This window comes from Mesorhizobium sp. M8A.F.Ca.ET.161.01.1.1 (assembly GCF_004792105.1).
In the GTDB taxonomy this organism is placed as follows: Bacteria; Pseudomonadota; Alphaproteobacteria; order Rhizobiales; family Rhizobiaceae; genus Mesorhizobium.
Map to the genome: position 1 here is coordinate 221,420 of NZ_SRTD01000005.1, position 57,027 is coordinate 278,446.

A 57,027-nucleotide genomic window follows, 5' to 3' on the forward strand; every position below is an offset into this window, starting at 1 on the left:
ACGCCCTGGACCTTGGACAGCACTTCGGTCAGCGCCACGTCGGGATTGGAACCGAGCTTCATCTGCACCGTCACGGTGCTGGAGGACGGACGGCTGGACGAGGTGACGTAGTCGATGTTCTCGGTCGAGGCGACGGCGCGCGCGATCGGGGCGGAAATGAAGCCCTGGATCAGGTCGGCGCTGGCCCCCGGATAGGCCGTCGTGATGGTGATCGCCGTTTCGTCGACCTTTGGATACTGCCGGATCGACAGGTTGAAGATGCCCTGGAACCCGAGCAGCAGGATCATGCAGGCAAGGACCGTCGAAAGGACGGGCCGGCGGATGAAGAGATCGGAAAAGCTCATTGCTGGTCGGCCTGCTTGTTCGCCGATTTGGTCGGATCGATCGTGTTGTCGACGTTGACGGACATGCCGTTGAAGAGCCGGTTCTGACCCGCGGTGACGACCTCGTCGCCGGCCTTCAGACCCTCGACGATCTCGACCATGCCCTGATTGCGGCGGCCGGGCTTGACGAAGACCTGTGACAGGACCAGCGCCGGCTTGTCGGCTTCCGCCGCCGGCTTGGCCGGATCGGCCGGCTTGGCGGCGTCGGAAGCGGCCTTGTCCGCTGGCTTGGCATCCGCCGGCTTGTCGGTGGCCGCCGCGGCTGGCTTTTCCTCCGGCTTGGCCGGCTGTGCCGGGGCCGCCCCGGCGGGTTTGGCCGGCTGCACCACGAAGATGTAGTCGCCATAGAGGCTGGTGGTCAGCGCCGTCTGCGGCAGTGACAGCACGTCCTGCTCCTCGGGCAGCTCGACACGCACCTGCACGAACTGGCCAGGGGTCAATCTGCCTTCGGGATTGGCGACTTCCGCCCGGATGTTCACCAGCCGGCTGGACGGGTCGATCTTGGGGTCGATGCCACGGATTTTGCCGGCGAAAGGCATGTCGCCGCCGCCCTGGCCAAGCCGAACGGTCTGGCCGATCTGGAGCAACGGCAGCTGCTGTTCGGGAACCGAGAAGTCGACCCGCATCGTGTCCAGATCCTGCAAGGTTACCACGGACGTGCCGGTCGCTAGGTACTGGCCGAGATCGATCTTGGGGATGCCCACCGTGCCGCTGAACGGCGCCCTCAGCTGCTTCTGGTCAAGCACCGCCTGCAGCTTGTTCACCTGCGCGGCGGTGGCCGATGCCGTCGCCCGCGCTGTGTCGAGCGTAGCTTCCGCATTAACGCCGCGCTTCTGCAGTTCGACGGCGCGCGTCAGTGCCGTCTCGACGAGCGCCACTTGCGCCTTCGTCGCTTCGAGATCGGCCCGCTCGACGGCATCATCGAGCTGCAGCAGGACCGCGCCATCCGCAACCTTCTGGTTGGCATGGAAGAGGATCTCCTTGACGATGCCGGCGGTTTCGACGGTCAGGTCGACGCCACGCACCGCGCTGACAGTACCTATGGCCTCGACGCCCGGCGTCCAGTTCGACGGCTTGGCGATGGTCGTCGACACGGTCGCCGCCGGCGGCTTCATGGTGGCGAAATACTGCTTGATGCCGTTGTCGCGCAGGAAGTTGAAGCCGACGATGCCGCCGACCACGATGACGAGCACGGCAAGGACCACAATAATGAGAAAGATACGGAGTATGCGCTTGAACAAGGAAGTCCCCTCAGTCGAAATCCGGCGCGAAGCGCGGACATCAGGACACATATCGACCGCAGGTCCCGATTTCAAATAATGGCGGCCTTACTGTACCGTCTGGACGGTCTTGTCAATTGGGCCTAAGCTTGCTTAGGGAGGCGCCATGAGAGCCCAACGACCGAATTCGCGCGAGAAGATTCTCGCCGCGGCGGCTGATGTTGCCCGGGAATCCGGGCCTGGTAGCCTGTCGCTTGATGCCGTCGCCAGCCGCGCCGGCGTGTCGAAGGGCGGACTGCTCTACAATTTTCCCACCAAGGCCAAATTGATGCAGGGCCTTGTCGAAGGTTATCTACGCGATTTCGAGCAAGCGCTGGAATCGGCGAACAGCAACGACAACGACAAAAATCCCCTCGCCGTCTATATCAAGCTGTCAGCGGAGGATTGCGAGGAAAAGCAGCCGTCCGCATCCTGGATCTTTTCGGCGATCGCCGAGGATCCCGATTTCATGACGCCGATAAAGACATTCAAGCGGCAGCTTTTCGAGCGCCTGAAAGGCGAGACGCCGGACCTCAAATCGCTGCTGGTCTGCTATCTCGCCATCGAAGGACTGCGCAGCATGAACCTGTTCGATTCCGACGTGCTGTCGAAGGACGAACGCGAGCTTTTGGTATCCTCACTTCTCGATATCGCCAAATAGGCTGCCTGGCCGGCGAAGGACGCCGCCGCAGCCGTCGTTCAGTCGACGGCGCGTTCGATATCCCGGCGCAGGACGATCGCGGTTGTCAGGTCCTCGACGCCGCCGAGAGTGGCAACGAGGTCGCGCAGTGTGTTGAGGCGGTCGATCGACGGTACTTCGACCTCGACGATGAGATCGAGCTGGCCGCTGACTGATGATACCCGCCGGACCTCCGGATAGCGCGCCAGCTGGTCGAGAATGCCGATCGACGGCGTGCGGATGAGCGTTACCAGCAGAAAGGCGCGGATCAACCCTGGGTCCAGTTGGCCGATATCGGCCCGATACCCTCTGATAACGCCGCTCTTTTCCAGCGAGGCAACCCGTTCGCTCGTCGCGCTGCGCGACAGGCCGATGCGCCCCGCAAGCGTTTTCAGCGGGATGCGCGCCTCCTTCGACAGGATGCCGAGAATGTCCCTGTCCTTGGCGTCCAGTTCCTTCATTGCGCGCGCTCCATACGGTTCCGTCAATGTGCCGGTCAATGCGGTCATTGTGCCGGTATAACCGACGCTTTGCCGGATGCCCGATTTTCTGGCCCATGCCAAGCTTGACAAATCAGATCCGGATTGCCCGATGACCAACGTCTCATACCCAGCGCCTCAAATCTCGCAGACCGAGGCCGTCGATATCGCAACGCGGCACTTCGGCATTGCCGGCAGCGTCACACCGCTCGACAGCGAACGCGACCGGAATTTCAAGCTGACCGCTCCAGACCAATCGCTCTGGATCCTGAAGATCGTCAACGCCAGCGAGCCGCTCGTCGAAAGTGAATTCCAGACCGCGTTGTTCGATCATCTGGAGCGCCATAGTCCGGACCTCGCCGTGCCGCGTCTCAGGAAGACGGGGCGGGGCGCTTCGCTGGCCCATACAAAAGTGCCGGGCGGCGAAGATCATGCCGTGCGCCTGGTGTCATGGCTTCCCGGACGGCCGCTGGCCGAGAGCACGTCCAGTCCGGCGCTGCTGGAAAGCCTGGGCGGCGCGCTTGGCCGGCTCGATCGTGCCCTGCAAGGCTTCATCCATCCCGGCGCATTGCGCTCTTTCGACTGGGACATTCGCCAGGCAGGTGCCGCGCGGCAACGCCTTCACCACATTGACGACGAACAGGACCGCGCCTTGCTGGAGCGGTTCCTCGATCATTTCGATGCCGAGGTGGCGCCCCGGCTGTCGGCATTGCGGGCGCAAGTCATTCACAATGATGCCAATGACTGGAACGTGCTCGTCGATCTCGAAAGGCCCGAGCGTGTCGCCGGGCTGATCGATTTCGGCGATGCGCTGCACAGCGTGCTCATCGCCGAGGTTGCCGTCGCCTGCGCCTATGCCATCCTCGATGCAGAGGATCCGATCGGCGCCGCCGCCCGTCTCGCCGCCGGCTTCCATGCCGAGTATCCATTGCGTGAGGAAGAACTCGACCTGCTCTTCGATCTCATTGCGATGCGTCTCGTCACCTCGGTGACGCTGTCGGCGGCACGCAAGGACCGCACAGCCGACAATCCCTACCTGTCGATCTCGGAAGCACCGGCCTGGCGGCTGTTGCGTCGTCTGGGCAGGATGAACCGGCGCTTCGCGACGGCGATCCTGCGCCATGCCTGCGGCTTCGAAGCCGCCTCCGGAGCGCGCGCCGTGACAGGCTGGATCGCGGCCAACCGCACGCAACTTCTGCCGATCCTCGACCGTCACCCGGCGACGCTTGCCAAGGCGCTCGTGCCCTATGGCGATCCGCAAAATCCGATGACGGTGACGTCGGCGACACAGCAGCCCGACAAGGCGACCGAATGGTGGGATGCCTATTGTGCCGAACATGGCGTCGCGCTCGGCATCGGTCCCTGGGGCGAGGCTCGCACCGTCTATACCAGCGACATTTTCGAGTCGCGTTTCGTCGAAGGCGCGCGCCGCGCTAACCATCTCGGCCTCGATCTTTTCATGCCGGCGGGCACACGGCTCTACACGCCGCTCGCCGCGACCGTCAGGAGCGTCGAGATCGAGGAGGATCCGCTCGGCTATGGCTGTCTCGTGGCGCTGGAGCATGTGCCGCCGGGCTGCCCGCCTTTCGTCACGCTGTGGGGGCACATGGCGCATGAGGCTGGGCGGCGGCTGAAGGCCGGCGACCGGCTTGAAGCCGGCGCGCTCGTCGGCGAGATGGGTACGCCGGCGGAAAATGGCGGCTGGGCGCCGCATCTGCATTTCCAGATATCGACGGATACGAGCCTTGCCGCGCGCGACATCCTTGGGGTCGGCGAGGAGCGCTATCTCGACGTGTGGAAGGAATTGTTTCCCGATGCCGCGGACCTTGCCGGAATTCCGCCCGAAACCTTCCGCCAGAGCGGCCGGTCGCGTCCAGAGATCGTCGCCGCACGCAAGGCGTCACTGCTGCCCAATCTCTCCATCTCCTATTCCGAGCCGATCAAGTTCGTGCGCGGCGAAGGCGCCTGGCTGATCGACGATCGCGGCCGCGCCTATCTCGACTGCTTCAACAATGTCTGCCACCTTGGCCATGCGCATCCCGATGTGGTCGAGGCGATCGCGAGGCAGGCGGCCAAGCTCAACACCAACACCCGTTATCTGCACGATGCCATCGTCACCTATGCCGAGCGGCTGACGGCGACGCTGCCCGCCGGCCTGTCGGTGGCGTCCTTCGCCTGCTCGGGCAGCGAGGCCAACAGCCTGATGCTGCGCATGGCGCGTGCCCATACCGGGCGCAGCGAGGCGATCGTGCTCGACTGGGCCTATCACGGCACGACGCAGGAACTGATCGACCTCAGCCCTTACAAATACAAGCGCAAAGGCGGCAAGGGGCGCCCGGCGCATGTGTTCGAAGCGGTCATTCCGGACAGTTACCATGCTCCGGCGGAGTGGCCGGAGGGCGAGCATGCAAAGCGGTTTGCCGAGAGCGTCACCGAGCAGATCGCCGATATGGCGAGACAAGGCCGCGCGCCCGGCCTGTTCCTGGCGGAATCGATCCCCAGCGTCGCCGGCCAGGTGTTCCTGCCCGGGGGATATCTCAGGGAAGTCTACGCGATGGTGCGTGCCGCCGGCGGCATCTGCGTCGCCGACGAGGTGCAGGTAGGCTTTGGCCGTGTCGGCAGCCATTGGTGGGCTTTCGAAACCCAGGGGGTGACGCCCGACATCGTCACCATGGGCAAGCCGATCGGCAACGGCCACCCGATGGCGGCCGTGGTGACGACCACGGAGATATCAGCCTCGTTCAACAACGGCATGGAGTATTTCAACACCTTCGGCGGCAATCCGGTGTCCTGCGCGGCCGGGCTCGCGGTGCTCGACGTCATCGAGCGCGACGGGCTGAGGCGCAATGCGCTGGAGATCGGCGACTATCTCATGGCGCGCTTCAAGGCGCTGCAGGCCCGCTACGAGATCATCGGCGACGTGCGCGGCCAGGGGCTGTTCCTCGGTATCGAACTGGTCGAGGACCGCAAGAGCAAGAAACCTGCGACCGCCCTTGCCCGCCGCATCAACGACGGGGTTCGGGCACGCGGCGTACTGATCGGCACCGAAGGGCCGCATGACAATGTGCTGAAGATGCGCCCGCCGATGATCTTCAGCAGGGCCAATGCAGATCATCTGGTCGGCGTTCTCGATGAGACGTTGGCCGCGGTTCTGGCGGAACGGGCTTAGGACGACACCGCGCAAGGAGGCGCGCGGGCGGAATTCAGGATCAACGATTTCAGGAACGTCCGGCGCGTCACGTGCCGGCGGGAGGAGAGGCTTTGCCTCATCAAGGGAGGAAACCATGAAACATGCAATCGTCAGCGCGCTCTTGCTCGCATCGGCCACTTTGCCGGCCAAGGCGGACACATTCGACATCGTCAAGCAAAGGGGATCGATCATCTGCGGCGTCAGCCAGGGCGTCGCGGGCTTTTCGGCGCCCGACGACCAGGGCAAATGGAGCGGCTTCGATATCGATTTCTGCCGCGCGGTCTCGGCCGCCGTCTTCGGCGACCCCGACAGGGTGAGTTACGTGCCGCTGTCGACCAAGGAGCGCTTCACGGCGCTGCAGGCCGGCACCGTCGACGTCCTGTCGCGACAGTCGACCTGGTCCTTGTCGCGCGACACCGGCATGGGCATCCATTTCGTCGGCGCCGCCTATTATGACGGCCAGGGCTTCATGGTGCGCAAGGATCTCGGCGTGGACAGCGCGCTGAAGCTCTCAGGCGCCACGGTCTGCGCCGAACAAGGCACGACGACCGAGCAGAACGTCGCCGACTACTTCACCGCGCACCAGATGAAATACGAGGCGGTCGTCATCGATTCCGCCGACAGCATCATCAAGGCGTTCGATAGCGGCCGCTGCGATGTCTACACCACGGACGCCTCGGCGCTCTATGCGCAGCGCCTGAAGCTGACCGATCCCGCCGCGTTCACGGTGCTGCCGGACATCATCTCGAAGGAGCCGCTCGGCCCAGCCGTGCGCAAGGGCGACGACAAGTGGTTCGACATCGTGCGCTGGACGCTGTTTTCGCTGATCGAGGCGGAAGAGGACGGCATCACGCAGGCCAATGCGGAAGTCTCGCTGAAGTCGCAGAATCCGACGATCCGCCGGTTCCTCGGCGTCGAGGGCGACAATGGCAAACAGCTCGGGCTCGACCCCGCATTCGCCTACAATATCGTCGCCAAGGTCGGCAATTACGGCGAGATGTTCGAACGCAATCTCGGCCAGTCCAGCCAGCTGAAAATCGCGCGGGGCATCAATGCGTTGTGGAACGCCGGTGGCCTGATGTACGCGCCGCCGGCACGCTGACACCTGCCGGCGAACCGGGTGCCCCAGGTCCGCGCCCGGCGATGCTCGCCCATGTGAAAAGGGGGTGGTGATGCCCGACCTCGACGCATTGCCGCCCTCATCGCCCTTGGCCATGGGGAATCAGATAAAAACGTTTTTATTTCCGTTGAAAACGTTTTTATCCGATGATACGGATAACGACCTGAGGAATGGATCGCCGTTGATGGCAGAGAACAGAGAACCCGAACGCCGAGAGCTTTCGCCAACGATCAAGACGTTGGCCGCCCACACCGGCTATTCGATCGCCACCATTTCCAAGGCCCTGCGGGGATCGCCGGTCGTCGCGCGGCCGACAAGGGATGCCATCGTCGCCGCCGCGCGGGAACTGGGCTATCAGGCGAATGCGCGGGGCATGGCGCTGAGGACAGGCAAGACCTATCGGGCCGCGGTGCTGATGCCGATAACGTCCGCCGTCGGCTATGAATGGGACGGTGTCGAATACACGCAGATCCTGAGCGGCGTAAGCCAGGCTCTGGAAGACAGCGACTATCAGCTGTCCGTGCACGGCTTCCGGAGTTTTGGCGATGCCTTCGACATCGCCCGCCGCATCGTCGACCAGAGCGCGGCCGACGGCCTGATCTTTTCCGGCGTGCTGGCCGATGATCCCCGTATCGACATGCTGGTCGAAAGCGGCTTTCCATTCGTGTCGCTTGGCCGTTGCCGCAAGCCCCTCGTCTACGCCCATGTCGATGTCGACAATGAATGGGCGGCGTTCACCGCCACGGCGCGGCTGATCGCGGGCGGGCATGAGCGTATCGCCCTGATCAACGCGGATCGGCGTCTTTCCTATGCCCTGGACAGGATCGACGGGTTTTCGCGGGCCTTTCACGAGGCGGGTCTTGCAGCATCGATGGACCTCGTGGCCGACGGCGACCTGTCCACGCGCTTCGGCCGCGACAGCGCGCTCAGGCTTCTTGGCTTGCCCAATCCGCCCACCGCCCTGGTCTGCATCAACGAATCCACCACGCTGGGCGTCCTGTCGGCGCTGGGCAGCCTTGAACGGCGCGTCGGGGTGGATGTCGACGTCATCGCCTATGACGACATCAACGTCAGCGCCTATTTCACTCCGCCGATCACGACATTCTACCAGCCGATCGAGCTTCTCGGTCGCAAGCTCGGCGAGTTTCTGCTGCGGCGCATGGCGGGCGAGAACCCGGCGGAACTCGCCCTGGTGTCGAGACCCGAGCTCATCGGCCGGCAGCCGGACAATCTCGGCGGGCGAAACCGCCGTTAATCATCAAAAATGGGAGGAAGAGCATGAAGAAAATCCTGATCGGGCTTGCGCTTGCGCTGCTGACAGCCGGCACAGCCAGCGCCGCCGACCTGGGCGGCAAGGTTCTGAAGGTCGGTTCCGACACCACCTCGCCGCCGATGGAAAGTGTCGACACGGCGACCGGCCAGATCGTCGGCTTCGACGTAGACGTCCTAAAGGCGGTCTGCGGCAAGATCAACTGCAAGGCCGAATTCGTCACCACCGGCTGGGACGGAATCTTCGCCGCCCTCGACCAGGGCAGTTTCGACCTGGTTGCCTCCGGCGTCTCCATCACCGACGAACGCAAGAAGGCGATGGATTTCTCCGATCCTTACATCGTCAACAGCCAGGCTGTGCTCATGCGAGTGGAAGACGAGGGCCTATCCCTCGATGATTTCAAGGCGAAGGGCAAGAAGCTCTCGGCGCAGGCCAACACCACCGACGCGCAGGTCGCTGAGGGCATTGTCGGCAAGGACAATGTGGTCGCTTACGACAGTTTCGCGGCCTCGGTCATCGCGCTGAAGAACAAGGACGTCGACGGCGTTGTCATCAACGGCGCCAATGCCGCCGCCTATGAAAAGGAATTCGCCGGCGAGCTGGTGGTGCCGATCAGGAATCTCCAGTCCGATCCTCTGGGGCTGGTCTTCCGCAAGGGCGACGAGAACATCGCAGCGTTCAATGAAGGGCTGAAGGCGATCAAGGCCGACGGCAGCCTCGACGCGCTGATCGCCAAATACTGGGGCGCAAGATAGCCGCTTGAAGGACTTCGGCTCCGGCGCCTGGCGCCGGAGCCATGGTAACGGGAGGACGGGACCGGATGCAGTTTCTTATGCGCCTGCGGCCCAGCAATCTGATCATCGTCGCGGCGTTGCCGTTCATCGTCTATCTCTTTGCTTCGTCGGTTAATTACCAGCGCTCGCTTCGCGCCATCCTCGGCGTGGAGAATGGCTCGTCAGCCTTCGTGCCGGGCTTCCTGGCGCTTGCCGTCGCGTTTATCGCCGGCCTTGCCGTGGTTGTGTTCTCGCGCGCCTCGTCCAGATCGCCGCGCCTCGCGGTCGTTGCCGCCGGGATCAGCCTTGCCGCCGCCGTGGTGCTCGCGACAACCGGCCTGGTCCATCCCTTCGCGGCATCGGTCGTGGCGAACGCGGTCGATCCGTTCACCTCCGACCTGGTGGTTCAGGGCGTCACCCCACGGCGATTGACGGATGCCGCCAACCTCATGGTGCGCGGTCAGGCCGCTATGCTGTTGCGCGCCTATCTGGGCGTGACGATCGTGGCGCTCGGTGTGTTCTTCATCGGCGCCGGTCGTGAGACCGGCAACCCGATGCAGCGTTTTGCGCGCTTGGCGCTTGCGGCGGTGAATGGCGTCGGCTTGGTCTTTATCCTGCTTTTCGCGCATATCGCATTCGCCGCGGGTGTCGCCACGACGATCCGTGCCGCCATCGCGGCCTACATACTGGCGGCAATGATGGGGCTGCTCTGGGTCGGGCTTCTCAAGCTCAAATACAGCTGGCGGGCCGACCTGACCTGCATCGCGGCAACCATTCTCATGGTTTGCGCCGCAACGTGGTTCCTGCTTCAGCCGCGCGACAGCTACGTGCTCGTCGGCTCTCTCGCCGGGAAGGTCGCGGTCACGTCCGGCACGCCGTCCGGCATCCTCGGTGCCGTCCGCTATGGGCAATTTCCGGGCGGCCCCGACAACAATGAGGTGCCGCTGCGCACCTTTCGGGGCGCGCGGGAGGCGATCGACGCGATCGGCAAGATCCCTGATGTCAGTGCTGCGCTCGTTCCAGCCGCGATGGCGCCGGACGGACTGCAGGTGCTGTGGCGAACGGAGGCGTTGAACGACCGCGACAAGGCGTTCGGCATCACGATCGCGGTGCTGGCGATCGTGCTCGGCCTGCTGACTTTCGGCGGCCATATCCACCGCAGGCATCCGCTGTCCATCGGGTCGGAATTCATCGTCGACACGATCCGCGGCATCCCGATGCTGGTCATCGTGCTCTATGTCGGCCTGCCGCTCGCCGGAGCGCTCAAGGACGCGACGCAGGGCGTGGTCGATCCGCCGAACCTGGTGCGCGGCATCGCCGCCATGGCGCTCGCCTATTCCGCCTATCTCGCCGAGATATTCCGCTCCGGCATCAATGCAATCCCGGCGGGCCAGATCGAGGCGGCGCACAGTCTCGGCCTCAACGGCTGGCGCACCGCCCGGCTGGTCGTGCTGCCGCAGGCCTTCCGCATCATCATCCCGCCGCTCGGCAATGAGCTGATCGCCATCCTCAAGGACACGTCGCTCTTGTCGATCCTGTCGATCCGCGACATCACGCAGCGCATGCGGGAATTCCAATCGGCAAGTTTCCTGCCGTTCGCGCCCTACAACTCAGCCGCCATCTTCTACATTTTCCTGACGCTGGCCGCGGCAAGCCTCGTCAGCACCATCGAGAGAAAATATGACATCAAGCATCGATAACGCTCGCCGGGCCCTCGAAGCCCGCGCCTCCGGGCTGGTCTTTCCCCGGGGCTTCGTGTTCGGCGCCGCGACCGCGGCCTATCAGATCGAAGGCGCGCCCGACGCTGACGGCAAGGGCGAAAGCATCTGGGACCGGTTCTGCCGCATTCCGGGCGCGATCGTGGACGGCTCGAGCGGCGATGTCGCCTGCGATCACTATCATCGCTGGAAGGAGGATATCGCCGTGCTCGAGGCGCTCGGCCTTGGCGCCTACCGCTTTTCCTTGGCATGGACGCGGCTTCTTCCCGAAGGTCGTGGCGAGGTCAATACCAAAGGCATCGCCTTCTATGACCGGCTGATCGATGATCTGCTCGAAGCCGGTATCGAGCCCTATGCAACGCTCTACCATTGGGACCTGCCGCAGGCACTGCAGGATCGTGGCGGCTGGTACAACCGGGAAACAGCCGCCGCCTTCGCCGATTATGCCGGGCTTGCCGCCCGCAGCTTCGGCGATCGCGTCAGGAAATGGACAACGCTCAACGAACCGTGGACGTTCTGCTGGTCGGGACACGCGACCGGCGAGGACGCGCCGGGATTCCGGGACGGCGTGAAGGGCGGCGTGGCTGCCAGTCATCATGCCTTGCTGGCGCATGGCCTGGCAGTTCCGGTCATCCGCGCCGAGGTGGCGGATGCTCAGGTCGGCATCGTCTTCGATCTCAACGTCGCGGAGGCCGCCAGCGACGAGCCGCGCGATGTCGCCGCGACACGGCGCTTCGACGGCGCCCAGAACCGCTGGTTTCTCGACGCCGTCTTCAAGGGTGCTTATCCGGAGGACATGCTGGCGCTCTACGGCGATCTGTTGCCGCCGATCCACGCACAAGATAACGAGATCATCGCCGCGCCACTCGACTATCTGGGCATCAACATCTACCGCCGCTCGGTGATCGCGGCGGGTGACGAACTGGCGCCGCTGAGCTACCGGCGGGTACAGCCGGAAGGCATTTATTCGGCGGTCGACTACGAGATCTGGCCGCGCTGCATGTACGACATCCTGCGCTACGTGAACGACGGCTATGCGCCGCCGGCGATCTACATTTCCGAGAATGGGGTCGCCACGACGCCGGAAACCGTCGGCAAGGACGGGCATGTCTGGGATGATCTGCGCGCAACCTATTATGTCGACCATCTCGAGCAGGTGGCCAAGGCGGCGGCCGAGGGCGTGCCGGTGCGCGGCTATTTCGCCTGGACGCTGACCGACAATTTCGAATGGGCCTATGGCTATACGACGCCCTTCGGCATCACCCATGTCGATTTCGCCACGCAGCAGCGCCACATCAAATATTCCGGCGACGTCTATGCCATGATCGCCCGGCAGGAGACCGCGCCCGTCGCGAAGAGCGCCTGACTTGGCTGGAGACGGGCAAGGCGACCGCACGGTTCTCATAACGGGCGCCGGGCGCGGGCTGGGCCACGAACTGGCACGGCAATACGCCCAGCGTGGCTGGTGCGTGATCGCGTGTGGGCGCATGCGTCCGGCCCAAGGTTTCGAAGATGGAATCGAGTTCCAGCCACTCGATGTCGCGGATACGGCTTCCATCTCCGACCTTGCCTCGCGCCTCGCCGGCAGGCCGCTGGACGTGCTTGTCAACAACGCCGCCATCCGCAGCGGAAACCCTGGCCTGTACAGATTCGCCCCGGACGAATTCCTGAAGGTCATGCGGACCAACACGCTCGGTCCGCTGCTGCTGGCGAGGGCGCTGCGCCCGAACCTGGCCGCGGGGCGCATGGGGGTCATCGCCAATATCGGCAGCCGTGCCGGGTCGATGGCCGAGGGACTGATTGATGATTACGATGACGACTATGCCTACCGTTGCTCCAAGGCAGCGCTCAACATGGCAAGCGCTCAACTGGCGCAGGATTTACGCGTCGACGGGATAACGGTGTTGTCACTGCATCCGGGCTGGGTGAAGACTGACATGGGGGGCGATCAGGCGGTGCTGGCGGTCCAGGACAGTGCGCGCGGCCTGCGCACGATCATCGACAACGCAACGCTTGCGGCCAGCGGCTCATTCCAGACCTTCGATGGCACACATATCGGGTGGTAGCCAAATGGTATCGCCTGTCTACGCCGATGCCCGCGGCGTCTCAGTGGGACGCCGTCCGTTCGAGACCCGTCGCCGGCAGGGCTTTGCCCGTCGAGGGGTCGAACAAGCGAAGCGCGGCCTCGTCGAAGGTGAGGCTGCGCTTTTCGCCCTTGGCGACCTGGGCTCGCGGCGGCAGGCAAGCGGTCAGCCGCTGCGTGCCGATCCTGGCCGTCGTGACCAGTTCGGGGCCGGTCAGTTCGACGACCTCGATCTCCACCGGCAATGACAGGTCGGTGGCGGCTCCGGTCGCCACACGAAGCGCTTCCGGCCTGATGCCGACGACCATTTGTGCGCCTTCACGAGCCGCGTTCGCATAGCGTACCGGCAACGAGATCCGTACAGCGGACTCGGCAATGGCCAGTTTGTCGCCGGTAACGGTGGCCTGCAGCATATTCATCGACGGCGCGCCGACGAAGCCGGCGACATAGAGTGTTGCCGGCTCGTTGTAGATTTCTTCCGGCGTGCCGAGCTGCTCGATCCTGCCGTCACGCATGACGGCGATGCGGCTGGCCAGCGTCATCGCCTCGATCTGGTCGTGGGTAACGTAGACGACGGTCGTCTGCAGCATCTGGTGCAGACGCTTCAATTCGGTGCGCATCTCCAGGCGCAGCTTGGCATCGAGATTGGACAACGGCTCGTCGAAGAGGAAGACCTGCGGCTTGCGCACCAGCGCCCGGCCGATGGCGACGCGCTGGCGCTGACCACCGGAAAGCTGGCTCGGCTTGCGGTCGAGCAACGCCTCGATCTGCAGCAGTCTCGCCGCTTCGTTCACGGCCCTGTCGCGCTCGTCAGCGGCGACGCCGCGCATCTCCAGCCCGAAGCCGATGTTGCGGCGCACGGTCAGGTTCGGATAGAGCGCGTAGGACTGGAAGACCATGGCGATATCGCGGTTCTTGGGATGGACGCCGAGGATCGAGCGGTCGCCGATCCGCACATCGCCGCTGGTCGCCTCGGCAAGGCCGGCGATGATGTTGAGAAGCGTCGACTTTCCACAGCCGGACGAGCCGAGCAGCACCAGGAATTCACCGCTCTGCAGCGCGATGTCGATGCCTTTCAGCGTTTCGACACTGCCGTAGCTTTTGCGGATGCCGCGGATTTCAAGCGCGCTCATGCATGGATTCCCCAGACTGCATCGGCCCGCCATAGGTGCGGGGCAAGGTGGAAATGGCGCGTGAGGCGACATAGGTCGCGGCGCGGAGGCAGGCGGACAGCGGCTGTTCCTGCGCCAAAGCGGCCAGGAAGGCGGCATTGAAGACGTCGCCTGCGCCAATCGTGTCGACGACACGGACATCGGGCGCGGCGGCTTGGACAAGAGTGTTATCCGGGCCGATGGCGATGGCGCCCCGGGGCCCGCGCTTGACGACGAAGGTCGCGCCTTGCCTCATGCTGGATCGGATTTCACGCGCCGCGTCCTCAGGACTCGGCAATCCCGCCAGGGTCACCGTCTCGACTTCGTTGAACAGCGCCAGCGCGCAGCGCGAGAGCCACGCCCTTGTCGCGGCGCAATTGGCCTCGGTCCAGCCATCGATCGGCCAGCCTGTGTCGAGCGCCACGGATATGCCGTGGCTGTCGGCCCAGTCGAAAAATGCGTTGTAGTCGCGCGTGAGGTCCTCGGTCAGGAAGGAGCCGGAGAGCAGTGCGTAGCCGCCGGAGAGCGCGCTGCCGTCGAGAACGGACAAGACATCGCCGAGGCTGAAGCGGGGCAGGTGGCCGCGCGTGGTCAAGAAAGTCCGTTCGCCATCGGGATGGGTCATGCCGACCGACAAGGTCGTGCCTTCGGGACGGACCGGCCATTTCTCGGCACGGGCGCCGAACGCTTCTCGAAGCCAATGGCCGAACTGGTCGTCACCGACATTGGCGGCAATGGCGAAATCGACGCCCAGCGCTTGCCAGGCGAGCCCGGTGTTGCCAGCCTGGCCGCCGACGCGCAATTCGTCATGATCGACGACGGTCTCGGTTCCCGCCTTCGGCCATGGCGCGACCGGGCCGACAATCAGGTCGACATTGACGTTGCCGATCACCGCAAGCGGACGCATCACTCGCTCCTGGTGATCTTGGTGGTGCGCACGGGCGTGCCGGCATTGTCGACGCGGCTGTCGGCGAAGGCGATCATGAGGCGCTGCGCCACCGGCAGCATGGTGAAGACAGCGGCCATCCCTGAATCGGGTCTGAACGAGAGCGTGACGGCACCGGCGACAGGCGCTTGCCCGGACGCGTCGAAAATGACCAGCGGCGCGCCGGCCTCGATCACTGAAAGGGCCATGGCGGTCACCAGCTCCGACGTGGGGTCGTTGCCGCGAAACAGTATGACGCCGATTTTGGGGCCGAGCATCTCCATCGGCCCGTGCCGCAACTGGCCGCCTTCGAGCGAAAAGCAGGGCAGCCGCGACAGTTCGGTCAGGCCAAGCGCCAGGGCTTCGGCCACGCCTTGCAGGCGGCGGCCGGAGGTGACGATCGTATCCACCTTGCCAAGTGCTGCGAGCGCGGGGGCGACGTCGCAATCCTGCGGAGCCTCGAGCATGGCAAGGGCAGGGGCCGGATCCTCACCCAGAGCAGCCAGGATGGCCAGATGCAGGGCCAGGGTCACGGTCAGGCTGCGTGTGGCGGCGAAAGCCAGCTCAGTGCCGCCGGCGCCGACCAGGCAAGGCGCGGTGCGGGCGAGAAATGAACCGCCTTCGAGCGTCAGGCCGAAAATGTCCGAGCTGCCGCCGGCCCGCGAAAACCATCTGACGACCTCGGCGCTTTCGCCCGATTGCGAGGTCACGATCACGGTGCGGCCGGTGAGCGGCAGCGGCTGGCCAAGCTGTTCGGACAGCGGCAGCGCCAGCGCATCGATGCCGAGCCCGCGATAGAGCGGCTCGACGGCACGGCCGACAGCATGCGAGCCCCCCATGCCAAGCAGGAGCAGACGACCGGTTCGCTTGATGGAAGCGGCGGCCTTCTTCGCCTCGGCCGTGTTCTGCCGGAACGAAGCGATCGCATCCGCATGCTGGCGCGTCATTTCGCGGTCGATGGCGACCAGTCCGGCCGGCCGTTCCTTATCTGCAGTCATCATCATCCTTTCACACCGCCGCTGGTCAGGCCCGAGATCAGCGCCCGCTGCATGACAAGGCCGATCAGCACCGGCGGCAAGGCCGCCAGCACGCCGGCGGTTGCGATCAGGCCGTAGTCGGAAACACGGCCGCCGGCCAAATCGGCGATGGCGACGGTCAAGGTCTTGGCGCGCTGGTCGGAGGTGAACAGCAGCGCGTAGAAGAATTCGTCCCATGCCAGCAGCACGGCGAACAGCGCCGATGTCGCCATAACCGGTGCCGCCAGCGGCAATGTGATGATGCGCAATGTCTGGAACAGGCCGGCGCCGTCGATCATCGCCGCCGCCTCGATCTCACGCGGGATGGAATCGAAGCCGGACTTCATCAGCCACGTGGTGAACGGCGCCAATATGGTGAGATAAACCAGCGCCAGGCCGAAGACATTGTTGAGCAGGCCAAGATGCGACAGGCCCATATAGAGCGGCACGGCGAGCGCCACCGGCGGCAGCATGTAGGTGGCGATGACCATCGACAGCGACCAGCCTATCGCGGGCGTTCGCGATACCGCCCAGCCGGCGGGGATGGCTAAGGCGAGTGCCGCCAGCGTCGCCATGCCTGATATCTCCAGGCTGTTGCGCAGCGATGAGGTGAAGGCGGCGCCCGCGCTGTTCTCGGCCGTCGACAGCAATTGCCGGTAGCGCGAGAAGTCGGCGCTTTGCGGCCACCAGCGCAGCGGCTTGGCGGCGAGGTCGGCGGCCGGCGAGATGCTCATGATGAATAGCCAGGCGATGGGCGCCAGGATGATTACGGCGAGCAGCAGCGCGCAGGCATGAATGAAGATGGTGAAGGCGGGGCTCCTGCGTTCCATCAGGCGGCGCTCCCGGCGGTCTTTCGCACCAGTGCCGCATAGGCGACGGCGAGCAGCGTGACGAGCAAGGTGACGATCAGCGCCAGCGACGCGCCCGAGCCGGCCCGCTGGAAGGAGAAGGCTTCCTGGTAGACGAGGATCGAGAGCGTTCGCGTGGTGTTTGCTGGCCCGCCGCGGGTCATCACCCAGATGATGTCGAAGACCTTGAAGGCCTCGATGGTGCGCAGCACCAGCGCCACCATCAGCGGGCCGGCGAGATAGGGCAGGATGACGAAGCGAAAGCGGTTGAAGGGTCCCGCGCCGTCGACGAGCGAGGCGGCGGTGATGTCGCGCGGCACCGCTTGGAGAGCGGCGAGCGCGATCAGCGCCACCAGCGGAAAATTCTTCCAGCAATCAGCGACGATCAGGGCCGCCAGCGCCGTTCCCGGCTCGCCGAGCCAGGAGCGGTAGGCGTCGATGAGATGCAGTTGCGTCAGCGCGGCATTGAGCGCGCCATATTCGGGATTGTAGATCAGCCGCCACAGCGTGGCGTTGACCACGGTCGGCAATGCCCAGGGCAGGATCATCAGGGCGCGCAGGATGGCCCGGCCGCGAAATTCCTGATTGAGCAGAAGGGCGGCCAGAACGCCGATCACCATTTCGGCGGCAACAGAGATGACCGCGAACAATGTCGTGGTGACCAGCGTGCGCGAGAAATTCGAGCTCGACAGCATGTTGGAATAATTGTCGAAGCCGACAAAATCGCCGCCCGTGCCGACCAGCTTGGCGTCGGTGAAGGAAAGACCGACCGTGTCGACCAGCGGCCAGCCGATGACGGCGACCATGACCACGAGCAAAGGCAGCATCAAGAGCCATGCGCGGGTCGTCATCCAGGTGCTCGACATCGGAGCAGCCTCTCTTCTTTCATCTGTGATCCGGACATAGCACGGGCGGCACTCGCGCATGACCCCGGAAATCGGAGGCCGATTTCCGGAAAGGATCATGCGGAAGATAGAAAGTGCTACAGCGTCTTTTGCGCGTCATAAGGGACGCGATGCTGTAGTGCCGCCCGTATTGAACGACTAGCTTGTCTCAAAGGCCGCTGTTCTGCGCGGCGGTCTTCAGGGCATCTTCCGGCGAAGATGTGCCGAGCAGCGATTCCTGGATGGCCTGCTGCAGCGCGGTCGACAGCTCCTGGTATTTCGGCGTGGTCGGACGCGGATACATGGCTGCCAGACCGAGCTTGGCGGCGGCGATCAGCTCCTCCTGGCCCTTGGTGACGGCCGGGTCGTCATAGGACGAGGCCCAGATCGGCAAAGAGAGCTTGGCGTACTGGTTCTGCGTGGCTTGCGAGGTCATGAAGGTGATGTACTTCCAGGCCTCGTCCGGATGCTTGGAGACCGCGGTGACGCCGAGGCCCATCGAGCCGTTGACGGCCGACACTTCGCTTGTGCCGGCAACGCCCGGCGCCGGCACGACGCCGACCTTGCCGGCCACCTTCGAGCCCTTCGGGTCGTTGGCCATGTTGTACATGTAGGTCCAGTTCAGCGCGAAGGCGGCGTCGCCGTTTTCGAAGACCTTGCGAACGTCCTCTTCCAGGAATTCCTTGGAATTGGGATTGGTGAGACCCGACTTGTAGCTGTCGACCATGTATTTCAGCGCCAGCAGGCCGCCGCCATTCTGGAAGTCGGGCTTGCCGTCCTTGAGGAAGTCGCCGCCATAGGCGCTGACCAGCGTGGTGTAGTCGCAGATCGCGGCCTCGGCCTGCGACCAGCTCCACGCGATCGGCGTCTTCAGCAGGCCCTTGTCCTGGATGATCTTGGCCTGTGCGCCGAGTTCCTCCCAGGTCTTCGGCGGCGTCTTGATGCCGGCCTTTTCCAGGATGTCCTTGTTGTAGAACAGGTATTTGGTGTCGAGGATCCACGGCATTCCATAGGACTTGCCGTCATACTGGACGGTGGTCCAGGCGCCCGGCAGCACGCCCTTCTTCATGTCGTCGGTGATCTTCGAAGACACATCGACCAGCACCTTGTTGGTGGCGTATTCGGCCGGCCAGATGACGTCGAACAGGACGACGTCATAGCCGCCGCCCGACCCCTGAGCGAGCACGGTCTTGTCGTGCAGGCCCTCATAGGGGACGAATTCGAGATTGACCTTGACGTCGGGGTTGGCCTTGGTGAAGGCATCCGTCATGGCGCGCACGTCGGCCTCGCTGTAGGCGGCCTGCGCCATGAACAGCGCGTTGAGCGTCGTCTCGGCGAATGCGTGGGGGACGAACAGTCCGCCGGCAAAGACGGCGCCGACCAGTGTCTTGGTGATTGTCTTAAGCATTTTCTTCTCCCATTTCCGGCGTTGACGAGTCGGCGATGCCTGCATTTGGCATCGTCTTCCCGGATCCATGTCGCGTGACCTGATGGTACCGGCTGACCAGTGGCGACAGGCTGGGAGCCTGGCCATCTTGTTTTGCGGTGCTCGGCTTGCATTAAGTCAACTCGCTTGACTTAATTAGTCGATCAATATTCAAATGGAGTCAAGAGGGGAAACGACGATGGACGACATCAGCCCGATCCGCGCCAAGAGCGGCACCAACCAGGAGGGCACCAGCGCGCATAATCGCCGCGTCATGATCGAGGCGTTGCGTCTCAATGGCGCGCTGTCGCGGGCCGATCTGGCGCGGGCGACGCAGCTCACCAAGCAGGCGGTCTCCAACATCATCGAGGACCTGGAAAGCGATGGGCTGGTCGTGGCGCTCGATGCGGTGCGCAAGGGCAGGGGCCAGCCGTCGACCCCTTACAGGCTGGTGCCTGAAGGCGCTTTCGCCATCGGCCTGCAGATCGACCGTCACCTGACGCGGGCGGTCGCGGTCGACCTGATGGGCAGCGTGCTGGCGCGCGCCGAGGCGAACCTGCCTTTCGACGAGCCGTCAAAGGGCGTCGAGGTCATCCTGGGCCTGATCGATGGCGTCCGGCGTGAGCTGGCCGGCATCTCCTCGCAGTCGGAGAAACGCCTGGTCGGTCTCGGCGTCGCCATGCCCGGCCCGTTCGGCCTGAAGAATTCGGATGACAAATGGATGATGCCGGCCTGGCAGAAGTTTCCGCTGCTGGACACGCTGGCCAAGGGCACGGGACTGAATGTCGGCCTGCAGAACGACGCCGCGGCCTGCGCGACGGCGGAGCGCATCGTGGGTGCCGCGCATGGCGTCGACCACGCGGTGTGCCTTTATGTCGGCTATGGGATCGGCGCCGGACTGATCCTCAACGGCGAGCTGTACAGCGGCGGCCATGGCAACGCCGGCGAAATCGGCATGGCCCTGCTGTCGCCGGCCGGTCCGGGCTCGACACCGCTCGAACATCGCGCGTCGCTGGCCTCGCTTTACCAGCATCTCGGTCTCGATCCCGCCGACGAGGACCTCTACGGAAAGATCGGCGCGCTGGCCGCGTCGGGTGACGTGAAGATCATGCGCTGGATCGACGGGGCGGCGCACGACCTGCGCTGGAGCGTGCATCTGATCGAAACCATCTTCGATCCGCAGACAGTGATCCTGACCAGCGGCGCGCCGGAAGCGCTGGCGCGCCGGCTTGTCGAGGCGATGCATCCGCTGCTGCCGTCGATCGCCGACCGGCCAAGCCGGACCTTGCCGCGGCTGCAGCTCGGCACCACCGACCCCTGGTCGATCGCGCTGGGCGCGGCGGCGGCGCCGATCAGCCGTGCCTTCGATCCGCTGTTCTCGGCGATCCTGAAGACACGCTCCGGGCCCGCTTGAAAGGGACCGTGCGTCGAAGGCAGAGCCTCGCCCCACGTCACACAGGGTTCATCGTCCGGACATAGCGTCTTTTCCAGTTCTTTGCTGCAATGCAATAGGAGTGGGACATGGTGGACATAGTTTCTAGTGAGGCGGGCATTCCGAGACCAGATCATCCGCTGGATAGTTCTGGCGGCGCGAAGTGGTTCCTGCCGGCCTTCGGGGTGCTGGTGCTGGTCGGCGTGGTCTATGTTGGCTACGCGCTGAGCCAGGACCTGGCGGTGGCCAAGACGGTGCCGTGGATCCTGCTCGGCATCGCCTTGCTGATCGCGCTCGGCTTCGAATTCGTCAACGGTTTCCATGACACCGCCAATGCGGTTGCGACCGTCATCTACACGCGCTCGCTGCCGGCGGAATTCGCCGTCATCTGGTCCGGCGCCTTCAATTTTCTCGGCGTTCTCACCTCCAGCGGCGCGGTTGCCTTCGGCATCCTGTCGCTGCTGCCGGTCGAGCTGATCCTGCAGGTCGGCTCCTCCTCCGGCTTCGCCATGGTGTTCGCATTGCTGGTGGCCGCGATCCTGTGGAACCTCGGCACCTGGTTCCTCGGCCTGCCGGCGTCCAGCTCGCACACGATGGTCGGCTCGATCATCGGCGTCGGCCTCGCCAACCAGTTCATGGCACCCGCCGGCAGCGCCACCAGCGGCGTCGACTGGTCGCAGGCGACCAATGTTGGCGTGACCTTGCTGGTGTCGCCGATCATCGGCTTCTTCGCCGCCGCCATCCTGCTCTATGCGATGAAGCTTCTCGTCCGCAATCCGGCGCTCTACGAGGCGCCGAAGGGCAATGCCCCGCCGCCCTGGTGGATCCGGGCGCTGCTGATCTTCACCTGCACCGGCGTCAGCTTCGCGCATGGCTCCAATGACGGCCAGAAGGGCATGGGCCTGATCATGCTGATCCTGATCGGCGTCGTGCCGACGGCCTATGCGCTGAACCGTACGCCCGACATCAATTATCTCGAAGCCTACAAGTCGGCTTCGGCTAGCGTGGAGACCGCGCTGGGCAAATATGTGAAGCCTGGTGTCACCGTCGCCGATGCGAAGGATGCCAAGGCAGCGGTGCAGGATGCCGTGCGCACCCGGACCTGGAGCGACAAGACGACGGTTGCGTTGCAGACCTACATCCACAGCACGACGGCCGAGCTGCAGCCTTACGCTTCGGTCGATAATGTGCCGACCGATCTGGTCAGCAACGCCCGCAACGACATCTATCTGATCGGCGAGGCGCTGAAATTGATCGACAAGAAGCAGTTGCTGCCGATGGAGGCCGCCGATCTCAAGGCGGTCACCGACTATCACAAGGCCGTCGACAACGCGACGAAGTTCATCCCGATCTGGGTGAAGGTCGCGGTCGCCTTGGCGCTCGGCCTGGGCACGATGGTCGGCTGGAAACGCATCGTCGTCACGGTCGGCGAGAAGATCGGCAAGAGCCACCTGACCTACGGCCAGGGCGCTGCCGCGGAACTCGTCGCCATGGTCACCATCGGCATGGCCGACCGTCTGGGTCTGCCGGTGTCGACGACCCATGTTCTGTCATCCGGCGTCGCCGGCACGATGGCGGCGAACGGCTCGGGCCTGCAGTGGTCGACGGTGCGCAATCTGCTGCTCGCCTGGGTGCTGACCCTGCCGTGCTCGATCGCGCTCGCCTTCGCGCTGTTCATCGTCTTCCGTCAGGTGTTCTGAGCGCCAGACTCTCAAAAGAACGGCGCCACCTGCGGCGCCGTTTCTCTTTGTCGGCCCATCCTGCGAAGACCACTGAGGAGTCAGAGCGTGCGCCTTCCCAAGCGAACGCGCCGCTTCGAACGGTTCAGCTTTCGATGGAATCGTTGGCCGGCTCCAGCCTCACTCCTGCCGCCGCGCAACTTCCGCCCGGCTACGGCGGCGCAGCTGGCGCAGCGACAACACATGCAGCAGGATTGAACTCGGCACCACGAAAGCAGGGGTTAGCACACCCGGATAATCGCCAGCGCCGATGCTCAGCACATCCGGAACGATCAACTGCCACGGGCCGGGCGAGGTGATTATGCCCATGGTGATCGCGACAGCGAAATCGGCAAGGCCAAGGACGTTCCAGAGAGTTGCCGCCCTCCCGCCTCCGGCTGTGCCGTTCGCCACCGCGATCGCCGCCGGCAACGCGAGCAGTCCTGTCAGCATGTCTCCGATGCCTGCTGGCACTGCGAACACGCCGGGCAGCGCACCATGCAGCCACGCCGCGAGAGCCCAACTGCCGAATACGCGGTAGAGCTGAACCGCGACGAGCCAGCTCGCTGGCATCGCATCGAGCACCTGCCCGATCCGCCCAGAGAACAGCAACAGCGGCGCGCCGATGACCACCGGCAGGAAGATGGCCGATGGCAACGCTGGCAAAGCCGTGGCGTCCTGGTGGAAGACGCCATTGATCGCGGCGCTCCAAGCGACGGCGAACCACAGCGTGTCCGCGATCATGATCGCCAACCAGGTCGCGCGACGTTGACCGGGCGTCAGGCTCGTATGTTCGAGGCCGAGCCACAATCCCAGAGCGACGAGCCCGTGAGCCGCGAGCTGGTGGAACGTGGTCGGAACGCCGCTGTCCGGGATCGCCGGCCAACGATAGATCAAGAGTAGCCACAGCGCCGTGAGCGGCACAAACCACAGCAGGCCGCGCCAGGCGTCACGCGATGGAACGACAGCAGGGGAAACGGCTTCGGCGGTCATCGGCGGTACTCCATTGAGCCCAGCGCATTCTGCTGGCGCCCAGATGTAAGCCCGCTCTCCGCGAGCGGCTATCCGCGATAATGTTGATGGCCTATGAAGCAGAGCTTCACAGTTTACGGGCTTCCAGCCGAGCGACCGCTATGCATTTTCCCGAGATTGCTCAGCTTGTGGCGGGTGCAAGTATCAAGTCGGATCTTCGCGATGCAGGTCGTGGATGGTGACGCCATCGGCATTGGTCGGCAGCATCAGCCATTTCTTGTGACGCAGCGTGCGCTCGGTGTCCTCGAGGCCCATCTCCCAATGCTCGCGCATCGAGGTGCCTGAAAACTCGTAGTCCTTGGCGTGACCCTCGTAGCCCTTGTGCTGATAGATCAGGTGGACGATGTTGACGACGCCGGCGTTGGAATAGTCGGCGATCAGCTCCTTCTCGCCTTCCTTGAGCTGCTCCGGCGGCACGCGCTTCAGCGCATCGAGCAGCTTCATCTTCAGCGCATGGATGCGCTCGAAATTGTCGGTGTTCTGCCGCGTGCGGCTCGAATACATGATGTCCTTGTGGCGCGACAGCACGTCGGCCATGCCGCGCGGCAGCACGCCGCGAGCGCTGAACAGATCGACCTGGAACACCAGCGAGGAACGGTCCTCTTCCTGGTCGAGCAGATATTGCAGCGGCGTGTTGGAGACGATGCCGCCATCCCAGTAATATTCGCCCTCGATGCGGATCGAGGGGAAGGCCGGTGGCAGCGCGCCGCTGGCCATGATGTGCTCCGGCGCGATCCGCACCTTCTCGGTGTCGAAATAGACGAAGTTACCGGTCCTGACATTGACCGCGCCGACACTCAGCCGCTTCTTGCCGTCGTTCAGCACATCGAAATCGATCAGGCTCTCCAGCGTGTCCTTCAACTCGGCGGTGTCGTAGAAGCTGGTGGCGCCTTCTGCCCCCGACAGCTGGAACCAGGGATTGGGATTGCGCGGCTTGAAGAAACCGGGCTGGCCCATCGTCATCGTCATCAACGACGAGGTTTGGTTGCGGATGTCGCGGTAGATGTCGCCTTCGGGCGTGTAGGACCAGATCTTGCGGCCGGAAATCGTCTGCCAGAACTGTTCCAGCCGCTGCAACCGGCGGCTCGGTTCATTGCCGGCGATGATCGCGGCGTTGATGGCGCCGATCGAGACGCCGGATAGCCAGCTCGGTTCGCAGCCGGCATCGGCCAGCGCCTGATAGACCCCTGCCTGATAGGCGCCCAGCGCACCGCCGCCCTGAAAGACCAGCGCGATACGGTCATACTGCGCCGTAATTTCCTCGATGGTGGCGGCTGCTGCCTTGTTGCGGGTACGCTCAAGCACTGACTTTCTCCAGCTGGGTTGCGCTGGCAGCGGATCGGCTCTGGTCAGCGAGGTAATCATGTACGACTTCGCCCAGGCCGAGCGTGAGGTCCGCCTTGAAGTGAACCGCCGACACGATGTCGAGCACGGGCAGCTTCGCCACGTCGGCCATGACATGGGGCCGCAGATCGAGCGCGGCCGGCGCGGTCCAGGCTTCCTTCAGCGTGATGTCGGTGAGGTAGTAGCGGACCAGTTCGCAGATGCGCGGCGTGCCGTCGACATGCGGGATGATCTTGATCAGGAAATTGGGGGCGGCGAGCGAAGCGAGCACGGAATCGTGGTCGGCTTCCCGATGCTTGTAGCCCATCGTGCCGGTGGCGCACAGAACGCTGCCATAGTGCAGCGTGCCGACGATCACCTCGCCTTCATGGACGATCTTGGGGTTGGCGAGCTTTTTCGGAAACCCCCACAGCTCACGGCCCCCGGCGATCGGCGCGTCGTCGTCGAGATACATGGAATGGACATAGCCGCCGTGCTGGCCCTTATGGCGTACGGGAATGACCTGACCGGTCTCGGTGTAGTCGCCGAAGCCGGTCGAGTCCGGCATGCGGATGAATTCGTATTTGACCAGCGGCTCATCGATCTCCAATGGCGCCGGCACGACGGCCTCAAGCGCCTCGCGTGTCGTGCGGTAGGTGATGATGATGTATTCGCGGTCGAAGAAACGATAAGGGCCGGGCGGGAAGGAGGGATTGGTGAGCGGCATCGCATAGGCGCGCTTCACGACATCGGCGATTTCCATCCAGGTGCCCCCAACGGTTCGAAAATGACCCCGCGCGAATGCGCTGGCAAATATGTTGCATGGCAGCATGACAATGCCGTGTCATCGCCAAGACGCCCTTTCACGGAGCCGGCAAAGGCCGTCGCGGAGCTGTAATCGAGCCGACACATGGCCGTGGCATTGTCTTGTTGCGCCGCACAAACTATCTGCCTCAGCACCACTCCCTCCCACCTCTTGCGAGATCTCCCCATGGGTTCCCTGTCTTCGAAGAATGCGCTTGTCACCGGCTCGACCAGCGGCATCGGCCTTGCGATCGCCCGCGCCTTTGCCGCCGAGGGTGCCAACGTCACCATCAATGGCCTGGGCGACGCCGCTGCCATCGAGCACGAGCGCGCCGGCATCGAGAAGGATTTCGGCGTCAGGTGCCGCTATTCCGACGCGAACATGATGGATGGCGCCGCGGTCACCGCCATGATCCACGACGCGGAAGCGGCGTTCGGCAGCCTCGACATCCTGGTCAACAATGCCGGCATCCAGCATGTGGCGCCGATCGAGGAGTTCCCCGACGACAAGTGGGAAGCCATCATCCGCATCAACCTGCTTGCCGCCTTCTACGCCATCAAGGCGGTGGTGCCGGGCATGAGGAGCCGCAAATGGGGCCGCATCATCAACACGGCCTCGGCGCACGCACTGGTCGCCTCGCCGTTCAAGTCGGCCTATGTCTCGGCCAAGCATGGCATATCAGGCCTGACCAAGACGGTGGCGCTGGAAGTCGCCCAGAACGGCATCACCGTGAACGCGATCGCGCCCGGCTATGTCTGGACGCCGCTGGTCGAAAAGCAGATCCCCGATACGATGAAGGCGCGCGGCATGACCGAGGAGCAGGTCAAGCACGACGTGCTGCTGGCCGCACAGCCGACCAAGGAATTCGTCACCGTGGAAGAGCTTGCGGCACTGGCATTGTTCCTGTGTTCGGATGCGGCCAAGCAGATCACCGGCACGACCTTGCCGATGGACGGTGGCTGGACGGCACAGTAGAGCTGGTCGAAACATACCGGCTTCAGGCCGACGCCAGGCGGCGGCAGGAAGGCAGTGCGCGGGCCCATGAAAATCATCCAGCTCTCCGATCCGCATCTGATGGCGCCGGGTGGCCGTCTTCATGGCTCCGATCCGCTCGCCCGGCTGGAGGCTTGCCTGGCCGATATCGGCAGGAACCATGCCGATGCCGATCTGGTGGTGGTATCAGGCGACCTGACCAATAATGGCGAGCGCGCCGCCTATGCGGCATTGAGGCAGACGCTGGCGGGGTTCGTGCCGCCTTGCCGGTTGATGCTCGGCAACCACGACGACAGGGCGCTTTTTCTCGAGATGTTCCCGGAAGCGCCGGCCGGGCGCGGGTTCGTCCAGAGCGTCTTCGATGGCAGCGATGGCCGCCTGATCCTGCTCGACACGCTGGACGCCGGACATGTCGAGGGCAGGCTGTGCGCGGCCCGTCTCGACTGGCTCGACGAGAAGCTGCAGGAAGCGCGCGACCGGCCGGCTTTCCTCTTCATGCACCACCCGCCGTTCCGGATCCACATGCCGGTGCTTGACGAGGTCAGGCTCGCCGACGCCGATGCCTTGCATGACATTCTCCGGCGCCACAGCAATGTCGGCCACATCTTCGCCGGCCATGTTCACAGGCTGATCGCCGGCAGTTGGCGCGGCATACCGGTCAGCACGCTGCGCAGCACCAACCACCAGAGCGCACTGGATTTTTCGGACAGCTGGCGGCTGGGCCATGAGCCGCCAGCCTATGCCGTCATCTTCATCGACGCGGATGGAGTGGTGGTGCATTTCCACGATTTTGGGGCCGGCCAGCCCGAGCCGGTCAAGGGTCCTTGACGAGGCGGCTTTCGCCGCCGCCGAGGTGGGTCTCCCACACATGGTCCGAGATCAGCCGCCGGTACTCCCGGGTCATGACCAGTTTTCTGTGCGAGGCGCCGCCGATGTGAAAAAAAGCGCCGCCCAGCATGCGATGGTCCGCCTCTACCCCACCAAAGTCGAGATCGGCTGCCGTCTTCTGTGCATCCGAAACATCGTTCTCAGCAAGCCCGCGATACAGCAGCGTCCAGTTTCCGCCGCCGGTGTCCATTCCGCTGACAAAACGCGGTGTGAAGTCCAGGTCCAGTCCTTGCACGGCGCTGAAGCGGAAGAAGCAGAACCCAGCCCACATGAACCAGGCTTCAGGGTCCGCTTGCGCTGGGCGCTTTGAGCCGTAGACGACTTTTCCCTCCATCATTGCGGGAATGTCCACGCGGGCGATCGGAAAGCAGTCGTGATCCAGAAATCCGAAAAGCTCCGGCCGCAATGGCCGAACGACGTTGTGGAAGATCCAGTTCATGGAAATCCCGTGCGACCGGTTGGGATGGCCTTCCCGATTCCGAGGCAAACCGAAATAAGTGACTTTTCGCTCCCGGCAGATGTCCGCAATACGCACCCTGGCTGATCGATCGGATGAATTGTCAACGACGACCAGCGTCATTCCCGAGGAATACAAATGCCAGGCGCGGGTGAGCGCATCGATGACCCAGGGCGTATTGAAGGCAATGACAAAGCAGAAGCGCTGGGAGCCGGTTTGCCGCAACTCCTCGGCGAATTTCAGGCCTTCGGGAATGCCGCGCGCGCGAAAATCACGCTCAATCAATGCGTTGCGAAAAGCCTTGACCTTTCTGACAGGCCAGTTGTGGTTCAGCAGATCAACAAGGCCCTTGGCCGGCTTCCAGCTCATGCAAACTTCGCCATTGCTCCAAAATCGGATGCCTGCTCATAAGACGAAGCCCATCTTCCCACAACCCTGGTCTTGAACCGCGAGAATTCGCGACCACCGGCTGGTCCGTACACGCATGCTGTATTTCAACCTGATCTGGTCGCGGCCGCTATCAATCGCGACATCGTAGCGCTAAAACGCCATCCGGGTTCTGCACGGGGTTGATATGTTTGTTGCGATCTTTCGCGCATTGCACGCCATTCCCTTCATTGCTGCAAGTATTGCGCCGTAAAGCAGATAGCCCAGGACCTGGTGGCGCATTGCCGAGTATGACAGGGCCATCGGCGTCAGGAATCGCTTGGCGGTTCCCTCCACCACGCCGCGGCGCGCCGCGATGCGCCTGGCGAGCGCCTCATGCGACTGCGTGTAGGCCTCTGGATCGCCCGTCGTGCCGGACGAGAAGATCAGGAAGGCCGGACTAGCGTCATCCATCGCGGCGGCGTTGGCGTCGAATCCTGGCGCCGAGGCCGATTTCCAGCCGGCGTCGAAAAGCGCGTTCGGATATGCCTCGTCGCCCGGCATGGCGCGGCTTTCGAAAACCATTTTCAGGCCGAAGTCGCGGGCCTGCCTGGCACGCTGGCTCCTGGGGGTTCGAAAATCGACAACGACGGGGGTGGCGCCGATTTTCCAGCAGGCAAGGATGGACAGCACCACGTCGATGTTGTCGACCATGGCAAGGCCGACGCGGTCGCCCGGCCCGATGCCCGATGCGCCGAAATTGGCGGCAAGATGCCCGCTCTGCGCCAGCGCCTGGGCATAGGTGAGCGGTCGCTGACCATCGCGACCTTGTCGCCATGGGCGGCGAAGGCCTCCAGTATCTGCCGGCCAAAACTCATTGGCGATGCGGGTTCTTGCGTACGGCCCCGACCCGGGCGGAGAGGAACGTGATGATCTCCGCGTCGATCGCATCCATGTTGGCCTTGCGGAATTTGTTGTGCGTGCCCGGCATGACGACCGTCTTCACGCTGGCCTTGTCGGAGGCCCAGCCCTTGTAATCCTTCACGGTCGTGGCGCCCCATTCCGAACTGGCGAGAATGAGGATGTCGCAGGGATAGGACGAGGGCACAAAGCCGGCAGCGGTCTGCAGCAGCGCGCTCTTGTAGGCTTTCTTGCGCAGATGCCGCCCCAGACGTGTCTGTCCGAGGCGACCGTCTTCAGCGTGTCGCGCAACAGGCGCCAGTAGATCACCTTGCGGGCGATATCGCGCCGCCTTCTCTCGGTGAGGCGATCGTCGGGCATTGGTTTCAGCCAGGCCGAACCTGGCGATGGCGGATCGATGAGCACGATCGCCGGCCGTTTGCCCGTCGCCTCGTGGCCCAGCCGGCCGACCTCGATCGCCAGCAAGCCACCCACGCATATGCCACCGATGATCTCGGGATGCCTGCCGGTCACCGAGGTCAGGGCTTCAAAATAGTTGGTGCCAATTTCGGCCATGGTGGAATAGGGCGTCTCGCCGGGTTCCGTGCCCATGCCGCGCACGGCCATGATCGCGTATTTGTCTTTCAGACGCCTGCTGAAGCGATTGGCGAACAAGGCCGAGCCGGTGATGCCGTGGATCATCGCGATCGGCTCCTGGCCAACGCTGCCGGACACCGGCACGATCAGTTCGCGGGCCGGATGCTCCGGTACCAGCGACGCGATCAAGCGGCCGAATTCGCGCGGTGTCTGGGCTTCGAGCAGGACCGAGGTCTGCAATTTGACGCCGAACCGCTTCTGCACGGCAAGCGCCAAAGTCTCCGCCATCAGCGAATCGCCGCCGAGATCGAAGAAATTGTCGTCGAAGCCGACTGCCGGTACGCCCAACTCCGTGGCGAAGATGCCGGCAATCGCATGGGCCGGGCCATCGCCTGGCACTGCCACAGGTCCAACCCGTTGTTGCACGTTCATCGGAAGCCCCTAACCGATGCATGTTCACTGCCAACGCTTTTACGCAGGGTAACGGCTCCTAACAAGTATCCTGTGCGCCATGGGACGGGACGCACGCGCGCCGCCATTGCGTGCAGTCTCGTCACGGCAATGTGGAATTACGCGGTTTGCCGGCTCTCCACCGGCTTTTTCTGCTGTGCTGGACGCATTGTGAAAGTGCTGCAAAAACACGCAGATTTTGGACATTAGTCTTGACAGAAATACAGATGTTCAATACCCGTCAGGCAATTGAACAAGCCTGCATTATGGGAGGAATGAGCGGTATGGCTTCCAATGTTTCGTTGACGGGCCTTGCTCGCGATCTCGAGGAACGCGGCAAATCGGGCAAGCCGATCCGCATCGGCCTGATCGGGTCGGGCGAGATGGGAACCGACATCGTCACCCGTGTCGCCCACATGTCGGGCATCGAGATCGGCGCGATCTCCGAGCTGAACCTGCCTGCCGCCAGCAAGGCGGTGGACATTGCCTTCCAGGAAACCGGCCATGCGCGCGAAGTGTCGAACGCTTCGGCGATGACGGCTGCCATGGAAGCCGGCAAGGTGGCGGTCACCAATGACGCCAGCCTGGTCATCAACAATGATCTTATCGACGTCGTCATCGATGCCACCGGCGTTCCCGCCGTCGGCGCCGAGATCGGTTTGCGCGCCATGGAGCATGGCAAGCATCTGGTGATGATGAATGTCGAGGCCGACGTCACCATCGGCGCCTATCTGAAGAGCGAAGCCGACCGGCTCGGCGTCACCTATTCGCTGGGCGCCGGCGACGAGCCGTCCTCCTGCATGGAGCTGATCGAATTCGTCTCGGCGATGGGCCATCCGATCGTCGCCGCCGGCAAGGGCAAGAACAATCCGCTCAACATCGACGCCACGCCGCCCGCCTATGAGGAAGAGGCCAGGCGCCGGCACATGAACGTGCGCATGCTGGTCGAGTTCGTCGACGGCTCGAAGACCATGGTCGAGATGGCGGCGATCGCCAATGCCACCGGACTGGTGCCGGACAAGGCTGGCATGCATGGCCCTGCGGCGACGCTTGGCGAGTTGAACAAGGTCCTGGTGCCGCAGAAGGATGGCGGCGTCCTGTCCAGGGTCGGCGTCGTCGACTATTCGATCGGCAAGGGCGTCGCGCCGGGCGTCTTCGTCGTCGCCGACATGTCCCACCCGCGCATCTCGGAGCGCATGGAAGACCTGAAGATGGGCAAGGGCCCGTACTTCACCTTCCACCGCCCCTATCACCTGACCTCGCTCGAAGTGCCTCTGACCTGCGCCCGCGTCGTGCTCTACGGGAAGGCCGACATGGTGCCGCTGGACAAGCCGGTGGCCGAAGTGGCTGCGGTTGCCAAGAAGGACATGCAGCCAGGCGAGAAGCTCGATGCGATCGGCGAATATTGCTATCGCGCCTGGATCATGACAGCGCCGGAAGCGCATGCCGTCAGGGCCATTCCCTGCGGCCTGCTGCAGGGCGGTTCGGTGACGGCGCCGATCAAGAAGGGTGAGTTGATCACCTACGCCAATGCCACCCCGGCTCCGGGCTCCAAGATCGCCGAACTGCGCGCCCGCCAGGACAAGCTCGTCTACGGAACCGTGGAGGCGTGATCATGGCCGGAGCCAGCAAAGCCGTCGCGGACAGCCGCGCCAACCTGCCTTTCGTCTATCGCCAGTACAGCGCCGAGCAGTTGAAGCAGGTGCTCTACAAGATGTACCTCATCCGCCGCTTTGAAGAGGGCGCGGAGGAAAGCTACACGCGCGGCCTCATCCACGGCACCATGCATCTATCGATCGGCCAGGAGGCCAGCGCCATGGGCATCTGCATGCCGCTTGGCGAGGATGACCAGATCACCTCGACGCATCGAGGCCATGGCCATTGCATCGCCAAGGGCGCGGAAGTGAAGCGCATGTTCGCCGAGTTCTTCGGCAAGACCACGGGCTACTGCAAGGGCCGCGGCGGTTCGATGCACATCGCCGATGTCGCCAAGGGCAATCTCGGCGCCAACGGCATTGTCGGCGGCGGCATTCCGATCGCGGTTGGCGCCGCGCTGTCCTCCAAGATGATGAAGACCGGCAAGGTGGTCGTCTCCTTCTTCGGCGACGGCGCCAACAATGAGGGCGCCTTCCACGAGGCGCTCAACATGGCGGCGATCTGGAAGCTGCCTGTCATTTTCGTCTGCGAGAACAATGGCTACGGCATGTCGACATCGACGGCCCGGTCGACCGCGGTCAAGAACATCGCCGACCGTGCCGCCGCCTATTCGATGCCTGGCGTCATCGTCAACGGCAACATCTTCTCCGAGGTCGCCGAGGCTTCGTACAAGGCGGTCGAGCGGGCACGCGCGGGCGAGGGGCCGACGCTGATCGAGTCCAAGACCTACCGCCATCGCGGTCACTCCAAGAGCGACCGCAACCGCTACCGCACCAAGGAAGAGATCGAGGACTGGATGTCGAACCGCGACCCGATCACGCTGTTCGAGAACGAGTTGCGGGAATTCGGTTTCATCGACGACAAGGGCATCGAAGCCATCCGCGACGCGGTGGCGCAAGAGATCGCCAACGGCATCGAGTTCGCCAAGGCGAGCCCCTCGCCCGACGTCAGCGAGACCGGAAATTACGTGTATACGGAGCAGGCGTGATGGACGCGATGGTGCGTGAACTGAGCTACGCCCAGGCGATCCAGGAAGCTATGGCGATCGCCATGGACATGGACGAGCGCGTCTTCCTGATGGGCGAGGATATCGGCGTCTATGGCGGCGCCTTCCAGGTCACTGGCGACCTGGTCGATCGTTACGGCGCGGACCGGGTGCTGGACACGCCAATCTCGGAACTGGGTGGTGCTGGCGTCGCAGTCGGCGCTGCCGTCACCGGCATGCGGCCGATCTTCGAATTCCAGTTTTCGGATTTCGCCACGCTCGCCATGGAGCAGATCGTCAACCAGGCCGCCAAGATGCGCTTCATGCTGGGCGGCGAGGTTTCAGTGCCTGTCGTCATGCGCTTCCCTGCCGGCTCCGGCACGGGGGCCGCCGCGCAGCACAGCCAGAGCCTGGAAGCCTGGCTCGGCCATGTGCCGGGACTGAAGGTCATCCAGCCGGCGACACCCTATGATGCCAAGGGCATGCTTCTGGCTGCTGTCGCCGATCCCGATCCGGTCATGATCTTCGAGCACAAGCTGCTCTACAAGATGAAGGGGCTGGTGCCGGAAGGCTATTACACCGTGCCGATCGGCAAGGCCGACATCCGCCGCGAGGGCCGCGACCTCACCATCGTCGCCACCTCGATCATGGTGCAGAAGGCGCTTGACGCCGCCGCCACGCTGGAGGCCGAAGGCATCGACGTCGAAGTCGTCGACCTCCGGACCATCCGGCCGATGGACAAGCAGACCGTCATCGACAGCGTTAAGAAGACGTCGCGGCTGATGTGCGTCTACGAAGCCGTCAAGACGCTGGGCATCGGCGCCGAGGTCAGCGCCATGATCGCCGAGAGCGAGGCGTTCGATTATCTCGATGCGCCGATCGTGCGACTGGGCGGCGCGGAAACGCCGATCCCCTACAATCCGGAGCTGGAAAAGGCCACGGTGCCGCAGGTTCCCGACATCATCATCGCCGCGCGCGACCTCGTGAAAGGGGTTCGCTGAGACATGCCGACCGAAGTCATTCTTCCCAAGGTCGACATGGACATGGCGACCGGACAGATTTCGCGCTGGTTCGCCGAGGAAGGCGCTCAGGTCAAGAAGGGCGACGTGCTGTTCGAGATCGAGACCGACAAGGCCGCGATGGAGATCGATGCGCCTGCCAGTGGCGTGCTTCGCGACGTGACCGGCAAGGAAGGCGTCGATATTCCGGTCGGCGCGCCGGTCGCCTGGATCTATGCCGACGGCGAGGCTTATGGGACCAAGCAGGACGCGGCGCCAGTCTCCCCCCTCGCGACGAAGCACGATGTCCTTTCAACTGCCGGGAGCGAGGCGCCCCCCTCCGCCCTGCCGGGCATCTCCCCCACAAGGGGGGAGATCGGCCAATCGCCGTCGGGCGCACGCGCGACACCGTTGGCTCGCCGCTTGGCGCGCGAGGCGGGTCTCATCCTTTCAGCCATATCAGGCACCGGCCCGCATGGCCGTGTGGTCAAGGCGGACATCGATGCGGCGATTGCCAAGGGCGGCGCCAGGGAGGCTCCGGCGGTCGCTCCCGAAGCTCCTGCCGCATCTGCTCCAGCTGTTAAGGCAATGTCGGACGATCAGGTGCTGAAGCTGTTCGAGCAAGGCTCTTACGAACTCGTCCCGCACGACAATATGCGCAAGACCATTGCGCGGCGCCTGGTCGAGGCCAAGACCACCATCCCGCATTTCTACCTGACGCTCGACTGCGAGCTCGACGCGCTGCTTTCGCTGCGCACGCAGCTCAATGCGGCGGCACCGGTGAAGAAGACCGACAAGGGTGAGGCGCCTGCCTACAAGCTGTCGGTCAACGACATGGTGATCAAGGCGATGGCCATGGCGCTGAAGGCGGTGCCGGACGCCAATGCCTCGTGGACCGAAAGCGCCATGGTCAAGCACAAGCATGCCGATGTCGGCGTCGCAGTCTCGATCCCCGGCGGCCTGATCACGCCGATCATTCGGCATGCGGATGAAAAGACGCTGTCGGTCATTTCCAACGAGATGAAGGATCTCGCGAGCCGTGCCCGTAGCCGCAAGCTGAAGCCGGAGGAATATCAGGGCGGCACCACGGCGGTGTCCAATCTCGGCATGTTCGGCATCAAGGACTTTGCCGCCGTCATCAACCCGCCGCACGCGACGATCCTGGCGGTCGGCGCCGGCGAGGAGCGGCCGGTGGTCAAGAACGGCGAGATCAAGATCGCCACCGTGATGTCGGTGACGCTGTCGACCGACCATCGTGCGGTTGACGGTGCGCTGGGGGCGGAACTCTTGGTCGCCTTCAAGACCTTGATCGAGAACCCGATGGGCATGCTGGTCTGAACGGTTTTCCGCGCTGCCTTCGGAGTATGCCGGCAGCGGAAAGCGGGTTGACAGCAGGAGCCCGCCTCCCGCTCCGTTGAGGCTGTTCGTTGCGATGTGCCCGAGGCCTTCCCGGCCCCACTCGAGGCTGCCAGACAGCCTCTCTTTCCTGATGAATGCGATCTGATCCGGACGCTGACACTCAGTGTCATCCACCAGTCATATGGGCCGTGCAGGGAGAATATGGAAACCGGCCAGGATGCCGGTCCGCTCATGCACAGACAGGATCAGGAGGTCTCATGAAGACGCTATTCATCAAGCTGCTGGCCAGCCAGCTGGCGCTCGCCGCAACTTTGTTTGCCGGCGTGGCAAATGCCGAAACGCTGACGCTCTACACATCCCAACCCGAGGCGGACGCGGCCAAGACCGTGGATGCCTTCAAGAAGGCGCAGCCCGGCATCGACGTTACCATCTATCGCTCGGGAACCAGCGACATCCTGACCAAGATGGCGGCCGAATTCGCCGCGGGCAGCCCGCAGCCCGACGTGCTCCTGATCGCCGACGCGGTCTCGATGGAGTTGCTGAAGAAGGATGACCGGTTGATGGCCTATCCCGGGGCCAAGCTCGACGGTATCGATGCGGATGCCTATGACGCCGACAAGACCTATTTCGGCAGCAAGCTGATCACCACCGGCATCGTCTACAACACCGCGGCCGCGCAAAAGCCGGAGCATTGGGCAGACCTTGCCAAGCCGGCCTATGCCGACGGCCTGGTCATGCCGAGCCCGCTCTATTCGGGCGCTGCCGCCTACCTGCTTTCGGGCTTTGTCGGCGACGCTAACTATGGCTGGGATTTCTTCCAGAAGCTGAAGACCAACAGCACCGTCAGCGTGCGCGGCAACGGCGCGGTGCTGAAGTCGGTGGCATCGGGCGAGAAGCCCTATGGCATCCTCGTCGACTTCATGGCGATGAACGCCAAGAAGAAGGGCTCGCCGGTCGAGTTCGTTTTCCCCAGCGAAGGCGTGCCTGCCGTGACCGAGCCGGTCGCCATCATGAAGACCGCCAAGAACGTCGATGGCGCGAAAAAATTCGTCGACTTCATTTTGTCCGATGAAGGCCAGAAGCTGGCGCTGTCGATGGGCTATCTGCCGGCGCGCGCCTCGGTCGGCCGTCCCGACTGGCTGCCGGAAGGCGTCAAAATCAAGGTGATGCCGTTCGACACCAAGGCCATTGTTGCCAAGACTGACGCCGACAAGGCAAAGTTCTCGGAACTGTTCGGCGGCTGAGCCGACAGTCAGGCGAGATGCCGTTTCCACGGCATCTCGCCGGTTCCGGCGAAACGTGATCGAATCGATCGACCGATCCCAGGAAACCAATCATGTCGGCACGAATCAGGGAAAGCCGGGGCCAGGAAATGGCCCTGACGGCGGCGGTTGCCGTCGTCATTGTGCTGCTTTCGCTGCTGCCCATGCTGCGCCTCGTCAAGGAGATCGCGGCACCCGGCGGCGTCTTGACGACCGTGGCCGTGGAGGCCGGGCTGAGAAGCCCGGCAACCTGGATCGCGACCTGGCACACGCTGGTCGTCGGCATTGGCGGCACTCTTCTGGCTGTGCTGTCGGGGACGCTGGTGGCCGTGCTGGTCTCGCTGACCGACATACGTGGCCGAAGCGCCCTGGTGCTCTGCTACGTCATGCCGCTGCTGATCGCGCCGCAGGTGACGGCGCTGGCCTGGCTGCAACTGTTCGGCCCGGCGAGCCCGTTCCTAAAATTGTTCGGGGCGGCGCCGCCGCTCGGCACGAAGAACCTGCTCTATTCGACCTCGGGCATCATCCTGCTGCTTGGCGTCCAATACGGCCCGCTGGTCTTCCTGCTGGTGCGTGCCGGCCTGCGCAAGCTGCCGCGCGAACTGGTCGAGGCGGCGCGCGCCGGCGGCGCGAACTGGTTCACCGTACTGGTCACCATCGTGCTGCCCTTGATGACGCCGTCGATCATGGCGGCGGCCGCACTTGCCTTCGTCTCCTGTGTCGGCAATTTCGGCATTCCGGCGTTTCTCGGCATTCCCGCCAACTATCTCGTGCTGCCGACGCTCATCTATCAGAAGCTGGCCGGCGGCGGTCCGGCGGTGCTCGGCGAGACCGCGTTTCTGTCGGTGCTGATCGGCATCATCGCCATGGCCGGCATCCTCGCCCAGGAGGGGATGAGCCGTCGCCGCGACTACCGTATTTCCTCGACATCGCTGCCGTCCGAACCTTATGAGCTCGGCCGCTGGCGGCCGGTCGTCCAGGCCGGCATGTGGCTGCTCATCCTGCTGGTGCTGGTCCTGCCGCTGTTCGGGCTGGTGCTGACCTCGCTGGTGCCGGGCTACGGCATCGCGCTCACCGCCAAAACGGCGACGCTCGACAATTACCGTTTCGTGCTGTTCGAGCATGATGCCGCCAATCGCGCCTTCTTCAACAGTTTCTGGCTGTCGATCGTGGCTGCTTTCTTCGCGGTTATCGTTGCCGTGCCTGTCGGCTATCTCATCGCCTGGGGCAAGCAGCGCTGGGTGCGGCTGCTCAACCTGTCGGTCGAACTGCCCTATGCCTTGCCCGGCGTGGTGCTGGCGATCGCCTCGCTGCTGTTGTTTCTCAGGCCGATCCCGCTGACCGGCATCCAGCTCTACAACACCGTCTGGATTATCCTCTACGCCTATCTCGCCCGCTTCCTGGTGCTGGCGCTGCGGCCGACCATCAGCGGCTATCATCAGATCGACCGGGCGCTGGAGGAGGCCGCACAGGTGGCGGGCGCCGGCCTGTTCACGCGTATGCGCACCATCATCTTTCCGCTCGTCGCACCGGCGGCGATCGCCGGCGGCCTCCTGATCTTCATGACGGCGCTCAGCGAACTCACCGTCTCGGCGCTGCTGTGGTCATCGGGGGCCGAAACGATCGGCGTGGTGATGTTTTCCTTCGAGCAGGGCGGTGATTCCAACTACGCGGCGGCGATGTCCGTCATCACGGTCGCGGTCACCTTCGCGCTGATGCTGGTGACCCACCTGCTTGCCCCTCATCTTCCGAGCGGAGTTCTGCCATGGCGCGACTGACCCTGGACCATGTGACCAAGAGCTTCACCGATTTCGATGCCGTGAAGGATGTCTCGATCGATGTCGCTGACGGCGAGTTCCTGGCGGTGCTCGGACCTTCCGGCTGTGGCAAGACGACGTTGCTGCGGCTGGTCGCCGGTTTCGAGAAAGTGACTTCGGGCGAAATCCGCATCGGCGGCGAGGTCGTGTCGGGCAAGGGCGGCAGCGTCGCTCCGGAAAAGCGGCGTGTCGGCATCGTCTTCCAGAACTATGCGCTGTGGCCGCATATGAGCGTCGCCGAGAATGTCGGCTATTCGCTGAAGGTTGCCAGGCTCGACAAGGCGGTTGCGCGCCAGAAGGTCGAAGACGCGCTTGCCTTGGTCAATCTGCAAGGGCTGGGTGAGCGCTGGCCCGCCAATCTTTCCGGCGGCCAGCGCCAGCGCGTGGCGCTCGCACGTTGCCTTGTCGCCGCGCCGTCGCTGGTGCTGTTCGACGAGCCGCTCGCCAATCTCGACGTGCATCTGAGAGCCTCGATGGAGGACGAGTTCGCCGCCTTTCACAAGCGCACGGGCACGACTATCGTCTACATCACCCACGACCAGGCCGAGGCGATGGCGCTGGCCGACCGTATCGCGGTGATGGACCACGGACGCCTGGCGCAGCTTGCGACGCCGCGCGAACTCTATCATGAGCCGGCAAATGAGATGGTGGCCTCCTTCATCTCGCAAGGCATCCTGCTGCCAGCGGATGTGATGACGAGCGAAGACGGCGGCCGTTGCAAGGTCAGGGTTCTCGGAACCGAACTGGTGGTCCGCTGTCGGCCTGGCGAGCGGCCACGCGCCGGCGCCAGGATCTGCTGCCGATCCGCTGATATCGAGCTTTCCGCCGATGCCTCGGGCTTCGACGGTCTCGTCAAGCGGGCGATCTATCAGGGAGGTACCGCGCGCGTAGAATTTACGCCTGCTGCCGGTCCCGACCTGACCTTGCGTTTCGAGCAGCCCGATCCGGTCGTGCTGGAGAACGGTGCGCAGGTCCGGCTGCGCATAAGATCCGGCTGGCTGATCCCTGCCCCGGGAGCCGCCGCATGACTTGCTCGGCGGGGTGAGTCGCGACTCGTAACGCAGGCCCGCGCGTGATCATCCAGATCACCAAGCTGTCAGTGGCCAAATTGCGCCAATCCTATCCGTATGCTTGAAGCCGCCGCTATTTCATTCCACATCCGTCAGGATGAACGAGGCACGAGAAAGGCATCGGAATCTGTTGTGGGGTATCCCCGCATCGCTGATCCTGCACGTGCTTGTCGCGGCGCTGCTGATATATGGTGTGCCCCCACGTCCCCAGCAGCCGCGGGAGGAACAGCCGGTCAATGTCGCGATCGTGCCTCCGCCCGATCAGCCGAAGCCGAAACCTGTTCCCCCACCGCCAACGCAGCCCAAAGCCGAAAAGCCGCCGGAACCCAAGGTTGAAAAACCGCCCGAGCAGCCGCCCAAGCCGGTGAACACTCCGGTACTGAAGCGCGTTTTTCAATATGGCGAAAAGGATACGGGGCCTGAGAAATCTCTCGACGGCGGCAGCGCTCAAGTCAATGCACCGTTGCCGGCCAAGGATGAGGCCGCGAAGCCGCCAGTCGAACCGAAGCCCGCCCCGACCCAATCCGCTGCGCCTGAGCAAGAGGCAGCCTCCGACAGGGCCGACGAGAAGCCGGCAACCGCCGTGCCGGCCGAAAAACCCGCGCAAAGCGAGAAAAAGGAGGAGACTGAAGACACCGACAAACAGCAGGCGACGCCGCAAACCGGCGAAAAGCAAGCGGTCGTGGCGCCAAAGCCATTGGCTGCCGAGGCCGCCGACAAGCCGGCGCCTCCATCCTCGGAAGAAAAGGCAAAGCCTAAACCCGCAAAGCCGATGAAGTTCAAATCCGCAACAGCCTTCAAAGCCCCAGGCGGGAAGGCGGGAAGGTCAAATCCCACCAACACCGAGGCTGCGGGATCGCCGATCTACTCCGGCCTTCCGGGCGTCAGAAAGCTTTACTCGCAAGGCGCAACCGGCAATGCGCTGGCCACAAGCTCCATGGACAACGTGCCGCGCGATCAGCGCGTTGCCAACCTTTGCGGCAACGTTCTGGACCAGGAATTGCAAAGTGCCGATTATTCGCCCAAATGGGTGCCAACCATTCCGCTGAAGCTGGGCAACGTCCTTAACCCTCCGCATGCCGCCTTCAGCACCAGAACCCAATGGTACAGTCTGAACTTCCGGTGCGAGGTCGACGCTGATGCGACGAGGGTCCTGTCTTTCAACTTCCGTGTTGGGTCATTGATCCCGCCCGGCGAATGGGCCAGCCGTGGATTCACCAAGTATCCGCTAAATTAGGCCGGCACGCCGAGCCGGGACAATCGCCGGTCATCCAGGTCGCCAAGCTGTCGGCGGTTAAATAGCGCCAATCCAGTGCCCGTGCTTGAAGCCGCCGCGATTTCATTCCACATCGAAGGTGATGAAGGACGAGGCACGAGAACGGCGTCGGAATCTGTTGTGGGGCGTGCCCGCATCGCTGATCCTGCACGTGCTCATCGCGGCGATCCTGATATATGGGCTGCCAATCCCTCCCCAACAGCTGCGGGAGGAGCAGCCGGTCAATGTCGCGCTCGTGCCTCCGCCCGATCAGCCAAAGCCGAAACCTGTTCCGCCTCCACCGAAACCAAAGGTAGAGAAACCGCCTGAGCAGAAGGTTGAGAAACAGCCTCCGTCGGAAAAGCAGGCGCAGAAGCCCCCGCCAGTGGAGGTCCTGAAGCCCGTTTTTCAGTTCGGCGACAAGGATACCGGCCCGAGGAAATCCCTGGATGGGACCAGCGCTCAAGACAGCTCGCCATTCCCGGCCAAGAATGAGCCTTCGAAGCCGCCGGTCGAACCGAAGCCGGCGGAAAACCAGCCTGCCACACCACCAGACTCCGACCCAGCCAAGGACGCGCAGAAGCAGGCAGCTTCAACCGAGGACGTGGATAAACAACAGGCAGCCAAACAGGAGGCAGAAAAGCAGGCGGGGCTCGAAGCCGCCAAGCAACAGGGCGCGCTATCAACGCCGTTGGCTGCCGATGGCGACGTCGAGCTTCCCACATCAGCCGAAGCGCCAAAGCCCAAACCAGCAAATGCGCCGAAACCCAAGGTCTCGAAGTCGGCATCGCAGCGCGACTCGGGCCTTCCGGGCGTTCGCAAACTCTACTCGCAGGGTGCCACTGACGATGCGTTGGCCACGACCTCGATGGGTGGTTTGCCGCGCAGTCAGCGGGGAGCCAAACTTTGTGCCAGTGTGTTGCAGCAGCAATTGCTGGACGCCTCTTACTTTCCCGACCTGATCCCAAGTGTCCCACTTAGAGCGGGCAATGTTGTTGACGGCTCGGATGTAGCCTTCCGCACCACAACTACCTGGTTTCATCTGGGCTTCCGGTGCGAGGTCGACACCAATGCGACGAGGGTCCTGTCCTTTAATTTCCGTGTGGGGCCAGTGATCCCGCGCGACCAATGGGCCCGCCTTGGGCTTTACTAGCTACGCCGGTACACCGAGCCCCGACAATTGCCGGCTCACTTCACTCCAGTCGGCGCAGACGAAATCGGCACCGGCGGCCATCAGCCGTGCGGCATGCTCCGCATAAGTATGTCCGCCACCTGTATAGCCGACCGCCGTCATGCCGGCGGCAACCGCGCCCTGGATGCCGAAAGGCGAATCCTCGATGACGATGCAGTCGGCCGGACTGGCGCCCATCGCCGCCGCGGCGAACAGGAAAATATCAGGCGCGGGCTTGCCGTTCTTGACCATCGAAGAGCTGTAGATCGCATCGCCGAAGAACCGCGCCAGCCCGGTGATGGCCAGGCTGTGGTTGATGCGTTCGACGGAGGACGACGAGGCAACGCAGCGGTCGCCGTCGAGCGTCTCCAGGAATGCGGCGATTCCCGGTGTCGGCTTCAATTCCTGCGAAAACAGGATCTTGGTCTCGGCCCAGATATCGCTGTCGGCGGCCGCGGGAAACTGATGGCCGGTCAATTCCTTGATCCTGACGATGATGTCGGCCTGTTTCATGCCGACGCACTGCGCGATGATGCCGCCGTGAACGCCCGGCATGCCATGCTTTTCATAGACGCGCTCGTAGGCCCTGGCGGCCAGGGGCTCGCTGTCGACGAGAACGCCGTCGCAATCGAAGATGATGGGCCTTGCTCGCGCCACGCGCTTGTCTCCTCAACTCAAATTTCGCACATCGCTATCGGCAAAAAGTCAGATGTTCAATAGCGGTGTTTTTTGGGGACATGCGAAAACCGGCGATGCTCAAAGCCGGCGCAACACGTCGCTGGCGCGGGAGGACCCCAGTGCCCGTTGCATGGCCTGCCGCGACTGCGCGCGGTCGGGCGTGATCCAGTTGGGCTCCGCGCCCAGGAAGCGGTCGAGGAAAGCCACGGCATAGGCCGGGATTTCGGTGACGTTCTCGCGATAGGACCACCAGGTGCGCAGGTCGTCGGCGCATTTGTCGATACTGGGCGCCGAGCCGAACTCCTGCTCGTAGATGGCCGAAATGACCGAGACGCAGTAGTTGGTGTAGAGAAAGCCTTCCGGCCAGAAGCGGATGATGTCCAGCGTGCCGGCATTCTGATCCGTTTCGACGAGCTGGGTAAGACCGGAGATCTCCCTGGCCGGCGCCTGTTTTATCAGTTCGCGCAACACAAGGCCGGCGGCAAAGACGATGAAGTCGGCCCGGTCGATCGCGGCAAACCGCTTCTGCGCTTCCATGACCTCGACCCAGTCGAGAAAAGCCCGCGTCAGCTTCGCCTCGTCGATTTCGAAGCGCACGCCGAATGTGTCCGAGACCACCTTGGCGCTGCCACGGAAAGTGGCGCGGAACCAACGCAACTGCCGCAGCCGGTGGCGCAGGTCGGGCATGAGGGCCAATTCGTCCCTGAAGGGCAGTTCCATTGTATGCATCCCGTTTCACGACAGGCTAGCACAGCCGTGCCGCCGCCGAAATCGGCCGACGGCCCTGTGGATGACCGAGGTCGAGGTCAATATCATACATATTGACATTCGCGGAAACAAATGTTCTCACTTTGCTGTTGTCGCGTGCCGGTCCAAGGTGCGCCTCGACTGAGGCTTCGGGAGGAGAACCGAATGGCGATTTGGCAGTGGGGACTGCTTCTGCTGGTTATTGTGTGGGCGTTGCAGTCGCTCGGCGTCTGGCTGCAGATGCGGCACTATTCGGATGTCTTCCGGGGCGTCACCGACCAATACAAGGACGGCTTCGTCGGCGCAGGCAATTTTCGCGGCCGATTTGCCAAGGGGACCATCGCGCTGGTCGTGGTGACGCCTGACCTGATCGTGCGCCGGATGATGGTGATGAGCGGCCGTTCCGTGTTCACCAAATTCAAACGACATGAAGAATTCGAGGGTGTTCCCCTCGATCGACTCCGGTCCAACCCTGCGATCATGGGGGAGGGGGAACCCGGTGTGGCCGAGGCCGTGAAGCGGGCGATCGAACAGATCGACAAAGCACGGTCGGAGCCGGGGAAGAAGCCGGGCCTGGCCGGCTTGAACGTAGCAAGGGCATAGAGGAGGCCGTGCGCCGACTGGGACCACCCGGCGGGCCGGCATAAGGAGGAGAAATGTCTGTATTTTCGTTGTTGGCGCAGCATGCCGACATGGCCGTGCACAATCTGCATGTCGCGGGTGCCATGGTCTCGGATGCTGCTTTGCATGGCAAGCTTGCGGTAGAGCATGCTTCCGACCATCTCGTTGTCCTGGCGCAGGCCGACAGCGGGCCGATCACCGTCGACCAGTTCAAGGAAAAGCTGAAGGACGTCCAGCAGGAGGAGCAGCTCGGTTGGCTGACCGCCATCGGCAAGTACTTCATCGGCATCTTCCAGAAGGGCGGCGAAGTGTTCGCCGGCTTCGTCACCGGTATCATCCCGACGCTTGTGGTGCTTATGACCGCCTTCTATGCCGTCACCGAACTGGTCGGCGAAGAGCGCGTGCATGGCCTGGCGCGCGGTGCCGGCAGGATCGCGCTGACGCGCTACACGCTGCTGCCGCTGCTGGCTGTGTTCTTCCTCACCAATCCGATGGCCTATACGTTCGGATCGTTTCTCGAAGAGAAGCACAAACCCGCCTTCTATGACGCGGCGGTCTCCTACGTGCATCCGCCGCTCGGCCTGTTCCCGCACATCAACCCCGGCGAATATTTCGTCTGGGGCGGCATTCTGGTCGCGCTGCTGGAGCTGGAAAAGAAGGGCGCCGTCGTCGCCGGTTACCACGTCAAGGTGGCGATCTGGTACGCCATCGTCGGCCTGGTCGTCATTCTGCTCAAGGGCATGCTGACCGAGCGCATCACCGCCATCATGGCACGCCGTCAGGGCGTCGAGCTGTAAGGGCGGGGAGGACATCATGGACAAGACATTCAAAGCCGTAAAGATCTCCCGGGGTAACACAGGCTGGGGCGGCCCGCTCGTCATCGAGCCGACCGCCCAGCGCGACAAGATCGTCTCCGTCACCGGCGGCGGCATCCATCCTGTCGCCCAACTTATCGCCGACATGACCGGCGCCACGGCCGTCGACGGCTTCAAGGCGCCGCCGATCGAAGGTGAGATGGCGGTTGTGGTCGTCGACTGCGGTGGCACCGCACGCTGCGGCGTCTATCCGCGCAAGCGCATCCCGACCGTCAATCTGACGCCGGTCGGACAGGCTGGGCCGCTCGCCCAGTTCATCACGGAGGACATCTACGTTTCGGGCGTGAAGCCGGCCAACGTCGCAATGGCGGACGGATCCGAAGCGGTCACCACTGCGGGGGGAGCAGCGCCGATGAGTTCAAACAACAACACTTCAGCCGCTGCGCCACAGCCGCTGCCGAGCGAAGGCGGGCTTATCGGCCTGATCAGCTCGATCGGCCGCGTCATGGGCCGTGTGGTCGGCATCTTCTTCAATGCCGGCCGCCGCACGATCGACCAGGTGGTTCGCAACGTGCTGCCGTTCATGGCCTTCGTGACCATGCTCATCGGCCTGATCCTGTACACCGGCATCGGCGACGTGCTGGCGCAGCCGATGGGACCGCTGGCCAACAACATCGTCGGCCTGCTGATCATCTCGGCAATCTGCGGACTGCCGTTCCTGTCGCCCATCCTGGGACCAGGCGCCGTCATCGCGCAGGTCATCGGCGTGGCCATCATCGGCCCGCAGATCGCCAACGGCACGATTTCGCCGGCAATGGCGCTGCCGGCGCTGTTTGCCTACAACACCCAGGTGGGCTGCGACTTCGTCCCGGTCGGCCTGGCGCTCGGCGAAGCCAAGCCGAAAACCATCGAGATCGGCGTGCCTGCGGTGCTCATCAGCCGCCAGATCATGGGGCCGGTCTCGGTGCTGATCGCCTGGGTCGTCTCCCTGATCGTATTCTAAACACCTGAAATAACGAGGTTCGCCATATGTCGGTTTTTCTCAAGACACGGGTCACGGCAATAGGACCCGAAGTGGCGGACCTTGCCGAAGGGGGCGTGGTCATCCTGTTCGCGGATGGCTCGCCGCCGGAGCTTGCCGAGGTCTCGGTGCTCCACAAGACGGAGCTCGGACCCAGTGACGGCGCGCCTGAAAAGGGCGCGTCGATCACCCTTGGTCCGGTTACCGCCGTCATAACCGCCGTCGGCTCCAGCGCCTGGAGCAAGGTCCTCGAGATGGGCCACGTCGTCATCTCGTTCAACGGCGCCACCGAGGCCGAAAGGCCGGGCGAGATCTGCGCATCGCAGGTCGATCGCCAAGCCCTCGTGGCCGCCCTGAAGACAGACGCGATCATCACCATCGCCGCCTGAAAGCACTTGCGCCCGCCCAGTCTGGCTTTGGCGCCCAAAAAAGCAGAGTATTTGCCATGGAACGCTCGACCATCGTCAGAGTGCATGAAGGTTTGCACGCCCGCCCCGCCACACGCTTCGTGAAGCTCGCGAAGGGTTTCGAATCCGACGTCGAACTGGTCAAGGACGGCAAGGCGGTCAGCGCCAAGAGCTCGGTCAAGCTGATGCTGTTGGCGGTCAAGGAAAACCAGGAAGTCACCGTGCGGGCGAACGGCGCCGATGCCATCGAGGCGATCGAGGCGTTGATCGGCTATCTCGAGAACCCAACGGCGGGTCTCGATGACGAAGACACCCACGCCCCGGCGAATGACGCAGGCAAGGAAGCGGCGCCCGCGCCCCAATCCGCGCCGGCGGTATCAGGCGAGGCGAATGGTTTGCGCGGTGTCGCCGCAAGCGAGGGCGTCGCCATCGGACCCGCCTTCGCGCATTTCCCGCCTGATATCGCGGGACAGGGCCGCATGCTGCAGGCAGAAGAAATCGCCGGCGAAATCGACAGATTCCGCGCCGCCGTCGCCGCCGTCCAGGCGCGCATGGACCGGGCGCTGGCGCAGGACAGTCTGTCGGCCGGTGACCGGGGCATCGTCGCGGCGCTCAGGGATATCGCCGCCGACGACAGCCTGACCGGCGAGGCCGAGAAGGCGATCAAGGGCGGCAATGACGCGGTGTCGGCCACGATCACCGCCGCTTCCACCATCGCCGCCGATTTCAGCGCCGTCGACGATCATTACCTCAATGCGCGGGCCGACGATGTCCATGCGGTCGGACGGCAGATCTGCCTGGTGCTGCTGGGCCAAGACGACGTCAGCCTCGAGAACATCCCGCAAGGCGCCATTCTCATCGCCGACGACATCGGCGCCTGGGATCTGGCGCGCGCGCCGCTGAAACGCATCGGCGGCGTGGTGTGCGGCCATGGCGGCGCCACCTCGCACATCGCCATCATCGCCCGCTCGCACGGCATTCCGGCGGTGCTGGGCCTCGGCGACAAGATCAATGCCTTGCGCACGGCGCAAGAGGTGGCGCTCGACGGCAACAGCGGCCAGGTGATCATCGACCCCGATGCGGCCACACGCGCCGATTTCGCCGGCCGCGTCGAAGCGGCGGCCAAGGAGCGTGCCGGCCTGACCGCGTTCAAGACGGTGACGCCGAAGCTGGCGGACGGCAGGACTATCGAGGTCGCGGCCAATATCGGCTCGCTGGAGGAGATCGAGGCTGCGCAGGAAGCCGGCGCCATGGGTGTCGGCCTGTTCCGGACCGAGCTTCTGTTCATGCGCCATATGCACCTGCCGTCGGAAGACATGCAGGCCGAGACCTATGCGGCGCTGGCCAAAGCCTTCGCCCCCTATCCGGTCATCGTGCGCACGCTCGACATCGGCGGCGACAAGCCGATCGCCGGCATCGAGTTTCCCGACGAGGAAAATCCCTTCCTCGGCTGGCGCGGCATCCGCATGTGCCTCGACCGGCCCGATATCTTCAAGCGCCAGCTGAGGGCGCTGCTGAGGGCCGCCGTACACGGCAACATCAAGGTGATGCTGCCGATGGTGTCGGATATTTCCGAAGTGACGCGCAGCCGCGCACTGGTCGATGAATGCGCCGCCGAACTCAAGGCCGAAGGCGTGCCGCACGCCACGTTCGATCTCGGCGTGATGATCGAAACCCCGGCCGCGGTGCTGATCGCACCGGCACTGGCCAGGGAGGTGGCTTTCTTCTCGATCGGCACCAATGATCTCACCCAGTACATCATGGCCGCCGACAGGCTCAACCCGACGGTTGCGAAGCTCAACGACGTCACCAATCCGGCCGTGATGTCGGCGATCGAACTGACGGCCAGGGCCGGGGTCGCCGCTGGCATCATGGTGGGAATGTGCGGCGAGGCGGCAGGTCGGCCGGATCTCATTCCGGCCTTCGTGAAGATGGGCCTGACCGAGCTGTCGATGAGCCCGGCCTCGATCCAGCGCGCCAAGAAGACGATCACGGCGATGGCGGCCGGGGAGTAGTTCCTGCGACCGCTGCGCTGGGAGGCCTTACGGCAGGTGCGCAAGCAAGGTGGCGAAGACAGGGGTCAATTCATCGACCGGGCTCGCCTTGGCGCAGGCCTGGACAATGCGCTCATGACGTATATCGGCGGCCAGCATCGCGATCTCCAGCATGTCTGGCTCCGGCGCGCCGTCGCGGCCGGTTGTCGCCAGGCCGCAAGCCAGGACGACCGGCGCCAGGCAGCTTATATCGAGCGCCCGGCCGCCAGCAGCATTCGATTCCGGCGCGGCTTCGCCAAAGCGGACCGGGCGCTGGTTGAGCAATTCGATCAAAAGCCCCGCGCAGGTGGCCGCGATTGCCTGCAGTCCGGCACCCGGCGCGGCCAGCGCGGCCAACAGATCGCCATGGCGCTTGCGCATGGCCGCGTGGACGGCGGCAAAACCGGCTTCATGGATACGGGCATTCTCGATCTTCAGCCCGGCAAGCACGGCCTTGCTCAGATAGTACATGTCGCGCCGGAACAGGCGCTCGGCGTTCAATTGCTGGTCTTCGTCCCCGGCCGGAAAATAGGTGCCGAGACCTTTGACGGTCGTTCCATCGACGCTTATCGGGCGTTCATGCGGGACGAAGGATTCGGCGATCGACAGCGCTTCGTCGACGGCGCTCGCGGCATGGCTGAGCAGGCCTTCGATGCCTTTGCCCGGAAACGGCGGAAGATGGCTGGTGGCTTCGCGCAGGGCGCTGGCGTCGCCGCTGCCGTCATGACGGCTCTGGCGGATGATGTCGCGGACTTCCCGCAGCCGGTCCTTGAGGTTGACGCGGACGTCTTCGGAGATTTGTCGGAGCATCGCGGTTTGCCTCGAATGTGCCGTGCGGGGCCAGCTGCAGTAGGGCGGCCACCGACTCTACATTGTTCCTATCGATTGGTAGATCAATAGGCGATACTAGACCAGCACGCAGAATCGGCGACGGCGCGCGTCCGCCGCCGCGGGGGAGGGATGATTTGGCCAGGGGACGACAAATCGAGGAAAAGGGGGCCGAGGAAAGGGGGGCCACCGAAAGGCGGGCAGGAGCCGAAGCGACCGAGCCGGTCATCAGCGAGAGCCGAACGGACCGCCTCAGGATCCGCGCCGCCTGGATGTATTTCGTCGAGCAGATGACGCAGAACGAGATCGCCGATGTGCTTGGCGTCGGCCGCGTCACCATCGTGCGCATGCTGGCGGAGGCGCGGTCGCGCAACGAGGTCAAGATCACCATCGAGAGCGAGCTTCTGGAGATCGTGCGGCTGGAGCGCGCGCTCGAAAGGACCTTCGGGCTGCAGCAGGCGCTGGTGGCGCCGTTGACCGCGGCCAATGCCGATCCGATCCCGGCGATCGCCGCCAAGACCGGCATGTTCCTGTCCGACGCGATGAAATCCGGCATGCAGGTCGGCGTCGGCTGGGGCAATACGCTGTTCCACACCTTGCCGTTCATCAGCGCCAAATCGCTGACCGATTTCAAGGTGATTTCGCTGCTTGGTGGCGTCGGCGTCGCGCGCCGGGTCAACCCGGCCGAGTTCGCGTGGCGCTTCGCCCAGATTTTCCAGGGCGATGGCTATCTGATGCCGACGCCGGCCGTCGTCGACAGCGTCGAGACCAAGATCGCGCTGGTCGAGCGCTGCGGCCTGCAGGAGGTTTTTGAGATGGCCGACGCGCTCGATGCCGTTCTGCTGAGTGTCGGCGGCATCGCTTCGGCCACCACCTTCTCGCGCGGCGGCTTCCTCAGGGAAGCGGACCGCGAGGCGCTGCTGGCGCGCGGCGCCGTCGGCGACCTTCTGTTCCATTTCTACGACCGCAATGGCGATCTGGTCGACCATCCCGTCAACAACCATGTGATGTCGGTGGATGTCGACCGGCTGCGCAAGGCGCCGATCCGCATTCTGACCTCCGGCGGCGCGGAGAAGACCGACGCGCTGCTCGGCGCCATGAATCTGATTGCGCCGACAATCCTGATCACCGACGAGGAAAGCGCAAGGCGTATGCTGAATGCGGTCAGCGAAAGCTGAACGATCCCGTGATGTAGTCCGGCCAGGCCTTGTGCTCGCCGAAAACAGCGGCGAGGTCAGGCGCGCCGGCCAGGATCCCACCCAATACCAACGCGGTGGCGATGCCGACACCATTGCCGCCTGCAATATCGTGTTCGACGCTGTCGCCGACGCAGACCACCCTGTGGCGGTCCGGCTCGCCGGCCAGTGCAAGTGCGGCATCGAAGATCGCCGGATAGGGCTTGCCGATGCGGGTGACGCCGCCGCCCAGGTTCTCGTAGAGATCGGCGATCTCGCCGGCGCCGAAGCGGGGTCCGACCGCTGTCAGCATGATCCTATCGGGATTGGTACAGAAGCACGGCACTTGCCGCGCCGCTGCCGGGCCCAGCAGCCGGCGATAATGGTCGAGGTCGTGGCGGTCCCCCTCACTGGCCGAGATCAGCACCAGCTCGGCGTCCTCGCCGGCCTCTGTCAGCGCGAAGGGCAGGCCTTCGATCGCGCTGCGGTCGCCGTCGCGGCTGATCAACAGGCATTTCGTGCCGGACCGCAACACTCCTGCCGCCGCCATGTCATGGAAACGTCGCCACGCTACCTCGCCGGAAGACACAAAATGGTCCCAACTGCCGGCCTCGAAGCCGAGCTTCAGCAGGCGATCCTCGTTGGGCCGGGCGCGCTTGCCGGAATTGGAGATCAGCACCACGGTCTTGCCGGCGCGCTTCAGCGTGGACAATGCCTCCACCGCACCGGGATACGGAGCTTGGCCGTCATGCAGCACGCCGAACTGGTCGAGCAGGAAGACCTGGTAGCGTTGCGCCAGCTTCCCGATGCCGTCGAGACGTTCGACCTTTTTCATAAGAGCCCTGCCTCGCTGGCGCCTTTCAGCGCCAGCCGGGCCGTACCGGCGGCGGCCTCGTCCGACAATGCCGGCAGGAACGCGACGCCGAGCTTGCGCTGCCGGATCGCGCTCCATACCGGATTGGCGGCGCCGCCGCCGACGCTGCGAATGGAGGTCAGGGCCGGCGCGCCGAGTTCGGCCAGCCTGCCGTAACCAAGCGCTTCGATCGCCGCCATGCCCTCGAACATCGCCTTGAGGTAATCGGCATCGTCAGCAGGCCGTGGGGTGAGACGCGGCGGCAAGGCCGGATCGGCGATCGGGAACCGCTCGCCAGCCGTCCCAAGCGGATAGTAGTCGAGGCCGGTCTCGGTCGTGGGGTCGATCATCGCGCTGAGTTCGATGATCCGCGCGAGCGGAAAATGCTGCGCCAGCACCTTGCCGCCGGAGTTCGAGGCGCCGCCTGCCAGCCAGGTGTCGCCAAGACGATGGCTGTAGATGCCAAAGCGCGGCGCCGAGATCGGCCGGTCGGACAGGATCTTGATGGTCAGCGAGGACCCCAGCGCCGTGACACCGTCGCCGGCCGCCGTGGCGCCCGTCGCCAGGAACGAGGCACAGCCGTCCGTGGTGCCGGCAACCACGACCACATCGCGCGGCAGGCCGAAAAGCGCGGCGGCGGCCGCGGTGAGGGTGCCCGTGACGTCGCCCGGCTCGATGACATCAGGCAGCAAATCCATGCGCATGCCGGTGGCCGCGATCCAATCCGGCCAGCGGCGCGCCTCGACGTCGTAGCCGGTCTTGAGCGCATTGTTCTCGTCGCTGACATCGAAGCGCCCGGACAGGTTGCCGGCGATCCAGTCGGCCTGGTGCAGCACGGCCGCTATGCCGGGCAGATGCTGGTACCGGAGCGCCTTGGCCAGGCCGGAAGTCGCCCCGTGGGCGGCGCTCGCTTCCGGCGCCGCGCGGGCGATCGCGGCCAGGATGTCGCCGTCATCGACCTTGTCGTTGTACATCAGCGGCTCGGCCAGAGGCCGCCCATCAGCGTCGACCGGCAGCAGGGTGCCCGATGTGCCGTCGATGGCGATGGCGCGGATCGCGGCGCGGTCGACGGCCGAAATCAGTTCCGTCAGCGCCGCCTGGACCGCCTGCCACCATGCCGAGGGGTCGCGTGGGTTCTGGCCGAATTTGTCGAGCCGGACAGCGGACTGGCCGGCAATGGAAAAATCCTGACGCATGGCGACGGCGCGGGCGCCGGAGGTGCCGATGTCGATGCCGACGACAAGTGGCGTCATGTCGTCCCTCGCTAGGCCGTGCCGGCCGCATTGAGCTTCTGGCGATACTGCTCGGCGTCCCAGTTGACCAGTTCGTCATTCTCGGCGGCGGTGAGATAGTTCAGCCGCGCCTTGCCATCGACGCGCGCGGTCACGTCGGCAAGGCAACGCTGCATGGCGTCGGCACCGGCGCCGGCGTCGCCGCGCATCAGCACGCCGGCGCCGGGAAACAGGATCGCCACGGGTGCCGCGCCGAGCCGCGCGGTGACGCCGGCCACGTTCTCGCCCGGCCTCGCAACGACCGAGCCCTGGCCTAGAAAGATGACGTGGTCCGGATAAAGGCTGCCGCCCTCGGCCATATCCAGGCTTTCCGAATCGAGCGCGACCGCATGCGCTTCGACATCCGCCGGCAATCGGTAGTCGCCGGCGAGCGCCGTCAAGGCGGCGATATCAGGCGGGGCGGTGGCGCGCGCCGGCCGCGCCAGCAGCGACCGGACGCGGTGCAGCAAAGCCTCCGCCTCGGCGACGGTTTCGGCAGCAACCACCAGCCCGTGATTGCCAAGGATCAGCACGTCGACCCCGGGCCGCAATTTCGCGGCAATGCCGCGGGCGAGCGGCAGACCCGGCCGGAAATAGGGCACCCAGGCCCATTCGATGCCATCCAGCCGCCTGGCCACCTCGGCCTCGCCATCTGCTTGCACGGCAAGCGAAATCGTGTCGACGCAATGGACATGCAGCACCACGCGTTGCGGCATCAAGGCATGCACGGTGGTCTCGATCGACGGGCGCAGGCCACGCGAATTGAGGTCTTCGATGGCGAAGGCCTGTGGCCTGTCGGCGGTTGGATCGCGCTGTTCGACGGCCTCGAGCAGCGGTGCCATCGCCACCGGCACCATGATGTCGGCGCTGAGCGCATCCTTCAGCCAGGTGCCCGAGGCCTTGATCCACAGCGTGTCGCCGGCCTTCAGCGAGGTGTTGCCGCCCGCCGCCTGCGTCATGTGCGGGTTCAGCCCGATGCTGGCCGAAAGCGCCCGCAAGGCGGCCAGTTCCTGTGCATCAGCTTGGGTTGCCACGGCGCCTTTCCTCCAACGTTTGCATGCGATCCCGTCACCGGGTCGCTGCTGGCGCTGATATCGCAGATATGAGCGATCTGCGTCAACAGTGATCTACTATCATCAAAACAAGCTTGCAATCCGGCTAGTGTTGATTAAGTTGCACCAATTGCCGTGGGAGATGGCGTCAGGGAGGAAGGGTTGAGCGACTTCGGCCGCCAGCGTCAGATCGTCGAACTGCTGCGGGACCGCCCGTTCGCCTCCGTGCGCGAGCTGCAGGAGCGGCTCGGGGTCTCGGCGGCGACGGTCCGGCGCGATATCGACCGGATCGACGAGGCCGGTGAAGCCCGCAAGGTCTATGGCGGCATTTCTGCACTCGACGGGGCTTCGCATGCGGGCGTCGCCTATGCCCGGCCCTATGACGAGAACCGTGACCTTGCCGTCGAGGCCAAGCGGCAGATCGCAGCCGCCGCCGCGACCATGGTGCGCGATGGCGATGCGGTCATCGTCCATGGCGGCTCGACCTGTTTCCATCTCGGCGTCAAGCTCGCCGACCGCAACATCCGGCTCTACACCAATTCGATGCCGCTCGCGGCCTATCTCAGCGACCATGGCCATTGCAGCCTGACCGTCGCCGGCGGTGACCTGCACCGCGAGCCCGGCATCATCCATTCACCGACCCAGGCGACGCCCTTCTATGCCTCGAAATTCTTTCTCGGGACGCAAGGCCTCAACCAGGAAGGGCTGCTGGAATCGCATCCGCTGCTGGTGCGCTCCATCGTCGATCTCAGCCTCTGCGCCGATCAGATCGTGGTGCTGGCCGACAGCCGCAAACTGTCGATCCACGCGCGCAATGTCGCGCTGCCGCTGTCGCGCATCGGCACGCTGGTGACCGATGACGGCCTCTCCGATGCCGATGCCCGCATGCTGGAGGACGCCGGCGTCATGGTGCGGATCGCTTCGACCTCGGGAGCCCTCGCGTGAACGTGGCGGTGCTCGACTTCGGCAAGACCAACTCGAAGCTGTTCGTCTTCGGCCAGGACGGGCGCATTCTCGACGAACGGCGGACGCAGCCGAAATGGGTGCAACAAGGCGGCTTCAGCGTACTCGACGAGGCAGCACTCCATGACTGGGCGTTCGGCGCCGTCACCGACGCGGTCGAAAACCATGGTGTGGAAGGGGTGATGGTGTCGGGTCATGGTTGCACCTTCGCCCTTGTCGACGGCAAGGCGCTGACCCATCCGATCCTCGACTACGAGCAGGAGCCGCCGGCCGAAATCGCGGTGCGGATCGACCGCCGCATCCCGGATTTCGCCGAAACCTTTTCTCCCCGCCTGCCGCTCGGCTTCAACTATGGCCGTCATATGCTGTGGCTGCAGCAGGTCGATCCCGACGCGTTTTCGAACGCGACATCAATTCTGGGCTATCCCCAGTACTGGAGCTGGCGCCTCGGCGGCAGGCCAGTCTCGGAAGTCTCCTATCTCGGCTGCCATTCGCATTTATGGGCGCCGCGCGAACGAGATTTCTCCTCGCTGGTCGACGCCGAGGGCTGGCGCGGCCAGATGCCGGCTTTCGAACGTGCCGGCGCCGTCATCGGCGAGCAGCGCTTCGGCAATACCGAGCGATCGATCGCCATCCACAATGGCGTCCACGACTCCAATGCGGCGCTGTACGCCTATCGCCGGCAAGGGCTTGGGCCGCTGACCGTCGTCTCGACCGGCACCTGGGTCGTCGTGCTCAATCCAGACTGTCCGCTCGAGGCGCTCGACCACGAGCGCGACATGCTGGTCAATGTCGACGTCGATGGCGGCCCGGTGCCGACCATACGATTCATGGGCGGGCGCGAGTTCGCCGTCATCAGCGGCGGCTGGCAAGGCGCGATCCCGCTAGGCTCGATACAGCAGGCGCTCGACGCCGGTCTCATGGCACTGCCGAGTTTCGCGCCGGGTGGACCGATATCGGACCGTAGCGGCGAAATCATCGGCGGTACGCCCAGCGCCGTGCAACGCGCGGCGGTGGCGTTGCTCTACGTTGCGCTGATGGTCGACCTTTGCCTCGATCTCATCCATTCCGATAACACGGTGATCGTCGATGGCGGGCTGAACACTGGCGGCCTGCTTGCCGGACTGCTGGCGCAGCTGCGCCCCGGCCAGACCTTCCTGCAAGGCGCCTCGTTGGAAGGCAGCGCCACCGGTGCCGCGGCGCTCGCCTTCGAGAGCGTGGGATGCGACTTCGCCGCCGAGCCGCCGGAGCCGGTGCGGGCGACGCAATTCGGCGGTCTTGCCGGCTATCGCGAGGCCTGGCGCGACCGCGTTGCCGGGCACGGTGCCGCCGCCAAGGCAGCGGGTGGTGCGCGATGAGCGCGGCAGTCCAAATGCAGACGACACGCCAGCCGGTGCTGGAGATGCGCCACATCTCGAAGACCTTCGGCGCGATCCGCGCCCTGCAGGACGTCTCGCTCAGCGTCCACGCCGGCGAATTGCACGCGCTGATGGGCGAGAACGGCGCCGGCAAGTCGACGCTGATGAAGGTGCTGTCGGGCGCCTATCGGCCGGACCCCGGCGGCGAGATCCTGATCGATGGCGCGCCCGCCGCGACCGGCGATCCGATCAAGGCACGCGCGGCCGGTATCGCGGTGATCTACCAGGAGCTGTCGCTGGCGCCGAACCTGACGGTGGCGCAGAACATCTTCCTCGGCAACGAGCCGCGGCGCTTCGGCGTCGTCGACCGGGACCAGTGCAACCGACGCGCTGCCGAGATCGTCGACCGGCTCGGCGTCGCCTTCTCGGCGCGTGCCCTGGTTTCCAGCCTGTCGCTCGGCGAGCGCCAGCTGGTCGAGATCGCCCGGGCGCTGTCGACCAATGCGCGCATCATCGTCATGGACGAGCCGACCACGTCGCTGACCTCGCGCGAGACCGACCGGCTGTTCGAGGTGATCGCGACGCTGAAGGCGCAAGGCATCGCCATCATCTACATCAGCCATCGCATGGAAGAGGTCTACCAACTCGCCGACCGCGTCAGCGTGCTGCGCGACAGCGGCTATGTCGGTACGCTGGAGCGTGCCGACCTCAACGCCTCGCGGCTGGTGTCGATGATGGTCGGCCGCGATCTCTCCGCCTTCTACAAGAAGGATCATCGCCCGCCGGACGAGAAACGCGCCGTGGCGCTCTCGGTGCGCGGCATGTCCGACGCGCACTTGCTGAAGAACTGTTCGTTCGACCTCCACCACGGCGAGGTGCTGGCACTGGCCGGCCTCGTCGGCTCGGGCCGCACCGAGCTTGCCAGGCTGATCTTCGGCGCTGACAAGCGCAGCGCCGGCACGATGGAACTCGACGGCAAGGCCGTGACCATCGGTTCGCCGCGCGAGGCGCTCGACGCCGGCATCGCCTACCTCACCGAGGATCGCAAGGAACTCGGCCTGTTCCTCGACATGTCGATTTCCGACAACATCAGCATGGGCGTGCTGGCCAGGGACGCGCGAGCCGGCGGATTTCGCGATTTCACCGCCGCCGACAGGAGAGCGGCGAAGGCCATTGCGGACCTCTCCATCCGCACCGGCTCGGCACAGGCCAATGCCGGCTCGCTGTCGGGCGGCAACCAGCAGAAGGTGCTGCTCGCGCGCCTGCTGGAGACCGAGCCGAAGGTGGTCATCCTCGACGAGCCGACCCGCGGCGTCGATGTCGGCGCAAAATCGGAAATCTACCGGCTGATCGACAACCTCGCCAACAAGGGCATCGCCATCCTGATGATCTCCAGCGAATTGCCCGAGGTGATCGGCGTCGCCGACCGCGTGCTGGTGATGCGCGATGGCGCGATCGCTGGCGAGG

At 64.3% G+C, this 57,027-nt stretch carries 52 protein-coding genes (2 of these 52 only partly in view); 30 read left to right on the top strand and 22 right to left on the bottom strand.

Annotation, left to right across the window (positions count from 1 at the left end; genetic code table 11):
- On the bottom strand, window positions 1–344 hold the 5' portion of the coding sequence (locus tag EN804_RS15300; protein WP_135920087.1) for an efflux RND transporter permease subunit. 2,740 nt of this gene lie to the left of the window's left edge; the window shows 344 of its 3,084 coding nt (coding positions 1–344); it begins with the start codon at window positions 342–344; its stop codon lies beyond the left edge, outside the window.
- On the bottom strand, window positions 341–1,624 hold the full coding sequence (locus EN804_RS15305) for an efflux RND transporter periplasmic adaptor subunit (protein ID WP_135920089.1): 1,284 nt from the start codon (window positions 1,622–1,624) through the stop codon (window positions 341–343). The genes EN804_RS15300 and EN804_RS15305 overlap by 4 nt, the downstream gene beginning before the upstream one ends.
- Before the next feature lie 145 nt (window positions 1,625–1,769).
- Between EN804_RS15305 and EN804_RS15310 the strand changes: the two genes are divergently transcribed.
- Window positions 1,770–2,303 (top strand): TetR/AcrR family transcriptional regulator, encoded by a 534-nt coding sequence (locus EN804_RS15310; protein ID WP_127278764.1) that lies wholly within the window; start codon window positions 1,770–1,772, stop codon window positions 2,301–2,303.
- Between the two features lie 38 nt (window positions 2,304–2,341).
- On the opposite strand, the gene EN804_RS15315 is transcribed toward EN804_RS15310, so the two are convergent.
- On the bottom strand, window positions 2,342–2,782 hold the full coding sequence (locus EN804_RS15315) for an Lrp/AsnC family transcriptional regulator (protein ID WP_127278763.1): 441 nt from the start codon (window positions 2,780–2,782) through the stop codon (window positions 2,342–2,344).
- A gap of 130 nt (window positions 2,783–2,912) precedes the next feature.
- On the opposite strand from EN804_RS15315, the gene EN804_RS15320 reads away from it, so the two are divergent.
- From EN804_RS15320 to EN804_RS15350, 7 genes are all read left to right on the top strand, one after another.
- Complete coding sequence (locus EN804_RS15320; RefSeq protein ID WP_127278762.1) at window positions 2,913–5,969, top strand: aminotransferase class III-fold pyridoxal phosphate-dependent enzyme; 3,057 nt, start codon at window positions 2,913–2,915, stop codon at window positions 5,967–5,969.
- Window positions 5,970–6,084: 115 nt separating this feature from the next.
- The gene (locus EN804_RS15325) at window positions 6,085–7,092 is read left to right on the top strand and encodes an amino acid ABC transporter substrate-binding protein (protein ID WP_135920091.1); all 1,008 of its coding nucleotides are present in this window, start codon (window positions 6,085–6,087) and stop codon (window positions 7,090–7,092) included.
- A 202-nt stretch (window positions 7,093–7,294) separates the two neighbouring features.
- The gene (locus EN804_RS15330) at window positions 7,295–8,365 is read left to right on the top strand and encodes a LacI family transcriptional regulator (RefSeq protein WP_135920093.1); all 1,071 of its coding nucleotides are present in this window, start codon (window positions 7,295–7,297) and stop codon (window positions 8,363–8,365) included.
- A gap of 23 nt (window positions 8,366–8,388) precedes the next feature.
- Window positions 8,389–9,135 carry a transporter substrate-binding domain-containing protein gene (locus EN804_RS15335; RefSeq protein WP_135920095.1) on the top strand — a complete coding sequence of 249 codons (747 nt, stop codon included), beginning with the start codon at window positions 8,389–8,391 and terminating at the stop codon, window positions 9,133–9,135.
- 65 nt (window positions 9,136–9,200) lie between these two features.
- Window positions 9,201–10,853 carry an amino acid ABC transporter permease gene (locus EN804_RS15340; RefSeq protein ID WP_135920097.1) on the top strand — a complete coding sequence of 551 codons (1,653 nt, stop codon included), beginning with the start codon at window positions 9,201–9,203 and terminating at the stop codon, window positions 10,851–10,853.
- Window positions 10,834–12,237: a GH1 family beta-glucosidase gene (locus EN804_RS15345; RefSeq protein WP_135920099.1), complete on the top strand. Its 1,404-nt coding sequence runs from the start codon at window positions 10,834–10,836 to the stop codon at window positions 12,235–12,237. The genes EN804_RS15340 and EN804_RS15345 overlap by 20 nt, the downstream gene beginning before the upstream one ends.
- Window position 12,238: 1 nt before the next feature.
- Window positions 12,239–12,937, top strand: coding sequence for an SDR family oxidoreductase (locus EN804_RS15350; protein WP_135920101.1), 699 nt, complete (start codon window positions 12,239–12,241; stop codon window positions 12,935–12,937).
- Window positions 12,938–12,977: 40 nt separating this feature from the next.
- Here EN804_RS15350 and ugpC read toward each other — a convergent pair whose 3' ends face one another.
- From ugpC to EN804_RS15380, 6 genes are all read right to left on the bottom strand, one after another.
- Entirely contained in the window at window positions 12,978–14,087 is a 1,110-nt protein-coding gene (gene ugpC, locus EN804_RS15355; RefSeq protein WP_135920103.1) for a sn-glycerol-3-phosphate ABC transporter ATP-binding protein UgpC, read from the bottom strand.
- On the bottom strand, window positions 14,074–15,012 hold the full coding sequence (locus EN804_RS15360) for a PfkB family carbohydrate kinase (protein ID WP_135920105.1): 939 nt from the start codon (window positions 15,010–15,012) through the stop codon (window positions 14,074–14,076). The genes ugpC and EN804_RS15360 overlap by 14 nt, the downstream gene beginning before the upstream one ends.
- On the bottom strand, window positions 15,012–16,034 hold the full coding sequence (locus EN804_RS15365) for an SIS domain-containing protein (protein ID WP_135920107.1): 1,023 nt from the start codon (window positions 16,032–16,034) through the stop codon (window positions 15,012–15,014). The genes EN804_RS15360 and EN804_RS15365 overlap by 1 nt, the downstream gene beginning before the upstream one ends.
- Window positions 16,031–16,876 carry a carbohydrate ABC transporter permease gene (locus EN804_RS15370; RefSeq protein ID WP_135920109.1) on the bottom strand — a complete coding sequence of 282 codons (846 nt, stop codon included), beginning with the start codon at window positions 16,874–16,876 and terminating at the stop codon, window positions 16,031–16,033. The genes EN804_RS15365 and EN804_RS15370 overlap by 4 nt, the downstream gene beginning before the upstream one ends.
- Window positions 16,876–17,760 (bottom strand): sugar ABC transporter permease, encoded by an 885-nt coding sequence (locus tag EN804_RS15375; protein WP_135920111.1) that lies wholly within the window; start codon window positions 17,758–17,760, stop codon window positions 16,876–16,878. Before EN804_RS15375 ends, EN804_RS15370 begins: the two co-directional genes overlap by 1 nt.
- 187 nt (window positions 17,761–17,947) lie before the next feature.
- A complete protein-coding gene (locus EN804_RS15380; RefSeq protein WP_135920113.1) occupies window positions 17,948–19,186 on the bottom strand; it encodes an extracellular solute-binding protein in 1,239 nt (412 codons plus the stop codon).
- 217 nt (window positions 19,187–19,403) lie between these two features.
- On the opposite strand from EN804_RS15380, the gene EN804_RS15385 reads away from it, so the two are divergent.
- Window positions 19,404–20,618 (top strand): ROK family transcriptional regulator, encoded by a 1,215-nt coding sequence (locus EN804_RS15385; protein WP_135920114.1) that lies wholly within the window; start codon window positions 19,404–19,406, stop codon window positions 20,616–20,618.
- A gap of 107 nt (window positions 20,619–20,725) precedes the next feature.
- Entirely contained in the window at window positions 20,726–22,336 is a 1,611-nt protein-coding gene (locus EN804_RS15390; RefSeq protein WP_135920117.1) for an inorganic phosphate transporter, read from the top strand.
- A gap of 159 nt (window positions 22,337–22,495) precedes the next feature.
- Here the strand turns inward: EN804_RS15390 and EN804_RS15395 are convergent, their stop codons facing one another.
- From EN804_RS15395 to EN804_RS15405, 3 genes are all read right to left on the bottom strand, one after another.
- Window positions 22,496–23,347, bottom strand: coding sequence for an MFS transporter (locus EN804_RS15395; RefSeq protein ID WP_135863031.1), 852 nt, complete (start codon window positions 23,345–23,347; stop codon window positions 22,496–22,498).
- Window positions 23,348–23,530: 183 nt separating this feature from the next.
- The gene (locus EN804_RS15400) at window positions 23,531–24,691 is read right to left on the bottom strand and encodes a patatin-like phospholipase family protein (protein WP_127280248.1); all 1,161 of its coding nucleotides are present in this window, start codon (window positions 24,689–24,691) and stop codon (window positions 23,531–23,533) included.
- Complete coding sequence (locus EN804_RS15405) at window positions 24,684–25,472, bottom strand: acetoacetate decarboxylase (protein WP_127872013.1); 789 nt, start codon at window positions 25,470–25,472, stop codon at window positions 24,684–24,686. Before EN804_RS15405 ends, EN804_RS15400 begins: the two co-directional genes overlap by 8 nt.
- A gap of 228 nt (window positions 25,473–25,700) precedes the next feature.
- On the opposite strand from EN804_RS15405, the gene EN804_RS15410 reads away from it, so the two are divergent.
- The gene (locus EN804_RS15410; protein ID WP_135920119.1) at window positions 25,701–26,489 is read left to right on the top strand and encodes a 3-hydroxybutyrate dehydrogenase; all 789 of its coding nucleotides are present in this window, start codon (window positions 25,701–25,703) and stop codon (window positions 26,487–26,489) included.
- A 66-nt stretch (window positions 26,490–26,555) separates the two neighbouring features.
- The gene (locus EN804_RS15415) at window positions 26,556–27,335 is read left to right on the top strand and encodes a phosphodiesterase (protein WP_135920121.1); all 780 of its coding nucleotides are present in this window, start codon (window positions 26,556–26,558) and stop codon (window positions 27,333–27,335) included.
- Here EN804_RS15415 and EN804_RS15420 read toward each other — a convergent pair.
- The 4 genes from EN804_RS15420 to EN804_RS15430 form a co-directional block, all read right to left on the bottom strand.
- Window positions 27,322–28,221, bottom strand: coding sequence for a hypothetical protein (locus EN804_RS15420; RefSeq protein ID WP_135920123.1), 900 nt, complete (start codon window positions 28,219–28,221; stop codon window positions 27,322–27,324). The two genes, EN804_RS15415 and EN804_RS15420, sit on opposite strands and share 14 nt — an antisense overlap.
- 171 nt (window positions 28,222–28,392) lie before the next feature.
- Complete coding sequence (locus EN804_RS15425; RefSeq protein ID WP_246693429.1) at window positions 28,393–29,169, bottom strand: class I adenylate-forming enzyme family protein; 777 nt, start codon at window positions 29,167–29,169, stop codon at window positions 28,393–28,395.
- Window positions 29,093–29,263 (bottom strand): hypothetical protein, encoded by a 171-nt coding sequence (locus EN804_RS38000; RefSeq protein WP_245512005.1) that lies wholly within the window; start codon window positions 29,261–29,263, stop codon window positions 29,093–29,095. Before EN804_RS38000 ends, EN804_RS15425 begins: the two co-directional genes overlap by 77 nt.
- Window positions 29,260–30,147: an acyl carrier protein gene (locus EN804_RS15430; RefSeq protein WP_246693430.1), complete on the bottom strand. Its 888-nt coding sequence runs from the start codon at window positions 30,145–30,147 to the stop codon at window positions 29,260–29,262. The genes EN804_RS38000 and EN804_RS15430 overlap by 4 nt, the downstream gene beginning before the upstream one ends.
- Before the next feature lie 302 nt (window positions 30,148–30,449).
- Between EN804_RS15430 and EN804_RS15435 the strand changes: the two genes are divergently transcribed.
- The 9 genes from EN804_RS15435 to EN804_RS15475 all read left to right on the top strand — a co-directional run bounded on the left by EN804_RS15435 (window position 30,450) and on the right by EN804_RS15475 (window position 41,720).
- On the top strand, window positions 30,450–31,778 hold the full coding sequence (locus EN804_RS15435; protein ID WP_127872009.1) for an NAD(P)H-dependent oxidoreductase: 1,329 nt from the start codon (window positions 30,450–30,452) through the stop codon (window positions 31,776–31,778).
- 2 nt (window positions 31,779–31,780) lie between these two features.
- Entirely contained in the window at window positions 31,781–32,809 is a 1,029-nt protein-coding gene (locus tag EN804_RS15440; RefSeq protein ID WP_127872008.1) for a thiamine pyrophosphate-dependent dehydrogenase E1 component subunit alpha, read from the top strand.
- On the top strand, window positions 32,809–33,807 hold the full coding sequence (locus tag EN804_RS15445) for an alpha-ketoacid dehydrogenase subunit beta (RefSeq protein WP_127872165.1): 999 nt from the start codon (window positions 32,809–32,811) through the stop codon (window positions 33,805–33,807). Before EN804_RS15440 ends, EN804_RS15445 begins: the two co-directional genes overlap by 1 nt.
- Before the next feature lie 3 nt (window positions 33,808–33,810).
- Window positions 33,811–35,142: a pyruvate dehydrogenase complex dihydrolipoamide acetyltransferase gene (locus tag EN804_RS15450; protein WP_135920125.1), complete on the top strand. Its 1,332-nt coding sequence runs from the start codon at window positions 33,811–33,813 to the stop codon at window positions 35,140–35,142.
- Between the two features lie 278 nt (window positions 35,143–35,420).
- The gene (locus EN804_RS15455) at window positions 35,421–36,407 is read left to right on the top strand and encodes an ABC transporter substrate-binding protein (protein WP_135914819.1); all 987 of its coding nucleotides are present in this window, start codon (window positions 35,421–35,423) and stop codon (window positions 36,405–36,407) included.
- Between the two features lie 92 nt (window positions 36,408–36,499).
- Complete coding sequence (locus tag EN804_RS15460) at window positions 36,500–38,203, top strand: iron ABC transporter permease (RefSeq protein ID WP_135914821.1); 1,704 nt, start codon at window positions 36,500–36,502, stop codon at window positions 38,201–38,203.
- The gene (locus EN804_RS15465; protein ID WP_135914823.1) at window positions 38,191–39,270 is read left to right on the top strand and encodes an ABC transporter ATP-binding protein; all 1,080 of its coding nucleotides are present in this window, start codon (window positions 38,191–38,193) and stop codon (window positions 39,268–39,270) included. The genes EN804_RS15460 and EN804_RS15465 overlap by 13 nt, the downstream gene beginning before the upstream one ends.
- A gap of 139 nt (window positions 39,271–39,409) precedes the next feature.
- Complete coding sequence (locus tag EN804_RS15470) at window positions 39,410–40,549, top strand: DUF930 domain-containing protein (protein ID WP_135914826.1); 1,140 nt, start codon at window positions 39,410–39,412, stop codon at window positions 40,547–40,549.
- 121 nt (window positions 40,550–40,670) lie between these two features.
- Complete coding sequence (locus EN804_RS15475; protein WP_135914828.1) at window positions 40,671–41,720, top strand: DUF930 domain-containing protein; 1,050 nt, start codon at window positions 40,671–40,673, stop codon at window positions 41,718–41,720.
- On the opposite strand, the gene EN804_RS15480 is transcribed toward EN804_RS15475, so the two are convergent.
- Together EN804_RS15480 and EN804_RS15485 are read right to left on the bottom strand one after the other, a co-directional pair.
- The gene (locus EN804_RS15480; protein WP_127872179.1) at window positions 41,721–42,395 is read right to left on the bottom strand and encodes an HAD family phosphatase; all 675 of its coding nucleotides are present in this window, start codon (window positions 42,393–42,395) and stop codon (window positions 41,721–41,723) included. It abuts the gene before it with no gap.
- A 99-nt stretch (window positions 42,396–42,494) separates the two neighbouring features.
- Window positions 42,495–43,136, bottom strand: coding sequence for a hypothetical protein (locus EN804_RS15485; protein ID WP_135920127.1), 642 nt, complete (start codon window positions 43,134–43,136; stop codon window positions 42,495–42,497).
- Window positions 43,137–43,328: 192 nt separating this feature from the next.
- On the opposite strand from EN804_RS15485, the gene EN804_RS15490 reads away from it, so the two are divergent.
- The 5 genes from EN804_RS15490 to ptsP are packed head-to-tail and all read left to right on the top strand — an operon-like array spanning window position 43,329 to window position 48,042.
- Window positions 43,329–43,766 carry a transcriptional regulator GutM gene (locus tag EN804_RS15490; RefSeq protein ID WP_015315467.1) on the top strand — a complete coding sequence of 146 codons (438 nt, stop codon included), beginning with the start codon at window positions 43,329–43,331 and terminating at the stop codon, window positions 43,764–43,766.
- A 53-nt stretch (window positions 43,767–43,819) separates the two neighbouring features.
- On the top strand, window positions 43,820–44,581 hold the full coding sequence (locus tag EN804_RS15495) for a PTS glucitol/sorbitol transporter subunit IIC (RefSeq protein WP_127279228.1): 762 nt from the start codon (window positions 43,820–43,822) through the stop codon (window positions 44,579–44,581).
- 16 nt (window positions 44,582–44,597) lie between these two features.
- The gene (locus tag EN804_RS15500; protein WP_127872181.1) at window positions 44,598–45,602 is read left to right on the top strand and encodes a PTS glucitol/sorbitol transporter subunit IIB; all 1,005 of its coding nucleotides are present in this window, start codon (window positions 44,598–44,600) and stop codon (window positions 45,600–45,602) included.
- A 26-nt stretch (window positions 45,603–45,628) separates the two neighbouring features.
- Window positions 45,629–46,009: a PTS glucitol/sorbitol transporter subunit IIA gene (locus tag EN804_RS15505; protein WP_127279792.1), complete on the top strand. Its 381-nt coding sequence runs from the start codon at window positions 45,629–45,631 to the stop codon at window positions 46,007–46,009.
- 56 nt (window positions 46,010–46,065) lie between these two features.
- Window positions 46,066–48,042, top strand: a complete 1,977-nt coding sequence (gene ptsP / locus EN804_RS15510; protein WP_135920128.1) for a phosphoenolpyruvate--protein phosphotransferase — start codon at window positions 46,066–46,068, stop codon at window positions 48,040–48,042.
- A 27-nt stretch (window positions 48,043–48,069) separates the two neighbouring features.
- On the opposite strand, the gene EN804_RS15515 is transcribed toward ptsP, so the two are convergent.
- A complete protein-coding gene (locus EN804_RS15515) occupies window positions 48,070–48,870 on the bottom strand; it encodes a hypothetical protein (protein ID WP_127279794.1) in 801 nt (266 codons plus the stop codon).
- Window positions 48,871–49,115: 245 nt separating this feature from the next.
- Here EN804_RS15515 and EN804_RS15520 point away from each other — a divergent pair, with 245 nt between their 5' ends.
- Window positions 49,116–50,066 carry a sugar-binding transcriptional regulator gene (locus tag EN804_RS15520; protein ID WP_245464457.1) on the top strand — a complete coding sequence of 317 codons (951 nt, stop codon included), beginning with the start codon at window positions 49,116–49,118 and terminating at the stop codon, window positions 50,064–50,066.
- On the opposite strand, the gene EN804_RS15525 is transcribed toward EN804_RS15520, so the two are convergent.
- The 3 genes from EN804_RS15525 to EN804_RS15535 are packed head-to-tail and all read right to left on the bottom strand — an operon-like array spanning window position 50,053 to window position 53,221.
- A complete protein-coding gene (locus EN804_RS15525; RefSeq protein ID WP_135920130.1) occupies window positions 50,053–50,898 on the bottom strand; it encodes a TIGR01459 family HAD-type hydrolase in 846 nt (281 codons plus the stop codon). The genes EN804_RS15520 and EN804_RS15525 overlap by 14 nt on opposite strands.
- A complete protein-coding gene (locus tag EN804_RS15530; protein ID WP_135920132.1) occupies window positions 50,895–52,169 on the bottom strand; it encodes an FGGY-family carbohydrate kinase in 1,275 nt (424 codons plus the stop codon). Before EN804_RS15530 ends, EN804_RS15525 begins: the two co-directional genes overlap by 4 nt.
- Before the next feature lie 11 nt (window positions 52,170–52,180).
- A complete protein-coding gene (locus EN804_RS15535) occupies window positions 52,181–53,221 on the bottom strand; it encodes a class II aldolase/adducin family protein (RefSeq protein WP_135920134.1) in 1,041 nt (346 codons plus the stop codon).
- Window positions 53,222–53,401: 180 nt separating this feature from the next.
- On the opposite strand from EN804_RS15535, the gene EN804_RS15540 reads away from it, so the two are divergent.
- The 3 genes in view from EN804_RS15540 to EN804_RS15550 are tightly spaced (each overlapping or abutting the next) and all read left to right on the top strand, a layout consistent with a single transcriptional unit that may run on beyond the window.
- Complete coding sequence (locus EN804_RS15540; RefSeq protein ID WP_127279097.1) at window positions 53,402–54,184, top strand: DeoR/GlpR family DNA-binding transcription regulator; 783 nt, start codon at window positions 53,402–53,404, stop codon at window positions 54,182–54,184.
- Window positions 54,181–55,560, top strand: a complete 1,380-nt coding sequence (locus tag EN804_RS15545; protein ID WP_135920136.1) for a carbohydrate kinase — start codon at window positions 54,181–54,183, stop codon at window positions 55,558–55,560. Before EN804_RS15540 ends, EN804_RS15545 begins: the two co-directional genes overlap by 4 nt.
- Window positions 55,557–57,027: the 5' portion of a sugar ABC transporter ATP-binding protein gene (locus EN804_RS15550; RefSeq protein WP_135920138.1), read on the top strand. The gene runs 74 nt beyond the window's last position; 1,471 of the gene's 1,545 nt are visible here — the first part of the coding sequence; it begins with the start codon at window positions 55,557–55,559; its stop codon lies beyond the right edge, outside the window. Before EN804_RS15545 ends, EN804_RS15550 begins: the two co-directional genes overlap by 4 nt.

Excerpts from the sequence above, each read along its gene's own strand:
- EN804_RS15525 (WP_135920130.1), bottom strand. The coding sequence starts at position 50,898 with ATGAAAAAGGTCGAACGTCTCGACGGCATCGGGAAGCTGGCGCAACGC.
- EN804_RS15505 (WP_127279792.1), top strand. The coding sequence starts at position 45,629 with ATGTCGGTTTTTCTCAAGACACGGGTCACGGCAATAGGACCCGAAGTG.
- EN804_RS15365 (WP_135920107.1), bottom strand. The coding sequence starts at position 16,034 with ATGATGATGACTGCAGATAAGGAACGGCCGGCCGGACTGGTCGCCATC.
- EN804_RS15515 (WP_127279794.1), bottom strand. The coding sequence starts at position 48,870 with ATGCTCCGACAAATCTCCGAAGACGTCCGCGTCAACCTCAAGGACCGG.
- EN804_RS15395 (WP_135863031.1), bottom strand. The coding sequence starts at position 23,347 with ATGACCGCCGAAGCCGTTTCCCCTGCTGTCGTTCCATCGCGTGACGCC.
- EN804_RS15320 (WP_127278762.1), top strand. The coding sequence starts at position 2,913 with ATGACCAACGTCTCATACCCAGCGCCTCAAATCTCGCAGACCGAGGCC.
- EN804_RS15410 (WP_135920119.1), top strand. The coding sequence starts at position 25,701 with ATGGGTTCCCTGTCTTCGAAGAATGCGCTTGTCACCGGCTCGACCAGC.
- EN804_RS15380 (WP_135920113.1), bottom strand. The coding sequence starts at position 19,186 with ATGCTTAAGACAATCACCAAGACACTGGTCGGCGCCGTCTTTGCCGGC.
- EN804_RS15345 (WP_135920099.1), top strand. The coding sequence starts at position 10,834 with ATGACATCAAGCATCGATAACGCTCGCCGGGCCCTCGAAGCCCGCGCC.
- EN804_RS15470 (WP_135914826.1), top strand. The coding sequence starts at position 39,410 with ATGAACGAGGCACGAGAAAGGCATCGGAATCTGTTGTGGGGTATCCCC.
- EN804_RS15425 (WP_246693429.1), bottom strand. The coding sequence starts at position 29,169 with ATGCGATCGACGCGGAGATCATCACGTTCCTCTCCGCCCGGGTCGGGG.
- EN804_RS15375 (WP_135920111.1), bottom strand. The coding sequence starts at position 17,760 with ATGTCGAGCACCTGGATGACGACCCGCGCATGGCTCTTGATGCTGCCT.
- EN804_RS15420 (WP_135920123.1), bottom strand. The coding sequence starts at position 28,221 with ATGAGCTGGAAGCCGGCCAAGGGCCTTGTTGATCTGCTGAACCACAAC.
- EN804_RS15465 (WP_135914823.1), top strand. The coding sequence starts at position 38,191 with ATGGCGCGACTGACCCTGGACCATGTGACCAAGAGCTTCACCGATTTC.
- EN804_RS15475 (WP_135914828.1), top strand. The coding sequence starts at position 40,671 with ATGAAGGACGAGGCACGAGAACGGCGTCGGAATCTGTTGTGGGGCGTG.
- EN804_RS15310 (WP_127278764.1), top strand. The coding sequence starts at position 1,770 with ATGAGAGCCCAACGACCGAATTCGCGCGAGAAGATTCTCGCCGCGGCG.
- EN804_RS15405 (WP_127872013.1), bottom strand. The coding sequence starts at position 25,472 with ATGGAAATCGCCGATGTCGTGAAGCGCGCCTATGCGATGCCGCTCACC.
- EN804_RS15415 (WP_135920121.1), top strand. The coding sequence starts at position 26,556 with ATGAAAATCATCCAGCTCTCCGATCCGCATCTGATGGCGCCGGGTGGC.
- EN804_RS15530 (WP_135920132.1), bottom strand. The coding sequence starts at position 52,169 with ATGACGCCACTTGTCGTCGGCATCGACATCGGCACCTCCGGCGCCCGC.
- EN804_RS15445 (WP_127872165.1), top strand. The coding sequence starts at position 32,809 with ATGGACGCGATGGTGCGTGAACTGAGCTACGCCCAGGCGATCCAGGAA.
- ptsP (WP_135920128.1), top strand. The coding sequence starts at position 46,066 with ATGGAACGCTCGACCATCGTCAGAGTGCATGAAGGTTTGCACGCCCGC.
- EN804_RS15495 (WP_127279228.1), top strand. The coding sequence starts at position 43,820 with ATGTCTGTATTTTCGTTGTTGGCGCAGCATGCCGACATGGCCGTGCAC.
- EN804_RS15435 (WP_127872009.1), top strand. The coding sequence starts at position 30,450 with ATGGCTTCCAATGTTTCGTTGACGGGCCTTGCTCGCGATCTCGAGGAA.
- EN804_RS15440 (WP_127872008.1), top strand. The coding sequence starts at position 31,781 with ATGGCCGGAGCCAGCAAAGCCGTCGCGGACAGCCGCGCCAACCTGCCT.
- EN804_RS15315 (WP_127278763.1), bottom strand. The coding sequence starts at position 2,782 with ATGAAGGAACTGGACGCCAAGGACAGGGACATTCTCGGCATCCTGTCG.
- EN804_RS15360 (WP_135920105.1), bottom strand. The coding sequence starts at position 15,012 with ATGCGTCCGCTTGCGGTGATCGGCAACGTCAATGTCGACCTGATTGTC.
- EN804_RS15450 (WP_135920125.1), top strand. The coding sequence starts at position 33,811 with ATGCCGACCGAAGTCATTCTTCCCAAGGTCGACATGGACATGGCGACC.
- EN804_RS15455 (WP_135914819.1), top strand. The coding sequence starts at position 35,421 with ATGAAGACGCTATTCATCAAGCTGCTGGCCAGCCAGCTGGCGCTCGCC.
- EN804_RS15430 (WP_246693430.1), bottom strand. The coding sequence starts at position 30,147 with ATGAACGTGCAACAACGGGTTGGACCTGTGGCAGTGCCAGGCGATGGC.
- EN804_RS15330 (WP_135920093.1), top strand. The coding sequence starts at position 7,295 with ATGGCAGAGAACAGAGAACCCGAACGCCGAGAGCTTTCGCCAACGATC.
- ugpC (WP_135920103.1), bottom strand. The coding sequence starts at position 14,087 with ATGAGCGCGCTTGAAATCCGCGGCATCCGCAAAAGCTACGGCAGTGTC.
- EN804_RS15370 (WP_135920109.1), bottom strand. The coding sequence starts at position 16,876 with ATGGAACGCAGGAGCCCCGCCTTCACCATCTTCATTCATGCCTGCGCG.
- EN804_RS15500 (WP_127872181.1), top strand. The coding sequence starts at position 44,598 with ATGGACAAGACATTCAAAGCCGTAAAGATCTCCCGGGGTAACACAGGC.
- EN804_RS15390 (WP_135920117.1), top strand. The coding sequence starts at position 20,726 with ATGGTGGACATAGTTTCTAGTGAGGCGGGCATTCCGAGACCAGATCAT.
- EN804_RS15325 (WP_135920091.1), top strand. The coding sequence starts at position 6,085 with ATGAAACATGCAATCGTCAGCGCGCTCTTGCTCGCATCGGCCACTTTG.
- EN804_RS15340 (WP_135920097.1), top strand. The coding sequence starts at position 9,201 with ATGCAGTTTCTTATGCGCCTGCGGCCCAGCAATCTGATCATCGTCGCG.
- EN804_RS15490 (WP_015315467.1), top strand. The coding sequence starts at position 43,329 with ATGGCGATTTGGCAGTGGGGACTGCTTCTGCTGGTTATTGTGTGGGCG.
- EN804_RS15485 (WP_135920127.1), bottom strand. The coding sequence starts at position 43,136 with ATGGAACTGCCCTTCAGGGACGAATTGGCCCTCATGCCCGACCTGCGC.
- EN804_RS15460 (WP_135914821.1), top strand. The coding sequence starts at position 36,500 with ATGTCGGCACGAATCAGGGAAAGCCGGGGCCAGGAAATGGCCCTGACG.
- EN804_RS15335 (WP_135920095.1), top strand. The coding sequence starts at position 8,389 with ATGAAGAAAATCCTGATCGGGCTTGCGCTTGCGCTGCTGACAGCCGGC.
- EN804_RS15385 (WP_135920114.1), top strand. The coding sequence starts at position 19,404 with ATGGACGACATCAGCCCGATCCGCGCCAAGAGCGGCACCAACCAGGAG.